Genomic DNA, 53,759 nt, shown 5'->3' on the forward strand with positions numbered 1-53,759 from the left:
GCTTTCTGGCTCTGAGTATGGAGATCATCGGACTTGCGCCGCTTTGGCGCCAGCGCCGATTTTGCGCGCGTGAATCGTACCCGACGTCAGAATTGCGGCCGGGATACGCGCGGAAACAAACGGACGATCAGCCGCGGGGCCATACCGCCGTGCGGAAAACGGACCGCCGGGCACGCCCATTTGCACAGCTTGTTTAAATTTGTTGGAATTTCGACCACGGCGGCAAATCCGGTCGCCGTCCGGATCATGCCACGCGCTCAAACCGCACACGGCCGCAGGGTCCGGGAAGGCCTCACCCTACGTAAGGCCGGTGTTGCCCAAAGGCCGCGCCGGGCAAGAAAAAAGGCGCCGCCGGAGACCGGCGGCGCCCTTGGGTCAGGCGCGCCGGGGCGCGCCTGACGCGGCGATCAGAACTTCTTGGTCAGGCTCAGCTTGTACGTGCGGCCGAGCGGATTGCCGGTGAAGGGGTCGTAGTTCAGGTCCAGACGGGCGTAGGAGGGATCCTGGTCCGTCAGGTTGTCGATGGAAAGCACCGCCGTGGTGTCCCAGGGCAGGAGCACCCGATAGGTGAGGTTGGCGGTGAGCCAGCCGTCGATCTTGCGCCCCTCGTTCGACTTGAACACCGTCGTGCCGGTCGAGGTGGCCAGGACGTTCGGCGCGTAAGGCGAGGTGCGCTGGTCGATGTAGCTGTCGATGTAGTTCAGCGTCAGCCGCACGTTGTGCGGACCATTGCTGTACTCGCCGTAGAGCTGGGCCTTCCACTGCGGGACCGGCACGATCTGCGTCTGGTAGTTCAGCTTGTTGACGCCCTCGAGGGCCGGCTGGACCTCGATGCCTTCCACGGTGGTCGCGTCGACGTCGTACTTCAGCACGTAGGTCATGCTGCCGCCGAACTCGACGTCGCCGCCCAGCGTGTCGGGGAAGTCGAGCGTGCCGAGCACGTCGAAGCCGCTGGTCTTGGTGCCCGGGCCGTTGATCGTATTGGTGACGATCCGCGACAGGGTCGAGACCCCGCAGGCGCCCTGGAACACGAAGCGCTGCTGCAGGGCCGCATAGGCGGGATTGCCGCAGTTGCCCGTGCCCGCGCCCGTCGGGAACATGGCCGCGAACATGCCGCCGACCGGCTCGGTGACGATCGGGTTCTCGAAGTCGAAGTCCCAGTAGTCGATCGATCCGCGGAACGGCCCGGCGTCGACGATCAGGCCGGTGCTCCAGGTGAAGGCGCTTTCAGGCTCCAGGTCGGGGTTGCCGAGGATGTCCACGGCGCGGAAGGCGCCGCCCAGGAACTGCAGCGACGTCACCTGGCCGGGATCGAGCGAGGTGAGCGGCGGCGCCCGGAAGGTGGTGCTGACCGAGCCGCGCCAGGCGAACATGTCGTTGATCTGCCAGCGCAGCGACAGCTTCGGGTCGAAGGTCGAGCCGCCGTTGTCGCCATAGTCCTCGTAGCGGGCGGCGAGCTGGGCCTGGAAGCTGTCGGTGAACGGCAGGCTGACTTCGCCGAACACGGCGTAGACGTCGCCTTCCAGGTCGGACGGCGTCGCGCCGCCCAGGAACATGAAGGGCCCGTTGCGCACCGCGCAGTTCGTCGTGCCCGTCACCGGGGTGTCGACGCAGGGCGTGGATTCCAGACTGGAGAGCCCGTCGTACTCGCCCTCGAAATAGCCGCGGCGGAACTGGCCGCCGACGGCCCAGGCCACCTTGCCGCCGCCGAGCTCGATGCCGGTCTCGCCGTCGAAGACGAGGTCGGCGACGAACAGCCGGGTGGTCAGGTCCGCGCCGGTGGGCTGGAAGAACCAGGACAGGAGCTCAGGGCTGTTGGCGACCGTGGCGCTGTAGTTCGGGTTGGTCTGGCCGGTCTGGTAGTTGGACGGAATGGCGTTGCCGAAGGGGTTCCACCACATGCACCCGCCCTGGCCGGGGGCGCCCGTCTGATAGTTGCAGTTCGGGCCGCCCAGGCCGCGCAGGGCGAGCTGGAAGCGGCTGACGACCGTGTCGTAGCCGATGCGCTCCAGGTTATCGACCATGTAGGTCAAGCCGGCGTCGTAGCGGATGCCGGCGATGCCGAGGTCGCCCTTGATGCTGGCGGAGACGCGGTAGGCCTCATACTTGCGCGAACCGGTCGAGGAGCCGTCGCCCCACAGGGGGTTGCCGGCCAGGCCCAGCGGGCGGAACAGCACGCCGGGGAAGTAGGCGCCGGTGGCGATCGCCGGAATGGCGCCGGGGTTCTGCGCCGCATAGAGCTGGAAGCCCGGATTGGTCGAGGGCACGAAGAAGCCGGCCGACAGGCCGCTGGCGGCGGCCGGGTTGGTCGCCGAGGTCGGCGCCTGCAGGGCCAGATAGGACGGCGAGGTGTCCCACTCGGGCGTGTCGGTCTGGGAGTAGAAGGCCTCGACGTGCAGCCGGGTGGTGTCGTTCAGGTCGGAGTTGACCTCGCCGTAGAGCTGGAAGCGCTCCTCGCGCTCCACCAGGTTGTCATAGGGCGTGTAGTTCCAGGCGCAGACCGGGGTCGTGCCGGAGAAGGTCGCCGTGCCGCCGAGCGGCACGCACGATGTGTCCCGCTGCAGCCCCGCCGCCGGCGCGAATCCGCCCGTGCCGGTCGTGTAGAGCGGCAGGAAGGTCGAAGGGTTGCCGCCCGTGGACCAGCCGCCTTCCGGGCTTTCGAAATAGTCGCGCAGGGCGAAGTCCCGCTCCTTCACCGACAGTTCGGAGCGGTGCTGGTAGCCCGCGGTCAGCAGGACGTTGGCGGTGTCGCCCACCCAGCCCCAGGCGATGGAGGCGTCGTAGTCGCCGTCGGAGCCGTCGATGAACTTGTAGGAGCCCGAGACCTCCAGGCCGTCGAGGTTTGTGCGGGTGATGAAGTTGACCACGCCGCCGATGGCGTCCGAGCCGTAGGTCGCGGCCGCGCCGTCCTTCAGGACTTCGACCCGGCCGATCGCGGCCGAGGGGATCAGGTTGGCGTCGACGGCGCCGGCGCCGATCGGCGCGTTGACCATCCGGCGGCCGTTCATCAGCACCAGGGTGCGCGAGGCGCCGAGGCCGCGCAGGTTGACGGTGGCCGCGCCTTCGGAGCCCTGGGCCCGTGCGTCGAACTGGTTGGTGTCGCCCAGCACGCCGTTGGAGACGGTCAGCGACTTCATGAGTTCGACGGTCGAGGGCGAGCCCTGTTTCTGCAGGTCGTCCTGCGAGATGACGTCCACGGGCAGGGCGGCGTCTTCAGGCGTGCCGCGGATGAACGAGCCAGTGACGACGACTTCCTCGACGACGGCGGGTTCCTGGGCCGCGGCCTGGGAGGCGGCGCCGAACGAGAGCGCCACGGCCACGGCGGAGGCGCTGCAGAAAAATCTGCTCTTGGACATCTGTTTCCTTCCCCAATAGGAGCCGGCGCCCCGCTATTTGTTTCGGGGACGTATGGCTCGTAACGATGTTCTTTCGTGAGGCGCGGCTTGCGCAAGCCCTTTCGGCCCCCGCGGAGCGCGGCCGAACGTCATAGCGGCGCTAATGCAACACCTTGGCGCTCAAGGGTTTTTTGACCATCGGCGTCAGGAAGACATACCCGCGCAGGCAAAATCCGGACGGTGTTCGAAAAGCGTCACCGGACGATCGCCATTGTTGCAACAGTGTTATCAATGGTCACCAAAGCGCCGGGCGGACCTCGTGAGCGGTACCGCTGATTCAAAAGCGCGCTGAGATCCTTCCGCGCGGCGGCTCGCGGCGGCGACGGGGATTCAGCCCCGGAGTCAGGCGACGACGATCCGGCGAAGCGCCGCGGCGATCTCGGCGCGCTGGCTGTGGGCGCCGATCTCCGTGCGCCGGGCGGCGCATTCGGCGATTCGAGCGGCTTCGCCGTGGGCCAGCACCCCGGCGTCGGTGAGATGGTCCAGAAGCCCCGCAACGAGCCTCAGCGCCACCTGCGCCTGGACCGCAGCATCGACGGCCAGGGCTTCGCGCGACGGCGGCGCGCTGAATTCGGTTTCGTGGATCGGCACGTCTGGCGTTCCTTGGGCGGGTGCGGAGTCTCCACTCCGTGCTAGCAGCATGCGAGGCGGCGACGCACCGGTGACGCCGCCCATACCGGGCGCCCGCCCGGGGGCGCGGCGGGCGTCGATCGTCAGGCGACCGGTGCGCCGGCCCGCGCCCTCAGCCCTCTGCGGACAGGCTCGTCATAGAAGCGCTGAACGGCCCAGGCCAGGAGGAGAATCGCCACCACAGCCAGCCCCCAGTACGCGGCCCTGACGCCGGCCGCGGCGTCGCGAGGGGTCGCGGCTGCGGCCAGGGCGACCAGGGGCATGTGAATGGCGTAGAGCGGATACGAGACGGCGCCGGACCAGGCGGCGAACGGTCTCAAGACCCGCCCCGGCTGGGATTCCAGGCCGGTGAGGACCAGCAGGGGGAACAGAAGCGTCACGTAGAGCACATCCGGCGCATGCGGCGGCCGAGGAGCGGCGAGCGCTACGGCAAGCACTAAGGCCGCCAACCAGAACGGCGCCTTGAGGCGCGGAAGGCGCCCTTCGCGATAAAGCCGGTAGATCAGGACGCCGGCGAAATAGGAGAACAACGCCCGCAGGCCTCCCATCCCCAGCGTCTCCACCGTCGCCCCCACGTTCAGGTCGCCCTGCGCGGCTTCGACCGCGAGGAGGCCGGCCGCACTCAGGGCCACCAGCGCGGCCAGCACTCGGGTCGACGACCACGGCAGCACCGCAGCGTGCAGCGCGTTCACCGCCAGTTCGACGGATAGCGACCACTGCGCGACATTGAGGGGGAACGCCTCGCCCCGGCCTACGACCAAGGGGACGTAGACGAGTTGCAGGGCGAAGGCCAAGGCCAGGTTCACGTCCAGGCGCAGGACCGCGCCCGCCAAGAGGCCGATCAGAGCGCCGGCGACCACCATGGGATAGAGCCGACGGAGGCGCGCGCCCATGTACTCGGTCCAGCGAAGGCCCGCGGCGAGGCGTTCCTCATAGGCTGCGCCGATGACGAAGCCGCTGAGCATGAAGAAGAAGTCCACCGCGAGGTAGGCGTGGCCGAACACCAGAGTCTGATGGCGCGCCGCGGCCAGATGGTGCCCGAACACAGCCAGCGCCGCGATCCCGCGCATCCCGTCCAGGGCTTCGAAGCGCCGCGTCGTCATGGCGGACTTCCAGGCATCTCGCGTCGCTTGGCGCCCTGGGCGCCGGATCGTGGTGAAAGCCTTCTAGGCCGCAGGCGAAGGTCCGCCCCCGGCCGCCGCGCCGACTTCGCCGATCATGGAGGAAAGGATGGTGGACGCGGCTGGGATTGAACCAGCGACCCCTACGATGTCAACGTAGTGCTCTCCCGCTGAGCTACGCGTCCGTGCCATGCGTCTTCCGCCGTTCGGCGGAAGCGGGAAGGCGGGGATATAACGGGGCGGCCGGAGCCGCGCAAGCGGCGATCAGGCGGCCATCATCCGTTCCACCTCGGAGACGATCTCGCGCAGGTGGATCGGCTTGGACAGCACCTTGGCGCCGGCCGGCGCGTTCTCGCCGGCGGCCAGGGCCACGGCGGCGAAGCCGGTGATGAACATGATCCGAAGCCCCGGGTGACGCGCGGCGGCGCGGCGGGCCACTTCGATGCCGTCGATGCCCGGCATGACGATGTCGGTGAGGAGGAGATCCCACGCCTCGTCGAGGGCGGCGGCGGCGGCCTCGCCGTCCGGACAGGCCAGCACCTCGTAGCCCGCCCGTTCCAGCGCCCGGGCGAGGAAACCCCTCAGGGAATCGTCGTCTTCGGCGAGAAGGATTCGAGGCATGGGGGCTCCGGGGCGATCGACTTTACGATGATCATGCTAGCGCCGGGTTCGTAAACCCGCGATGAACCCACATCGGGCCGTTTTCCCCTCGCGGCGCCGCTGTCATAGTGAGTCGCATGAACGCCTGGGAGCCCCTGACGGCCGGTGACGCCGCAAGCGGCGCAGACGCCTTCGACGTGGCGCGCGCCGCCGGCGAGGGCGAGCCGCCGCCGACGCCGCTGGTGTTCGCCTCTCCCCACTCCGGGCGGATCTATCCCTCTGACATGATGGCCGCCTCGTCCCTGGACGCCACCGCTATCCGCCGGTCCGAGGACGCCTACGTCGACGACCTGATCGACCAGGCGCCGGCGCTCGGGGCGGCCCTGATCCGCGCCCGGCTGGCGCGGGCCTATATCGACGTGAACCGCGAGCCGTTCGAGCTGGATCCGGCGATGTTCGCCGACGAGCTGCCCGAGTTCGCCCGCGCCCGCACCGCCCGCGTCGCCGCCGGCCTGGGGGCGATCGCCCGCGTCGTCTCCGAGGGCCAGGAGATCTATGCGCGCAAGCTCACCTACGCCGAGGCCCACGCCCGCATCGAAGGGGCGCACAAGCCCTATCACGCCGCCCTGGCGCGGCTGATCGCCGAGGCCAAGGGCGCGCACGGCTTCGCCATCCTGGTCGACTGGCACTCGATGCCGTCGGCCGCCGCGCGGGGCGCGGGACGGCGGGGCGGCTGCGACGTGGTGCTCGGCGACCGCTTCGGCGCCTCCTGCGCCGACGTGCTGACCGCCCGGGTGGAGGACGCCCTGGAGACCATGGGCTATCGCGTCACGCGCAACAGCCCCTACGCGGGCGGTTACACCACCGAGCACTACGGGCGGCCGGCGCGCCGGGTGCATGCGCTGCAGATCGAGATCAACCGGGCGATCTATCTGGATGAGGCCAGGCTGGAGCCGACGGCGGGCTTTGCTCGCCTGAAGGCGGATCTGGAGACCCTGACGCGCAGTCTGGCGACGGCGGACTGGCGCGGCCTCGCCTGAATCCCGACCAGGCGAAAAAAAAAGCCGCGCCAAACGGCGCGGCTAGTTCATTAGGGAGGAAACGCCCAGGAAGGGCAGAGACGTCAGCGACGCCTCACGGATCGACATATACGGTGCGGCGCACAAACGAGCAAGCGTCGTTTGCATACCTTCCCCTCAAAATTCTCGAAAAATTCGAAAGACCATTATATTTCAGACTCTTGTGGCGGCTGCGGCAGGACGTCACATATTGTTGCAGCGCACAACATCCTCGTGCGGCGCGGCATTTTCGTGTAGAGCGCTGCGCTGATCCTGAACACGCGCGGGCCGCCGGGCCGCCAGGCGGCCGATTGGCGCTGGCGGAAACCGACCGCCTCGCCTACAAGCGCGCGCCTCCCCGAAAGAACCTGAACGCCCCCATGTCGTTGCGAAACATCGCCATCATCGCCCACGTCGACCACGGCAAGACCACGCTGGTGGACCAGCTGCTGGCCCAGTCCGGCGTTTTCCGCGCCAACGAGGCGACGGTCGAACGCGCCATGGACTCCAACGACCAGGAGCGCGAGCGCGGCATCACCATCCTGGCCAAGTGCACCAGCGTGCTTTGGAACGGCAAGGCGGGCGAGACGCGCATCAACATCATCGACACCCCCGGCCACGCGGACTTCGGCGGCGAGGTGGAGCGGATCCTCGGCATGGTGGACGGCTGCGTCCTCCTGGTGGACGCTGAGGAAGGCGTCATGCCCCAGACCAAGTTCGTCCTGGGCAAGGCCCTGAAGATGGGCCTGCGTCCGATCCTTTGCCTGAACAAGGTCGACCGGCCGCACGCCGATCCGGACCGGGTGCTGAACGACGCCTTCGACCTGTTCGCCGCCATGGGCGCCACCGACGAGCAGCTCGACTTCCCGCACATCTACGCCTCGGGAAAGAACGGCTGGGCGACCCTGGACCTGGCCAAGCCGAACGACGATCTGGCGCCGCTGTTCGACCTGATCGTCGAGCACGTGCCCGCGCCAAAGGCCGAGGCCCGCAAGGACGAGCCCTTCCAGATGCTGTCGGTGCTGATCGAGGCCGACCCCTTCCTGGGCCGCCTGCTGACCGGCCGCATCGAGGCCGGCAAGGCCGTGCCGGGCCTGGCGATCAAGGCGCTGTCGCGGGACGGCAAGGAGATCGAGCGCGGGCGGATCACCAAGGTGCTCGCCTTCCGCGGCCTCAAGCGACAGCCGATCGACTTCGCCGAGGCCGGCGACATCGTGGCGATCGCGGGCCTCAGCAAGGCGACGGTGGCCGACACCCTGTGCGCCCTGGAAGTGGCCGAGGCCCTCCCGGCCCAGCCGATCGACCCGCCGACCATCTCCATGACCGTTTCGGTGAACGACAGCCCCCTCGCCGGCCGTGAGGGCGACAAGGTGCAGAGCCGCGTCATCCGCGAGCGCCTGTTGAAGGAAGCCGAGTCCAACGTCGCCATTCGGGTCGCCGAGACCGCGGAGAAGGACGCCTACGAGGTCGCCGGACGCGGCGAGCTGCAGCTTGGCGTGCTGATCGAGAGCATGCGGCGCGAAGGCTTCGAGGTCTCCATCAGCCGTCCGCGGGTGGTGTTCCAGAAGGACGAGGCCACCGGCGAGCGGCTGGAGCCGATCGAGGAGGTCGTCATCGACGTGGACGACGAGTTCACCGGCGTGGTGATCGAGAAGCTTTCGGCTCGCAAGGCCGAGCTGAAGGACATGGGCCCCTCGGGGGCGGGCAAGACGCGGATCAGCCTGATGGCGCCCTCGCGCTCCCTGATCGGCTACCAGGGCGAGTTCCTGACCGACACCCGCGGCTCGGGCGTGCTGAACCGGGTGTTCAGCCACTACGAGCCCTACAAGGGGCCGATCGACGCCGGCCGCAAGGGCGTGCTGGTGTCCAACTCCGACGGCGAGACGGCGGCCTACGCCCTGTGGAACCTGGAGGAGCGCGGGACCATGTTCGTCGGCGCCGGGGAGAAGACCTACCAGGGCATGATCATCGGCGAGAACAGCCGGGCCGACGACCTGGACGTCAACCCGATGAAGGCCAAGCAGCTCACCAACGTCCGCGCCTCGGGCAAGGACGAAGCGGTGCGCCTCACGCCGCCGCGCCGGCTGACCCTCGAGCAGGCCATCGCCTACATCGAGGAGGACGAGCTGGTGGAAGTGACGCCCAAGTCCATCCGCCTGCGCAAACAGGTGCTGAACCCCTCGTTCCGCAAGAAGCGCGTCAGGGAAGACTAGGCGTCCTTGTCCGGATAGACGCCGGCCAGCACCTCGTCGAAGTGGGCCTTGACCAGTTCGTTGCAGTTGCAGGAGAGGCGTGAAAGCCCGGCGGGCGACAGGACCTTGATCCGTCCCCGCCCGGTCTCGACGAGGCCGCGGGCCTTCAGCGACTTCAGGAACTGGCTCATGTAGCTGCGGCCGACGCCGAGCAGGCTGGCCAGTTCGTCCTGGGTCATGGTGATGCTGGTCGCCCCGGTGCGCTCGACGGCCGCCGCCAGCCACTTGGAGGCGCGCTCCTCGATGGTGTGGGCCGCGTTGCAGGCGACCGACTGAAAGACCTGGGCCAGGAGGCAGTCGGCGTAGCGGGCGAACAGATGGCGCAGGCTCGGCGAGCGGGCCTTGGCCGCCTCCAGCTGGACCGTCTCGATGCGCAGCAGGGGACCGCCACGGTTCTGCACCACCGCACGGCAATAGGCCGGCAGGCGCCCCTGGCTGACGATCCCGCCGACCGCCCCTTCGCGGCCGATGAGCGCCGTCTCGATCCCGCGGCCGCCGTCCACCGAGACGACGAAGGAGACCATCGTCGCGCCGGTCGGGAAATAGGCGTAGCGGACCGTCTCCCCCTGTTCGAACAGCACCTCGCCGCCGGCCGTTTCCTGAGCCGTCAGATGCTCGTTCAGGGCGGCGGCGTCGGCCGGCTTCAGCACGGCGAGCAGGTTGTTGACGAGGTGCGGCGGAGGGGGACTGAGGGTCATGCGGCGGCTCCGGTGAAGCTTGTTGGCGAACGCTTCAAGTCCAGTTTGGTTCACCAGTGTCGAGTTGTGGACAGACGCGCCGGTCTACAAATGTTAAGAGTCCGCTTGTGCCAGTCAGCGTTGCGTCGCAACCACTGAATTCCCAAAGTATTCCTGTTCATCACAGTCGAGGGTGTCGTGGGCGGAGCTCGAGATCACCTCAAGTCGGCGACTTTGCTCAAGCATGATCGGCTCGACCGCAGGCTCTCCGAGCTGCGGCTCGAGCACGCCGGAGACTATCTGACCTTCCTCCTGCTGCAATCACCCGTTGCATCTTTGGAGGCCGCGCTCGACGCAGCCGGCGTAGGGCTCGACCTGCCGGATTGGCCGCTGCGCGTGCGCGCCGACGCCCTGAGCGCGGATCTCGACAGCCTCGGCTCCAGCCTTCCGGACGTGTCCCTCGCCCCGCCGGACCTCACCTCCGCGCCGGCCCGCATGGGGGTGGCCTATGTGCTTGAGGGAAGCCGGCTTGGCGCTGCGGTCCTGCGCCGGGCGGTGCACGGTTCGCCGGACCCGCGGGTGCGCGCGTCCAGCCGCTTCCTCGACCATGGCCAGGGGCAGGACCTGTGGCGGCGCTTCCAGGTTCGCCTTGAGGACGCCTTGGACACCGAGCCGCGCCGCGCCGCCGCCGGACTGGCGGCCTGCTGGGCGTTCGACGCCTTTCTCGCCCGCGTCGGGCCGCAATGCCGCCCGCCCCTGGCCATCCGATGAGCCACGCCGTCGACCTGACCGACTGCGATCTCGAGCCGATCCACATTCCCGGCTCCATCCAGCCGTTCGGGGCCATCCTGGCGATGTCGTCCGGCTGGATCGTGCGGCGGGCTTCGGCCAACGCGCCGGACTGGTTGGGGCGGAGCCTGGAGGAGATCCTGGGCTCTCCCCTGGCCGCCCTGATCGACGCGGACGCGCTGCACGCGGTGCGCGGCCGGCTGCAGATGGCCTATGGCGCCGGTGTCGTCGAGCGCCTGTTCGGCCTTGCTCTCACCGGCGGGACCGATCGGTACGACGTCGCGGTCCACGTCTCCGGCGCCGAGGTGATCCTGGAGTTCGAACCCTCGCTCTCGGACGAGCACGCCAACGCCGCCACCCTCGTCCGATCCATGATCGGCCGGGTGGAGGCGTGCGAAGAGTTCTCGGCCCTCGTGCGCGAAGCGGCGCGACAGGTGCGGGGGCTGACGGGCTTCGACCGGGTGATGGTCTACCGGTTCGACGACACGGGCGCCGGCGAGGTGGTGGGCGAATCCGTGCGCTCCGGCGCGCCGCCCTTCCTCGGATTGCGCTACCCGGCCTCGGACATCCCCCAGCAGGCCCGCGCGCTCTACGAGCGCAACCTCATGCGGCTGATCGCGGACGTCGACGGCGCGCCGTGCCCGATCCTTCCGGAACTGGACGAGAGCGGCCAGCCGCTGGACCTGTCGATGAGCATGCTGCGCAGCGCCTCGCCGATCCACATCGAGTACCTTCGCAACATGGGCGTGCGCTCGTCCATGTCGATCTCCCTGCTGCAGGGCGGCCGTCTCTGGGGGCTGATCGCCTGCCACCACAGCCGGCCCCTGCGGCCGTCCTTCGACCGGCGTTCCGCCGCCGAACTGTTCGGCCAGATGCTGTCCTACCTTCTGGAGAGCCGGCTGCGGGCCGAGGACGCCCGCTACGAGCTGCGGGTGCGGGAGATCCAGTCGCGAATCTCCTCGGGCCTCGCCAAGAGCGCGGTCGAATGGGCCCACTCGCCCGTCTTCCACGAAAGCGTCCGCGAGATGCTCGACTGCGACGGCGTCGGCGTCTGCCTGGGCGGCAAGACGTCCCTGCATGGGGCGACGCCCTCTCCCGAGGAGTTCGAGGCCCTGGTGCGGATGCTCAACCGCACCAGCGACGGGCGCGTCCTGGCCGCCGATGATCTTGGCCAGACCCACCCGCCGGCCCAGGACTACGCCGAGCGCGCCGCCGGCATGCTGGCGATCCCGATCTCCCGGCGGCCGCGGGACTATGTCGTCGCCTTCCGGCGGGAGGCCGTGCGCGCGGTCACCTGGGCGGGAGATCCCACCAAGCCGGCGAGCCTGGGACCGAACGGGGTGCGCCTGACGCCGCGCAAGAGCTTCGAGGCCTGGCGCGAGATCGTTCAAGGCCGGGCCGAGCCCTGGACGGCGGCCCAGCAGCGGGCCGCCGAGTCCCTGCGCGTGGCCCTGATGGAAGTGGTGCTGCAGCTCACCGACGTGGCCGACGCGCAGCGGCAGGCCGCCGACAAGCGCCAGCAGATCCTGATCGCCGAGCTGAACCATCGGGTGCGCAACATCCTGGGCCTGGTGCGCGGCGTCATCACCCAGAGCTCCACCTCCGCCGTCAGCATTGCGGACCTGACGAGCGTCCTGGAGGGCCGGGTCCAGTCCATGGCCCGGGCCCACGACCAGCTCACCGCGCGCCGGTGGGACGCCTCTCCGCTTCGCGGCCTGATCGAAGCCGAAGTGGAGGCCTATCTCGGCGACGCGCAGGAGCGCTTGGTGATCGAAGGCCCCGAGGTGGGGCTGGCCCCCCAGGCCTTTACGGCCGTGACCCTGGTGATCCACGAGCTGACCACCAACGCGGTGAAGTACGGCGCGCTCAGCCGCCCGTCCGGGCGGGTCGAAGTGAACGTCGAAATCGAGCCGACGAGCGAGCTTCACCTGACCTGGCGCGAGGTCGGCGGCCCGCCTGTGCTTCCCCCCGAGCGGCACGGCTTCGGCTCCACCATCATCGAGCAGGTGATCCCCTTCGAGCTGCGTGGGGAGAGCGGCGTCGACTATCGGCCGACCGGCGTGCAGGCGTTCCTGCGGATTCCGGCGTCGCTGGTGCATCGTCTGGAGCCTCGCGCCGTCGAGGCCGTCCGGCCGTCTGCGCCGCGGCCCGAGCCGCTGAGCGGCGCGGTCCTGCTGCTCGAGGACAACCTCTTCATCGCCATCGACGCGGAGGAGATGCTGACCCGCCTCGGCGCGGCCACGGTCACCGTCGCCCGCTCGGTCGACGACGCCCTGGACGCCCTGCGGGCCCAGAGCTTCACCTTCGCCCTGCTCGATGTGAACCTCGGCGGGGAGACCAGCCTGCCCGCCGCCCGCCGCCTGAAGGAGGCCGGCGTGCCCTTCGCCTTCGGAACCGGCTATGGCGACGGCCTGGCGCTGCCGCCGGACCTGGAGGGCTCGGTGGTGCTCACCAAGCCCTACAGCCTTCGCTCCCTTCGCATCGGGCTCGCCCCGCTCAGCGGGTGAGCGCCGATCCGCCGGCGAACCGGACCCGCCCTGCAAGGCCCTTGCGGGAACGCGGGCCCGGCTTCAAAGCATGGCCATGGCCAATCCGATCTTCGCCGCCCTGCCGACCACGGTCTTCGAGGAGATGTCCGGCCTCGCCCGCGAGCTGGGGGCGGTGAACCTCGGCCAGGGGTTCCCCGACGATCCCGGACCGCTGGACATCCGGCGCAAGGCGGCGGACGCGGTCCTGAACGGCTACAACCAGTATCCGCCCATGGCCGGCCTGCCCGAGCTGCGCCAGGCGGTGGCCCGGCACTACGCGCGCGCCCAGGGCCTGGACCTTGACTGGGCGCGCGAGGTGACCGTGACGTCCGGCGCCACCGAGGCGCTGGCCTCCGCCTTCTTCGCCCTCATCGAGCCCGGCGACGAGGTGATCGTCTTCCAGCCGGTCTACGACGCCTACCTGCCGCTGATCCGGCGGGCCGGCGGGGTTCCGCGGCTGGTGACCCTGTCGCCCCCCGACTGGCGCTTCACGGCCGCCCAGCTCGAGGCGGCGATCGGCCCGCGCACCCGGTTCGTGGTGCTGAACAATCCCATCAATCCGGCCGGCGTGGTTCTCCCGGACGAGGACCTGGCGCTCCTGGCCGAGGCGTGCGTCCGGCACGGCCTCACAGCCATCTGCGACGAGGTCTGGGAGCAGGTGGTGTTCGAGCCCGCCGTCCACCGGCCGCTGATCGCCTATCCCGGCATGCGCGAGCGCTGTGTGAAGGTGGGGTCGGCCGGCAAGATGTTCGGCCTCACCGGATGGAAGGTCGGCTTCCTCTGCGCCGCGCCCGAGCTGTCGCGCGCGCTCGGCAAGGCCCACCAGTTCCTCACCTTCACCACCCCGCCCAACCTGCAGGCGGCGGTCGCCTTCGGCCTGGACCAGCCGGGCGACTGGTTCGAGGCGATGCCGCGCCAGCTCGCGGCCGGCCAGGCCCGGCTCGCCGAGGGCCTGCGCCGAGAAGGCTTCGTCGTGCTGGAATCCCAAGGTACCTACTTCCTGAACGTGGACCTTCCCGCCTCAGGGATCGCCGAGCCGGACCGCGCCTTCTGCCTCCGCGCGGTCAAGGAGGCCGGCGTCGCCGCCATCCCGGTCTCGGCCCTCTACGAGGCCGACCCGGTGACCACGGTCATGCGCCTGTGCTTCGCCAAGGCCGACGCCACCCTCGACGAGGGCGTCGTGCGCCTCGCCCGCGCGCGCGACCTCAGCCGGGCCGCGGCGCGCTAGGCGCGCGCCGATAGTAGATGTCCGTCGCGTCGCGGCCGGTCTCGACGAAACCGAACCGCTGGTAGAACCGGTGCGCCGGGCTCTCGTGCACGACGGAGAGCTCCACCGCCGTCCCGGCCGCGTCCGCTTCGGCCAGCAGCGCATGCAGCACCGCCGAACCCAGGCCGCGCCCCTGGATCGCCGGCTCCAGATAGAAATGCTCCAGCCGCAAGGCGCCGGCCGTGCCGGGGCCCATGGCCACGCAGCCGGCCAGCCGGTCGTCCGTGTGGATCAGGCGCGTGTGCTCAGGCCGGTACTGGTCGACCATCCGGCGATAGGCCCGGTCCGGATCGAACCGGCCGATCCGTTCCAGACTCTCGCGCATGGCCGCGGCCCGAAGCGTCGCCAGACGCTCCAGGTCTTCAGGGCCGGCCGGGCCGAAGCGGAACTCCGGCCCCGGGGTCATCAGCTCGTCGAACCGCCGTCGACGACCACCGTCTGGCCGGTCATCCAGCCGCCGGCGCGCGAGGCCAGGAACACCGCCGCCCCGGCGATGTCGTCCGGCTCGCCCAGACGGCGCAGCGGCGTGCCCGAGCTGGCGCGGCGTTCGCCTTCGGGGGTGTCCCACAGGGCGCGGGCGAAGTCGGTCTTCACTAGGCCGGGCGCGATGCAGTTGACGCGGATGTTGTCGGGGCTGAGCTCCTGGGCGAGGTTGCGCGCCAGTTGCATGTCGGCCGCCTTGGAGATGGCGTAGGCCCCGATCACCGGCGTGCCGCGCAGGCCGCCGATGGACGAGATGATGATGATCGCCCCGTCCTTGCGCTCGCGCATCTCCGGCGAGACCATGTTGATCAGCCAGTTGTTGGCGATGATGTTGTTTTCCAGGATCTTGCGGAACTGGTCGTCGCCGATCCCGCTCATCGGGCCGTAATAGGGATTGGAGGCGGCGTTGCAGACGACGATGTCGATCTTGCCGAACGCCTTTCGCGTCTCGTCCACCAGGTGCTGCAGGTCGTCCTTGGACGAGATGTTCGCCGGCACGGCGATCGCCGCGCCCGGGTGCTTGGCGTTGATCTCGGCCGCCACCTCGTCGCAGGGGCCCGCCTTGCGCGAGGAGATCGTCACCTTCGCGCCATGTTCGGCCATGCGCTCGGCGATCGCCTTGCCGATCCCGCGGGACGAGCCCGTGATCACCGCCACCTTGCCCGTCAGATCGAATAGCTCGCCCATGGCGCTCCCCTTAAAACGGCTGTTTGATTGAGTGGCGCCATTTGAGACCAGGGCGCCGTGGGGTCAAGCGCCCAGCTAGCTGCAGACGCGGAAACGGCCGTAGTCCAGGTGAAGGTGGTCGGCGTGGGCGGCGTTGTAGTCGGGCGACAGGGTGGCCCGGAACCAGCGGCAGGCGCCGGCCCGGGCCCGGTGCAGGAATTCGCCGCGTTCGTCCTCCGTGCGGAAGTGTCGGGCCACCGTCACCAGCCGCCCGTCGCCGAGGCGAAAGCCGGCGACGTCCAGGGCGTTGGCGGCGGCGTGCTCGCTGCGCCGGCCCTGGGCTCGCCCATAGACGTTGCGGCAGGCGTAGACGCCGTAGTGCTCGATCCGCGTCACCCGCTCGCAGAGCTCCGCGCGCGCCGCCGGCTGCACGGCGTGCCGGTCCCAGAAGACATAGGCCAGGGCGAGAGGACAGCTCATCACCGGCGCAGCGGGGGACAGCGGCGTCGTCCCGCCGGTGAGGCGGACCGCGTTCGCGGTCTCGCATGCGCCGTCAGCCCGATCCGGTTCCTCGGCGAAGTCCACGCCGCCCTCGCTCATCACCGCGCGGCAGAGCGTCGGATCGGCCGCGGCCCGGGCGAACTTGGCCGCGGTGGCCAGGCCCGGCGGGTCGGCCAGGCGCAGCGGCTTCCACGGCAGATCCTGCGGCGGGGCCCAGGCGTCGACCACCACCACCATCACCAAGGCGGCGATCGCCATGTCCGCGAGGGCGGTCCAGAGGCCGGCCCAGCCCAGCGTCTCGGGAGAGGGCGGGCGCAGGACGGCCGGCTTGAGGCGCATGGAAACCTAACGGCTCGGCCAGCCGCGGGTTCGACGCCCTTGACCTTCGCCCGTTTTCTTGCGCCATGCCCTTGCGGCGGGGCGCGGGGCGACGCACGTTCCGGCCCGACCTGGAAAATTTAGGAGACCCGCTTCATGGGCATTTGGATGGACGACGAGGACGACGACGGCGCGCGCAAGCCCGACATGCCGATGACGGCGGGTCCCGTCCAGAACGCGCTGTTCAACTCCCGCACGGTCCTGGTCTTCGGCGAAATCGACATGCGCCTGGCCGAGCGTGTCAGCGCCCAACTGCTGGCCCTGGCCTCGGACGGGTCGGACAAGCCGATCCGGGTGGTGATCAACTCGCCGGGCGGCCACGTGGAAAGCGGCGACACCATCCACGATATGATCCGCTACTGCGGCCCGCAGGTGAAGGTGATCGGCACCGGCTGGGTCGCCAGCGCCGGCGCCCACATCTATCTGGGCGCGACCAGGGAAAACCGGCTTTGCCTGCCCAACACCCGCTTCCTGCTGCACCAGCCCATGGGCGGCGTGCGCGGCCAGGCCTCGGACATCCAGATCGAGGCCGAAGAGATCGTGAAGATGCGCGAGCGGGTGAACCGCATGATCGCGCGCGAGACCGGCCAGCCCTACGAGAAGATCGTCACCGACACCCAGCGCAACTTCTGGCTCAACGCCGAGGAAGCGGTGGCCTACGGCCTGGTCTCGCGGATCATCACCCGCGCCGACGAGGCCTGAGGCGCGGCCAAGCGTGGGCGGGCGTTTGATCCAGATCACGCCCGCCTGCGGCGGCCTGGGCTAGGCTCGCGCGCCCCCAACGGATAGATTCGCGCCATGCCCGAAGGCGACGCCCGCCCCGCCCGCACCGACACCCGCTTCGGCGAGGGCTTCCTGACCGACATCTGGTACTTCGCCGCCCTGTCCGGCGACCTGAAGCCGGGGCGGCTGCAGCGGTACGAAATCCTTGGCGAGCCGGTGCTGCTGGGCCGCACCCGTGGGGGCGAGGTCTACGCCATTCGCGACGTCTGTCCGCACCGCGCCGCGCCCTTCTCCGCCGGCAAGCTGGTGCGCGAAGCCGACGGACGCGAGACGATCGAGTGCCCCTACCACGGCTGGCGCTTCGGCACGGACGGCGCCTGCACGGCCATTCCGTCGCTTGTCGCCGACCAGGAGATGGACGTCTCGCGCATCAAGGTGCGCCGCTATCCGACAGCCGAGAGCCAGGGCCTGGTGTTCATCTGGATGGCCTCTGACGCCCGTGGCGGCGAGCCGACCGAACCGCCTCCGGTGTTCCCCGGCGTGGTCGGCGGCGAGCCCAAGCTCGTCGACCGGATGGACTTCGATTCCCACATCGACCACGCCGTCGTCGGCCTGATGGACCCGGCCCACGGGCCCTATGTGCATCAGCAGTGGTGGTGGCGCTCGTCCAAGAGCCAGCACGAAAAGGCCAAGAAGTTCGAGCCGCGGGACGCCGGCTTCGCCATGGTCCGCCACGAGCCGTCCAAGAACAGCCGCGCCTATGTCATCCTCGGCGGCGAGCCCCTGACGGAAATCAGTTTCCGGATCCCCGGCCTGCGCTGGGAGCACGTCACGGTCGGCCAGCGCCAGGTTCTGTCGCTCACCTGCCTGACGCCGATCCACGAGAGGAAGACGCGGATCACCCAGATCGTCTGGTCCGATCATCCTGCGTTCGTGCTTCTCAGACCGTTCATCGCCGCCGGCGCGCGCGCGTTCCTGCGGCAGGACGGCGACATGGTGAACCTGCAGAACGAGGGCCTGAAGTACGACCCTTCGCTGCTGTGGATCGACGACGCCGACCGCCAGGCCAAGTGGTATCAGCAGCTCAAGCGCGAATGGACCGCAAGCCGCCGCGAGGGCCGGGCCTTCCGCAACCCCGTCGAGCCGGCCGTGCTGCGCTGGCGCAGCTAGGGCGCGAAGCCCTCAGGCCGCCGCCGGCAGCGCCAGGTCAGGCGTCTCGATCGGCGCAAAGCTCTCCGCCGCCGTCCACTCCATCCGCCCGCCGAAGTCCTTGACCGCCTGCACGGGATCGAGGTCCTCCAGCCTGGTCTCGGCCAGGGCTCGGTGGCCCACCTTCACGTGGAGGACCTGGGCCCGCTCGACCTGGCCCGTGACGCGGTCGGTGATGTCGCACTCGACCACGACCTCCACCCATTCCACCGGGGCGGCCGAAAGGACTTCGGCGGCGACGCGCAGGGCGGCCGAGCAGACGCACTGGCGGTGCAGGGCGGCCATGGCGCCGCGGGCGAGCGGGCGGAAGACGAGCTTGCCGCCCTGCCGCTCGCAGCCTTCGTCGGGCATGTCCTCCAGGTCCAGGCCCGCCACGACCACCACCAGACGGCCGCGGGCGGGGACATGCACCCGCACGCCCTCGATCGCCGGCCCGATCGTGGCCAGGGTGGTGTGGGTCAACAGCGACTTCTCGATCGTGGGGACGTCGAGATCCAGGAGACGCAGGGCGAACTGGACCTCGGCGTTGTGCTCGTCCACCACCTTGCGGGCGACGCGATAGGCCGCCTCGTCCCTGGCCGCGGCCTCGGCGACCCGCGCGGCGAGCGCGCGGCGCTTGTCCTGGTCGAGGCCCAGAAGCCGATCCAGGAGGCCGGGCCGAAAGCTGGTCAGCGCCTTTCGCGCGGCCGCCTCGTTGAGGTTGCTGCGGGTCGGGTAGGCGAACTCCCCGCGCGCGGCGACCGAGGCCCAGTCCTGCGGATCGTAGGCGAGGTGGTGGACCTGCGTGAGGGCGGCGATGCGCGCCTCGAGCGCGGCCGCCTCCGCGGCCGTCGCCTCGGGGCTCTCGCCACGGCGCTGGTGGCGGTCCTGGCGGTCCTTGTCGCGGGCGAGCCGCTTGGCCACGCGTTCCACCCGGCTGCTTGGGCGGGTGATCGGCCGGCTCTTCTTGGTGTCGATCATCGCTTCCCCCAGTCCGCGACGAATGGTCGCCTGCTTTTTTGACAGAACGCGATTATCGCTGCCTTAACGACAGGCGAAATTTTACGCCCGCTTAACGTGTGGCGTCCGTCCACTTGGAGTGGAGCCGTGGTTTTCGACCGCGCGTCGGTTTTCATGCGGGCCGGCGTGGCCTTAGGATGCAGCATTCATTCAGGCGCATTCGGTCGATCCCCTTCACATGGCTTCATTCACATCGGACGGTCTTGAGCTGGCCTATGACGACGTCGCGCCCGCGGGGGGCGGCGGACGGACGATCGTCCTGGTCCACGGCTTCACCTCAAATCGCAACGAGGGCTGGAGACGCACGGGCTGGTACGGCGCCTTCGAACGCCGGCGGGTCCGCTGCATCGCCCTGGACCAGCGCGGGCATGGACAGAGCGCCAAGCCGCACGAACCCGGCGCATACGGCCGCGAAGCCCTGGCGGGCGACGTGATCGCCCTCCTCGACCACCTTGGCCTGGGACGCGTCGACCTGTTCGGATACTCCATGGGCGCGCGGGTGGCCCTGGCCGCCGCGCTGGCCGCCCCCGACCGGGTCTCGAACCTGATCCTGGGCGGGGTTGGCGAGCGACTGCTGGAGGAGCGCGACGGCGCCCGGGGCCTGGAGTCGCCGATGGCCAAGGCCATGCTGGCCGACGATCCGGAAACGATCGAGGAGCCCATGCTCCGCAGCCTCCGCCAGTTCGCCGACGAGCAGGGTGAGGACCGCCACGCCCTGGCCGCCGTCACCGCCGCCCTCAATCCGCCGCTGGACCAGGCGGCGATGGCCGCCCTGCCGACGCCGGTGCTCGTGCTGGCGGGCCAGCGCGACGTCCTGGCCGGCGATCCCGAAGGACTGGCCCGCGCCTTTCCGCATGGCCGGGGCATGACGATTCCGGGGTGCGACCACTTCTCGGCCATACCCCACGCCCTCACCAAGGCCGCTGTCTTCGACTTCCTCGACGGGCTCCTGGACGACCCCTTCGAGGGTCGCTTCTAGGGGAAGCGGCGGCGATGGCGGCGAGGCTCCTGCTTCCGGCGCTGTCGATCCTCGTCGCGCTCGGGGCGTGCGCGCCGGAGCCAAAGCCGGCCCTGCCGCCGATGAGCCTCGTCCTCGGCGACCCGGTCCCCCTCGACGGCGCCACCGGCTTTCCGGTGCGGATCGTCAACGACAGCGACAGGACCTCGCCGCCGATCAACCTGGCCTGCCGGTTCCGCAACGCCGAGGGGGTTCTGATCTTCTCGGACGGCCGCAAGGTCCCGGCCTTGGCCCCTGGGGCCGCCGACGACTGGACGATCCGGGCGCCCGAAGACCTGGCCGCCGATGTCGAGCGCCTGACCTGCGCGGTGCTCGACGACTAGGCCGCCTCAGCCGGCGAGGCCGTAGGCGCCGCCCTTTTCGATGGAGGCCTTGAAGGCCGGACGCGCATGCAGCCGCTGAATCCAGCCGGCGAGGTTCGGATAGGTCGGCAGCCGGCCGAAGGCGCCGGCGACTTCGCCCACGAAGCTCATCTGCACGTCAGCCCCGGTGAGTTCATCGCCGACCAGGAACTGGCGGCCGGCCAGCGCGGCATCGACATAGCCGAGGTGGTTGGCGATCTCGCCGTCGATGCGCGGATGCAGCGGCGCCCCCGCCTCGCCCAGGCGCGCCACGTACATGAACATCATCAGCGGCAGCATGGCCGAGCCCTCGGCGTAGTGCAGCCACTGCAGGTAGGACTCGTGCTCGGCGCTTCCCGGCTTCGGCGCCAGCCGCCCGCCGCCGTGCCGGCGGATCAGGTAGTCGATGATGGCGCCCGATTCGTGGACACGCTGGTCGCCGTCGGTGATCACCGGCGACTTGCCGAGGGGATGCACCGCCGTCAGCTCGGGCGGCGCCAGCCGGGTGGCGGCGTCACGCGCGTAGTGCTTGATCTCATAGGGCGCGCCGAGTTCTTCGAGCAGCCACAGGATGCGTTGCGAGCGGGAGTCGTTCAGGTGGTGGACGATGATCATCGGACGCTCCATTTTTATTTTACAATGTATAATCAAAGCCCGTGGCATGACGCAAGGACTCCCGGCTAGAGCGCGCGCATGACCGATCTGATCCTTCCGGACCTTCCCGACCTGCTCCGCCGCGGCGCCGACGCCGCCCAGGGGCTCGCCGCGCGCATGCGCACGGTCCTGGCCGAGCGCGCCAGCCGGGACGGCCGGCTCGATCGCGCCGCCCTCGACGCCGAACAGCACCTGGCGCACGGCCTGGCCTGGGCCGCCAGCTACGCCGAGACCCTGGCCCAGACCGCCGGGTGGGCCCAGGCGCTGGAGGCGCGCGGAGCCTTGGGCGAGGCAGAGGCCCTCCCCGCCCAGTTGCTGGCGTTCGAGTATCTGTCTCAGCTCGCCGGCGGCCTGCCGATGAACCAGGGCGAGACCGTCCGTCCGGGCGACTTCGGCCTGGACGCCGCGGCCCTGTCGCCGATCGTCGAGGCGTTGCGGCCCGGCGCCGGCCAGGCGGTGAAGACGCGCATCGTCGAGCTTCTGGAGCACGCCCGCGGCCGCCCCTCGCTCGAGGCCAGCGGCCTTGACGAGACCCTGGAGCAGGTGCGCGACCAGTTCCACGCCTTCGCTGCGGAGAAGATCGCACCCTTTGCGCACGGGTGGCATCTCAACGACGAGCTCATCCCGCTGCCCCTGGTGGAAGAGCTGGGGGCGCTCGGGGTCTTCGGCCTGACGGTGCCGGAAGCCTACGGCGGATCGGGCCTGGGCAAGACCGCCATGTGCGTGGTCTCCGAGGCGCTCTCGCGGGGCTACATCGGCGTGGGCTCCCTGGGCACCCGGTCCGAGATCGCCGCCGAACTGATCCTGGCCCACGGCGCCCCAGAGCAGAAGGACCGCTGGCTGCCGGCCATCGCCTCGGGCGCGGTCCTGCCGACCGCCGTCTTCACCGAGCCGGAGTCCGGGTCGGACCTCGGGTCGCTTCGCACCCGGGCCGTGCGCGATGGCGAGGTGTGGCGCGTGACCGGCGCCAAGACCTGGATCACCCATGCGGCGCGCGCGGACCTGATGACCCTGCTGGTTCGCACCGACCCGCAGTCGAAGGACCACCGCGGCCTGTCGATGCTGCTGGCCGAGAAGCCGCGCGGGACCGAGGCCGACCCCTTTCCCGTCGACGGGCTCACGGGCGGAGAGATCGGCGTGATCGGCTATCGCGGCATGAAGGAGTACGAACTGGCCTTCGACGGCTTCGCCGTGCCGGCCGACTCCCTGCTGGGAGGCCAGGAAGGGCAGGGCTTCGTCCAGCTCATGGCGACGTTCGAATCGGCTCGCATCCAGACCGCCGCGCGCGCCATCGGCGTGGCGCAGAACGCCCTGGACCTGGGACTGGACTACGCCCTGCAGCGCCGCCAGTTCGGCCGGCCGATCGGCGACTTCCCGCGGGTGGCCAACAAGCTGGCGATGATGGCCGCCGAGCTCCTGGGCGCCCGGCGGCTGGCCTGGTTCGCCGCCCGCGCCAAGGACGAAGGGCGCCGCTGTGACCTGGAGGCCGGGATGGCCAAGCTGGTGGCGGCGCGGGTCGCCTGGGCCGCGGCCGACAACGCCGTGCAGATCCACGGCGGGACCGGCTTCGCCGTCGAGCAACCGGTCAGCCGCGTGCTCGCCGACGCGCGGATCCTCAACATCTTCGAGGGCGCCGGGGAGATCCAGGCCCAGGTGATCGCCCGCCGGCTGCTCGACGGCGGAAACTGACCTCTAGATCAGCGGCGAGGCCGCGCCCCGCGGGCGCAGGCCGTCGCTGATCAGTCCGATCTGGCGGTCCATCACCGCGCTCATCGCGTTCGCGTCGGCGCCTTCCCAGGCCGCCAGCCGATAGGTCCACGCATAGGCGGCCATCAGCAGGTCGACCGCTTCCTGGAGATCGACGCCGAGATCCACGTCGCCCCGCGCCGCGCCCTCGGCTAGGCAGTCGAAGATGATCTGCTTAAGCCGCGGATTGCGTCCGTAGGGCATGGCCGCGGGACTGCGCGTCCAATCGTAGGCGGCGGCGATGTGGGCCAGGAACAGGCGCGTGCGCCGGGTTTCGAAGTTGAAGTGGATCGCGAATATCGAGCGCAGCCGATCGGCCGTCGAGCCGCGCAGGCAGGGCACCACCCGGTCGAGCTCGGCGTAGAGGTCGTCGAGCCGGTCGGCCATGACCTGGCTGAGGATTTCGCTCTTCGAGGCGAAGGTGGTGAAGACGCTGCCGACCGCGACGCCGGCTTCCCGCGCGATCGCCCGTACGGTGGTCTCCTCGTAGCCGAGGGTCTCGAACAGGTTCCGGGCGGCGTCCAGCACCCGCTGGCGCGTCGCCGCCTTCTGCGCCTGGCGCATGTCCTGTCCCCCCCTTTTTTCGCCGTTCTCGGCTTGTGTTCTTTCCCGGAAGGCGCGCCGCGCCTCAGGCGCGGCGGGCGCCCGCCAGGATGATCCGGATCTGGTCGCGCGAACGCGTCTGCAACGCGTCCAGGCTCCAGCCGTCGAAGATCGCCTGCGGGTAGTTCGACAAGTAGCAGTCGAACAGCATCTGGCTGCGCAGCTTCACCTCACATTCGCGCGAGAGCTCGCCGCGGCCCACGGCCGCATTCAGTTCCTCGGCGATGAGTTCGATCAGGGCCGCGGACGGCTCGATCCGGCGCAGCACCTGACCGTGGTCGGCGGTCCAGGACACGCTGAAGGCCGCCCGCGCGAGGGGAAGCTGCCCCTTGTAGAAGGCGTAGCCGGCCATGAAGATCTTCAGGAGCGCCTCGTCGACCGTCCGCGCCCGCCCGGCCGCCTCGCGCATCTGTTCGGCGAGCTGGCCGAGGTCGGCGACCATGATCTCGTGGAAGAGGTCGGTCTTGTCGGTGAAGTTGGCGAACACTGCGCCGGTGGACATGCCCGCGGCGGCCGCGATGTCGCGGATGGTGGCTCCTTCGTAGCCCTCTTCGCTGAACAGCCTGCGGGCGGCGGCCAGCACCTTGGCGCGCGTCTGCTGCTTGGCGAGCGCGCGGCGTGTGGGAACGCGAACGTCTGCTTCACCAGCCGGCAGAATATTTCCGGTCACGTGTTTCATTGAACGTCTAACCTCGCTAGCGCCGCTTCGGCGCGGTTCTCAAATTCGACGCAGTAATCGTCTACGATCTTCTCCAGCAGCTCGGCGTAGCGGCGGACCAACCGGCGCCCGTCCTGCGCGGCGTCCCGCAGGTCGGTGATCAGTTGGCGGATCTCTTCCTCCGCTTCTTGCCGCTCCGGCCTCATGGCGGTGTCGGCAGGCTCTGGATTCATCGGAAGGTCCTTTGGCCTCGCCGCCGCGGCAGGCGGGCGACAGCTTTCGTCGATCGTGTTCAGCGTACCCCGGTACGCGATACGGAGCACGGGCCGAGTATCGCATGTCGGCCTTGTATACATTGCGACTGAGCGTCGCAGTACGGATGCAGGCGGGACATATGCACGTATAGCGAGAGCCCGATCCTCCTTGACGCAGGTAACGGTGCTTAATGAGCGCATTCAACTAACGCAATACGCGGAACCTCGTGTGTGGTGGCGCGCCCCCGCGGCGCCGAATAGACTGGCGCCCATGCCCAACCTCTTCGACATCCTGATCCCGCTGTCGCTGTTCGCGGTGACCGTCACCCTGGGAATCGGCATCTACGCCCTGTTCCGCGGCGGCGACTTCGGACGCTCCTATTCCAACAAGCTCATGCGGCTGCGGGTGCTGCTGCAGGCGGTGGCGGTGGCCCTGCTGGTCGCCGCCGTCTGGTGGCGCAGCCGCGGGTGAGGCCGACGCCATGGTCACGCTGAACCGCATCTACACCCGGGCGGGAGACGACGGCGTGACGCGCCTGGCGACCGGCGCCCCCGTGAGCAAGGCCTCCCTGAGGGTCGAGGCCTACGGCGCCGTGGACGAGACCAACGCGTGCGTCGGCCTGGTGCGGCTGCACACGGCGGGCGACGACGTCTTCGACACCATGCTGGGACGGATTCAGAACGAGCTTTTCGACCTCGGGGCCGACCTCGCCACGCCGCCGCGGGCCGACGAGGCGGCCGACCAGGTGCTGCGCATGGTCGACGGCCCGGTGGAGCGGCTGGAAGCGGAGATCGACGGCATGAACGCGGATCTGCCGCCGCTGGAATCCTTCATCCTGCCGGGCGGGACGGCCGCGGCGGCGGCCCTGCACCTGGCGCGCACGGTGTGCCGCCGGGCCGAGCGCGCCGCCATCCGCCTGCGCGACGAGGGGGGCGAGCCGGTCGGCGCTCCCGCGATCCGGTACCTGAACCGGCTCAGCGACTTCCTGTTCGTGGCCGCGCGCTACGCCAACGACCGCGGCAAGGCCGAGGTGTTCTGGAAATCCGGCGCGACGCGTTAGGCCGTCGTCGTCAGGGCTGGGCGGGCGTCGCGGCTTTCGGGGCGGGCTCGGCCGGGACCGCAGCCGCCTTGGCCGCAGCCGCCTTGGCGGCGGCCGCCTTCTCCGCCTGGACCTCTTCCATCGTCCGGCCTGTGATGTCGGAGATCAGGATCGGATGGGCGCAGGTGCGGCCCTGCCAGTCCCACCAGTCGCCCTTGGCTTCGCACTTCTGCCGCGGCCACTCCCAGCCCACGTGGTAGACCAGGACGCCCACGCAGGACACGGCGAAGATGGCGACGAAGATCAGCTTCAGGCGATTGATCGTACGGTTCATGAAATTGCTCTAGTCGAGGAGGCCTGCGGGCGCCTAGAGGTCATTTCATCCCGAATTGAGGCGTTCGCGCGGCTTGCATTGCGCGCCGGAACCGTTATGCCCCCATCCGACCATTTCTCTAGCCATTCTAATTTGAGGCGGTAGCGACCCATGAAGGTGTTGGTCCCGATCAAACGGGTGATCGATTACAACGTGAAGGCGAGGGTGAAGCCCGACCAGTCGGGCGTCGACCTGGCCAACGTGAAGATGTCCATGAACCCCTTCTGCGAAATCGCCGTCGAAGAGGCGGTGCGCCAGAAGGAAAAGGGCGCGGCGACCGAGGTGGTGGCCGTCTCCGTCGGTCCGACCCAGGCGCAGGAAACCCTGCGCACGGCGCTGGCCATGGGCGCCGACCGCGCCATCCTGATCCAGACCGACCAGGATCTGGAGCCGCTGGCCGTGGCCAAGGTGCTCAAGGCGGTGATCGCCGAGGAGAACCCGGACGTGGTGATCATGGGCAAGCAGGCGATCGACGGCGACAACAACGCCACCGGCCAGATGCTCGCGGCCCTGCTCGACTGGCCCCAGGCGACCTTCGCCTCCTCGGTGGAGCTCTCGGCCGGCAAGGCCAAGGTGACCCGCGAAGTCGACGGCGGCCTGCAGACGATCGACGTCGACCTGCCGGCGGTGGTGACCGCGGACCTGCGTCTCAACGAGCCGCGCTACGCCAGCCTGCCGAACATCATGAAGGCCAAGAAGAAGCCCCTCGACGTGAAGGAACTCGGCGCCCTGGGCGTCGACGCCTCGCCGCGCCTGAAGGTGCTGAAGGTCACCGAGCCGCCGAAGCGCGGCGGCGGCATCAAGGTCGAGACCGCCTCTGACCTGGTCATGAAGCTGAAGAACGAAGCGGGGGTGCTCTAATGGCCGTTCTCGTCATCGCCGATCACGACAACGCCACGCTGAAGGACAACACCCACAAGACCGTCACGGCCGCCCAGGCCGTTTCGGGCGACGTGGACGTGCTGGTCGCCGGCAAGGACGCCAAGGCCGCGGCCGACGCCGCCGCCAAGATCGCTGGCGTGCGCAAGGTCCTGCTGGCCGAGAGCGACGCCCTGGGCCAGGGCCTGGCCGAGGCCTTCTCGGCCCTGGTGGTTCCGCTGATGAGCGGCTACGACGCCCTGCTCGTGCCCGCCACCTCGCAGGGCAAGAACATCGCCCCGCGCATCGCGGCCAAGCTCGACGTCTCGCAGATCTCCGACGCCATCGAGGTGGTGGACGCCAACACCTTCGTGCGCCCGATCTACGCGGGCAACGCCCTGGAGACCGTCCAGTCCTCCGACGCCAAGAAGGTCGTCACCGTCCGTCCGACCGCCTTCAAGGCGGCCGCTGAAGGCGGCTCGGCCAGCGTGGAATCGATCGCCGCCGGCGACGGCGCGCCGAAGACGCACTTCATCGACCAGCAGCTCGTCAAGTCGGACCGCCCGGAACTGGCCGCGGCCAAGATCGTGGTCTCCGGCGGCCGCGCCCTGGGCTCGGCCGAAGAGTTCCAGCGGGTCATCGAGCCCCTGGCCGACAAGCTGGGCGCCGCCGTCGGCGCCAGCCGCGCGGCGGTGGACGCCGGCTATGCCCCCAACGACTACCAGGTCGGCCAGACCGGCAAGGTCGTGGCGCCCGAGCTCTACGTCGCCATCGGCATCTCCGGCGCCATCCAGCACCTGGCCGGCATGAAGGACTCCAAGGTGATCGTCGCGATCAACAAGGACGCCGACGCGCCGATCTTCCAGGTGGCCGACTATGGCCTGGTGGCCGACTACAAGACCGCCGTGCCGGAGCTGATGGACGCCCTGTCCGCGGCCGGCAAGTAAGGCGATCCGGGCCTCCTGGCCCGTCAGCCGACGCTCCGGTGTCGAAGTGTTGAGCGAAGGGGCGGCTTCCGGGCCGCCCCTTCTGCGTTTCAGGTGGGCGGCGAAGGATTCGCACAGCCTGGGCGCGCAGTCCTGCGGCGGCGCCCTCCCTGCGGTCGGCGGCGCCTTTTCGGCGCGTCCTCGGCGCCACAGTCTGCCGCGCCGCCCTCGCTGCGGCGCAGCAAAAGCCTTGGCGGCGGCGGCGCGGCCCATGTTAGAAGAACGTCACAAGCGGCGCGGCGCGCACCGCATCCGCATAATTGGGGCTTAGGCGGCATGGTTGATATCAAGTCGGTTGGCGTCATCGGCGCAGGCCAGATGGGATCCGGCATCGCGCATGTCTGTGCGCTGGGCGGCTACGACGTGCTGCTCCACGACGTGGCGCCGGACAGGATCACCGCAGGCCTGAAGCTCATCGAGAAGAACATGGCCCGCCAGGTCGGCCGCGGCATCATCGAGCCGGCCCAGATGGAAGCGGCCATGGCCCGCATCCATCCTGCCGCCGAGCTTCAGGCCGTAGGCGCGACGGACCTGGCCATCGAGGCGGCCACCGAGGACGAGGAGATCAAGAAGACGATCTTCAAGGCCCTCTCCCCGCATCTGGGCCCCGACACGCTGCTCGCGTCCAACACCTCGTCGATCTCGATCACGCGCCTGGCCTCGGCCACCGACCGGCCCGAGCGCTTCATCGGCCTGCACTTCATGAACCCCGTGCCGCTGATGAACCTCGTGGAGATCATCCGCGGCATCGCCACGGACGCGGTGACCTACGAGACCGCCGTCAACTTCGCCCGGTCGCTGGGCAAGACCACCGCCAACGCCGAGGATTTCCCCGCGTTCATCGTCAACCGCATCCTGGTGCCGATGATCAACGAGGCGATCTACACCCTGTACGAAGGGGTCGGCACGGTGGAGGCGATCGACACGGCGCTGAAGCTGGGCGCCAACCATCCGATGGGCCCGCTCGAGCTGGGCGACTTCATCGGCCTGGACACCGTCCTGTCGATCATGAACGTCCTCTACGAGGGCCTTGCGGATTCCAAGTACCGGCCCTGTCCGCTGCTGGTGAAGTACGTCGAGGCCGGGTGGCTCGGCCGCAAGGCGGGCCGCGGCTTCTACGACTATCGTGGAGACGCGCCCGTTCCGACGCGCTAAGTCTTGCGGCGGATAGGCGCGGGACGGGGGGCAGGTCGTTAATCCATTCGACTTCGCCTGCGGCCGCGTTCGATACTTCGTTGCGATTCGGACCGGCGGACCCATGCGACGGCTCACCCTGGCGCTGCTTTGCGGCGCCTATCTTTGTCTGGCGCTGATCATCGCCCTGTCGCTTTGGCGCAACGGGGGCGGCTGGGGCGCGGGCGTCGCGGCCCTCGTCGGCGGCCTGGGCCTGGCCTTCGCCTTCCATGGCCTGATCGAGCGCGCGCTGGACTCGGCGCAGATCCGCAACGAGATCGAAGCGGTGCGCGAGGCCCACCGGATCCTGATCGACCAGATCGAGAACATCGACCGCCGCGTGTCCCAGGTGGTGGAGACCGTCAGCGAGGACGCCCTGCGCCGCTCCGAGGCGCTGTCCGACGAGGTCCACATGCTGGAGGGCCTGGTGCAGCGCATGAGCCAGCGCCTGGAGGAGCGGGTCGCCACCGGTCCGCTGGTCCCGCGGATCGGCCAGGACGTGCGCCAGTCCGCCGCCCTGCTGGAGACGGTGCGCGAGGCCCTGGCCGACAACCGCGTCGATCTCTACCTGCAGCCCGTGGTCGGCCTGCCCCAGCGGCGGACCATGTACTACGAGAGCTTCTCGCGCCTGCGCGACCCCACCGGCCGGGTGATGATGCCGGCCGAGTACCTGGCGGTGGCCGAGCCGGAGGGCCTGGTCACGGCGATCGACAACCTGCTGCTGTTCCGCTGCGTCCAGATCGTGCGGCGCCTGGCCAAGCAGGACCGCAAGGTGGGCATCTTCTGCAACGTCTCCCTGGCGAGCCTCGCCGACGAGACCTTCTTCCCGCAGTTCCTGGAGCTGTTGTCGGCCAACCGCGACCTGGCCGGCGCGCTGATCTTCGAGCTCGGCCAGGCGGCCTTCGACGCGCGGGGCGCCGTCGAGGCGCGCAACATGGCCAAGCTGGCCGACCTCGGCTTCCGCTTCTCGCTCGACAAGGTGGTCAACCTCGACTTCGACTTCCACGACCTGGCCCGGTCGGACGTCAAGTTCGTCAAGATCGCCGCCAAGGTGCTGCTGGACGAGATGGTCGAGCGCGACGGCCGGCTGGTCCTGAAATCGTTGCCGGACCTCGCCGCCGAGGACTTCGCCGCCCTGACCCGTCGCTACGGCGTCGAGATCATCGCCGAGAAGGTCGAGAGCGAGCGCCAGATCGTCGACATCCTCGAACTCGACATCTCGCTGGGCCAGGGGCACCTGTTCGGCGAACCGCGGCCGATCCGCGACCAGGTGCTGGCCGAGGCGGACCCGCCGGCCGACTTCCTGCGCAACAGCCTGCGCCGCCGGATGGGCGGACGGGCCTGACGCCGCCCCCGCCGGGGCCGCTCCATGCGCCCGGGCGATTGACCGCGCCGTCCGCGCCCGCTACCGCCCCCGCCCATGACCGCGCCCAAGCTTATCTCCGGCCTCTCCGCCGTCGCCGACCGCTACGACGTCCTGCTCAGCGACGTCTGGGGCGTGATCCACAACGGGCGGGAGCACTTCCCCGCCGCCTGCGCCGCCCTCGCCCGCTTTCGCGCCGAACGGGGCCCCGTGGTGCTGATCTCCAATTCGCCCCGGCCGCACCCGCCGGTGGTGGAACAGCTCGATTCCCTCGGCGTGCCGCGCGCGGCCTGGTCGGCCCTGGTCACCTCGGGCGACGCCACGCGCGCGCTCCTGGCCGCGCGCGCCCCCGGTCCGGCCTGGGCCATCGGCCCCGAGCGGGACGGGGCGCTGTACGAAGGCCTGGGCCTGCAGTTTGCGGGTCCCGGCATTGCGGCGTTCATCTCCTGCACCGGCCCCTATGACGACGAAGTCGAGACGCCGGAGGACTATCGCGAGCGCCTGAGCGCCGCCGCCGGCCGCGGCGTCGAGATGATCTGCGCCAACCCCGACATCGTCGTGCAGCGCGGCGACAAGCTGATCTACTGCGGCGGCGCCATCGCCCAGCTCTACGCCTCCCTCGGCGGGAGGGTGAGCATGGCCGGCAAGCCGCATCCGGCGATCTACGACCTTTCGGTCGCCGAGGCCGAACGTCTGGCCGGCCGCGGCGTCTCGCGCGAGCGCATCCTCTGCATCGGCGACGGCCTGGCAACCGACGTCGCCGGCGCCAACGCCCAGGGCCTGGACGTGCTGTTCATCGCCAGCGGCATCCACGGGGCCGAGACGGTGGGCGAGAGCGGCCTGGACGCCGCCGCCGTGGACGGCCTGCTCGCCCGCGGCGGCCACAGCGCCGCCTTCGTCGCCGCGGACCTTGAATGGTGAGCGCGCCGCCCAGGACGCTTCGCATCGGACGCCAGGGCGGCTAAGGAGACCACTGGGACAGGAGGGCCGGGGTGAAGGGCATCCATTTCGAGGATCTGACCGTGGGCCAGAGCGCGGACCTGACGCGCGTGGTCACCGCCGCCGACATCGAGTCGTTCGCCGAGGTGTCCGGCGACACCAATCCCGTGCACCTGGACGCCGAGTACGCCAAGACCACGACCTTCCAGGAACGCATCGCCCACGGCATGCTGTCGGCGGCCTACATCTCGGCGGTGCTGGGCACGCGCCTGCCCGGCCCGGGCGCCATCTATCTGAACCAGTCGCTGCGCTTCCGCCGGCCGGTGCGGATCGGTGACGCGGTCACGGCCCGGGTGACGGTGCAGACCCTCGACGAGCGGCGCGGCCACGTCACCCTCGCCACCGTCTGCCTGGTGGACGGCAAGACCGTGGTGGACGGCGAGGCGGTCGTCATGGTTCCGCGCCGGAGCGCCTGACACATGCGCATCGTGCGAAGCTGGAAGGACCTGGCGGCGGCGGACCGGGGTGCCTCGGTCGCCCTGGGCAATTTCGACGGGGTCCACCGTGGACATCAGCACGTCATCGCCCTGGCGGCCCGGGCCGCCGGCGAGCTGAAATCGCCGCTGGGGGTCGTCAGCTTCGAGCCGCACCCGCGCCGCATCTTCCAGCCCGACGCGCCGTCCTTCCGCCTGATGAAGCCGGAGCAGCAGGCCCGCGCGCTGGCCGCCCTGGGCGTCGACCTCCTCTACGTGCTGCCGTTCGACGCCGAACTCGCGAACCTGACCGACCGCCAGTTCGCCGAGGAGGTGCTGCACCAGGGACTGGGGGTGGCCCACGTCGCGGTCGGCTTCGACATCTCCTTCGGCAAGGGCCGCACCGGCAGCCCGGAGATCATGGCCGGATACGGCGAGGCGTTCGGCTTCGGCGTCTCGATCGCCCCTGCCGTCGGCCAGGAGGACGAGAAGTTCTCGTCCACGGCTGTGCGCCAGGCTCTGCGCGAGGGCCGCCCCCAGGATGCGGCCGCCGTCCTGGGCCGCCCCTTCGCCATCGAGGGCGTGGTGCTGCACGGCCGCAAGCTCGGCCGACAGCTCGGCTTTCCGACCGCCAACATCGCCCTGGACGACTATGTGACGCCCCGCTTCGGCGTCTACGCCACCCGCACGCGCCTGCCCGACGGACGCGAGGTGCCGGGCGTCGCCAACATCGGGGTCAACCCGACCGTCGGCGAGGTGGACCCGCGCCTGGAAGTCTGGCTGTTCGACTTCGACGAGGATCTGTACGACCAGACCCTTGAGACCGACCTCGTCGCCTTCCTGCGGCCCGAACTCAAGTTCGACGGCCTCGACGCCATGGTCGCCCAGATCCGCGAAGACGCGCGCCAGGCCCGCGAACTCTTGACGCCGGACTTCTGAGGAGGAGTCGGCGGCGTTTGAACCGCGCCGCGCCCTCTGCTACAGCCCCACGCCATGACCTCGGTTCGGACGGCTCTGCGAATTATCCGCCCGGCGTGACGCCGCCGGACGACCTCCAGCGCGCGCCGGGTCCTGCCGCACATCCTCCGAACCCCGTTGGAAAGACCCATGGCCGACGACGCCGAGACTGCTGGCCGCGATTATCGCGAGACCGTCTTCCTTCCCGACACGCCCTTTCCCATGCGCGCGGGCCTGCCCCAGAAGGAGCCCCAAATCCTGGCCCGCTGGGAGGCCGAGGGCCTGTACCACCAGTTGCGCAAGACGCGGCAGGCGGCGGGCGCGCCCTTGTTCGTGCTGCACGACGGCCCGCCTTACGCCAACGGCGCGATCCACGTGGGCCACGTGCTGCAGAAGACGCTGAAGGACTTCGTGGTCCGATCGCGCTTCGCCCTTGGCTACGACGTCGACTACGTGCCCGGCTGGGATTGCCACGGCCTGCCGATCGAGTGGAAGATCGAGGAGGAGCTTCTCGCCCAGGGCCGGCGCAAGTCCGAAGTGTCCAAGGCCGAGTTCCGCGAGCGGTGCCGGGCTTACGCCGCGCACTGGATCGACGTGCAGCGCGAGGGCTTCAAGCGCCTGGGCGTGCTGGGCGACTGGGACAACCGCTACGCCACCATGGACTTTGCGTCCGAGGCGGCGATCGTCGCCGAGTTCCACAAGTTCGTCGCCTCCGGCCAGCTCTACCGCGGGTCCAAGCCGGTGATGTGGAGCCCCGTCGAGCGCACCGCCCTGGCGGACGCGGAAGTCGAGTACCATGACCACGTCAGTCCGACGATCTGGGTGAAGTTCCCGGTGGTGGAGGGCTCGGACGCTTCCCGCGGCGCCAGCGTGGTGATCTGGACCACCACGCCCTGGACGATCCCGGCCAACCGCGCCGTCGCCTACAACGACGCGATCGCCTACGCGGTCTACCAGGTCGAGGCCATGGAGGAGGGGCTCGCCTTCGAGCCCTGGGCCAAGGCGGGCGACCGGCTGATCGTGGCCGAGAAGCTGGCCGAGGACGTCTTCAAGGCGGCCAAGGTCGCCCGGTGGCGGCGCATCGAGCGTTTCGATCCCCAAGGCGCGGTGCTGGAGCACCCCCTGGCGGCGCTCGACACCCACTACGCCTTCCAGGTGCCGATGCTCGCCGGCGACCACGTGACCGACGAGGCCGGCGCCGGCTTCGTCCACACCGCCCCAGGCCACGGGGCGGACGACTACCTGGTCTGGCTGGCCCACGGTCATCGGGAGATCCCCGACACCGTCGATCCGGACGGCGCCTATTATCCGCACGTGCCCCTCTTCGGCGGGCTGAAGGTGCTTGAGACCGAGGGCAAGAAGGCCGGCAAGTTCGGGCCTGCGAATGATGCGGTGATCGAGAAGCTGATCGCCGCCGGCCGGCTGCTGGCGCGCGGCCGGATGGAGCATTCGTATCCGCACTCCTGGCGCTCCAAGGCGCCGGTGATCTTCCGCAATACGCCGCAGTGGTTCATCCGCATGGACCAGCGGCTGGACGATCCGGTGCACGGCGGGCGCACCCTGCGCGAGACGGCGCTGGAGGCGATCGAGGCCACCACCTTCCATCCGGCCGGCGGCAAGAACCGCATCCGCACCATGGTCGAGAGCCGGCCGGACTGGCTGATCAGCCGTCAGCGCGCCTGGGGCGCGCCCCTGGCCATGTTCGTCGACAAGGAGACGGGCCAGCCGCTGCACGACGAGACCGTCAACGCCCGCATCGTCGAACTGATCGCCAAGGAGGGGGCCGACGCCTGGTTCAACCGGCCGGACTCCGACTTCCTCGGCTCCCACGATCCGCAGCGCTTCGAGAAGGTCGAGGACATCCTCGACGTCTGGTTCGATTCCGGCTCCACCCACGCCTTCGTGCTGGAGGGACGCGAACACACCCGCTGGCCGGCCGACCTCTATCTCGAGGGCTCGGACCAGCACCGCGGCTGGTTCCAGTCCTCGCTGCTGGAAAGCTCCGGCACCCGGGGCCGCGCGCCGTACGACGCCATCCTCACCCATGGCTTCACCATGGACGAGAACGGCGAGAAGATGTCCAAGTCCAAGGGCAACACCGTCGACCCGGACAAGGTGATCAAGGACTCCGGCGCCGAGATCCTGCGCCTCTGGGCCGCCATGGTGGACTACGCGGAGGACCAGCGGATCGGCAAGACGATCCTGGCCACCACCACCGACGCCTACCGCAAAATCCGCAACACCCTGCGCTATCTGCTCGGCGCCCTCGCCGGCTTCGATGACGCCGAGCGGGTCTCGCCTGCGGACATGCCGCCGCTCGAGCGCTACATCCTGCACCGGCTGTGGGAGCTCGACCGCCAGGTGCGCGCCGCCTACCAGGACTACCTGTTCCAGGACGTGGTGCGGCCGGTCATCGAGTTCTGCCAGAACGACCTTTCGACGCTGCTGTTCGACATCCGCCGCGACGCCCTCTACTGCGACCGGCCGGACAGCCTGCGCCGTCGGGCGGCGCGCACGGTCATGGATCTCGCCTTCGAGCGCATCACCGCCTGGCTCGGCCCGCTGATCCCCTTCACCACCGAGGAGGCCTGGACCACCCGCTTCCCCGACGCCGGCTCCAACGCCCTGCGGGTCCTGCCCCACACGCCCGACGCCTGGCGCGACGAGGCCGTGGTCGGCCAGTGGGGTTCGGCCCTGGCCGTGCGCCGCGTGGTGATGGGCGCCCTGGAAGTGGCCCGCCGCGAAAAGACCATCGGCTCGGGACTCGACGCCAGGGTGGAGGTCTACGCCGACAGCGCCTTCGCCTGGCCGTTCGGCGAGGACATGCCCCTGGAGGACGTGGTGATCACCAGCCAGGCCGCTCTGCATGTCGGCGCCGCCGCGCCGCAGGACGCCTTCCGCCTCGCCGACGAGCCGGGCTTCGCCGTGGTGGTCGCTCGGGCTGAGGGCGCCAAATGCGCCCGCTCCTGGAAGGTGCTGCCGCAGGTCGGCTCGGATCCGCGCTATCCGGACCTGACGCCGCGCGACGCCGAGGCGGTCGCCGCCTGGGACGCCGCCCACGGGCGCGGAGCCTGAGCGTGGGGCGCATCTCTCGGCTCGGCTGGGCGGCCTATGGCCTGGCGGCCAGCATCGTCGCCGTCGATCAGGCGGTGAAGTTCTGGGTGCTCTACGTCTTCGACCTGCCGGCGCGGCTGTCCGTGCCGGTGGCCGGGCCGTTCTCGCTGACCATGGTGATGAACAAGGGCGTCAGCTTCGGGCTGCTGCGGGCGGACCAGGATCTTGGCCGATGGGCCCTCAGCGCCTTCTCGCTCGTCGTCGCCGCGGCGCTGGCGGTATGGGCCCGCAACGCCGAGCGCCGGCTGACCGCGGTCTCCCTGGGACTGATCATCGGCGGGGCGATCGGCAACGCCATCGACCGCATCCGCTTCGGCGCGGTCGTCGACTTCCTGGACTTCTCCCGCCTGATGTTCCCGTGGGTGTTCAACGTGGCGGACAGCGCCATCACCGTCGGCGTCGTCCTGCTGCTGCTCGACAGCCTGACCGGCGATAAGTCGCGGGCGGGCTAAACCGCCTTGGCGTCACCGGCGCGGTTAGGGTATCAGAAACGTTCTTTGCCGGCCGGGGGCGGCCCTACGGAGCCATAAGCTCATGAGTTTGAACCGTGTGATCGTCGCTACCGCCCTGATCGCGGCGGCCGGCCTCGGCGGCTGCCAGTCGACGCGCCAGGCGCTGGGCATGACCAAGGTCACGCCCGACGAGTTCCGCATCGTGACCAAGGCGCCGCTGGTGGTGCCGCCGGACTACGCCCTGCGCCCGCCCGCGCCCGGCGAACCGCGCCCGCAGGAGCTGCAGCCGGAAAGCGCCGCCCGCGTGGCCCTGCTTGGGCAGCGCGACGCCCAGTCCCGCTCGCAGGGCGAGCAGCTTCTGGTGGCCAAGGCCGGCGCCGACAAGGCCGACCCGCTGATCCGCTACGTGGTCGACGACGAGTTCGGCGACGTGGCCCACAAGGACAAGAGCTTCGCCGACCGGGTGATGTTCTGGCGCGAAGGCGACGCCCCGGCTCCGGGCGCGGCGGCGGCGGCGGCCGACAACGTGCCGGCCCCGGTGGACGCTGAAACCGAGGCCGAGCGCCTGAAGAGCCTGACCGGCGGCGAACCGGTGGTCATCCGCCGCGAACAGGCCGCCCGCATCAAGCTGCCGGGGCTCTAGGCCCGCAGCCTCAGCCGTCGATGAAGCCTGCGCGTCAGACGCAGGCCGGGGGGAATCTATGCGCTCGTCGAACTATGATGAGGTGGTCCTGGGCCGCCGCAGCATCCGCGGCTACAAGCCCGAACCCGTGCCCAAGGCGCTGATCGAGGAGATCATCGCCCTGGCCATGCGCGCGCCGTCCTCGCTGAACACCCAGCCCTGGAACTTCTACGTCGTCACGGGCGAACCCCTCGACCGAATCCGCGCCGGCAACACCGAGCGCAACCTCGCGGGAACGCCGGACTCCCGGGAGTTCCGCAGCCACGGCGCCTACGAGGGAGTCCACCGCGAGCGCCAGATCGAGATCGCCAAGCAGCTGTTCGCGGCCATGGGCATCGAACGGCACAATCAGGAGCAGCGCCGCGACTGGGTGCTGCGCGGCTTTCGCCAGTTCGACGCGCCGGTCTCCATCGTCGTCACCTACGACCGCTCGATCCACGGCGGCGACATCGGCCCGTTCGACTGCGGCGCGGTCACCAACGCCCTGGTGAACGCGGCCTGGTCCCGCGGCCTGGGGTGCGTGATCAACAGCCAGGGCATCATGCAGTCGCCGGTGGTGCGCGAACACGCCGGCATCCCGGACGACCAGGTGATCATGATCTGCGTGGCCATGGGCTGGCCGGACGACGACTTCCCCGCCAATGCGGTGGTCTCCAACCGCAAGTCGGTGAACGAAGCCGCCGTCTTCGTGGGCTTCGACGACTAGCGGCGCGCCGGGTCTCGGCCGGCGGCGAGCCGCAGCCAGGGGCCCATATGGAACGCCGCCATCAGCAGATACATCATCGACATGCCGTTCAGCGGCGCGGCGGGCGCTGCGGCGCACAGCATGTCCGTCGCGCCGCCAAAGGCCGCTGAAGCCGCGCCCATCCCCGCAAGGACCGGGGCGGCGGCCAGGTTGAGCCCATCCGCCGCCCGGCGCGCGAGGCCCGCGCTCATCCCCTCGCCCCCTCGTCAGCCTTGCGGAACGCCGCCTCGCCCGCATCGCTCACCTCCACCCACCGCTGGTCCGGGGCGGCGCCGTCGACGTAGCTGTCGTGCCAGTTCCACCACTTGTAGGTCGGCGTCTGGGGATAGCCTGGCGGGGAGTCCTCCCACGCCTCCTGGCGGCCGAGCGGGGTGATGTCGAGGTAGTTCCAGGTCCCGCCCATCTGCTCGTCGCCGCGGTTGTTGAGGAAGTAGGTGCGGAACACGCGCCCGCCGTCGCGGATGAACACGTTGGTGCCATGCCACTCGTCCACGCCGAAGTCGGCGTCGAAGCTGTCGGTGATCGTGTACCAGGGCATTCGCCAGCCCATGCGCGCCTTCAGTCCCGCGATGTCGGCCTGCGGCGCGCGGGAGACGAACGCCAAGGTCGTGTCCCGTGCGTTCAGATGCGCCACATGGGCGACCTGGTCGGCCACCAGGGAACAGCCGCGGCAGGCCCGTTCGGGCCACCCGAACACGCCCGGTTCATAGAAGGCGCGGTAGACGATCAGCTGGCGGCGGCCTTCGAACAGGTCGATCAGCCTCGCCGGCCCCGCCGGCCCAGCGAACGCATAGTCGGCCCTGACCGGCGTCCAGGGCATGCGTCGGCGCTCGGCGGCCAGGGCGTCCCTGGCCCGGGTCATCGCCTTCTCCTTCGTCAGGAGCTGCTGGCGTGCGGCTTCCCAGGCCTCGGGCGAGACGACCGGCGGCCGGCCCGCGTCCAGGGTCGCCGCAGTCGGGATGCGGCCGGATGTCGTGGTCATGACGGTTGAAACCTCCAAGTTTCGGGCGACATCCAGGTGGACGCCGCTCGTCGCGTGTTGCTGACGGCGCCAAGCTTGGGGCCGCGCACGGCGGGGTGGAGAGTTACAAGTTTGGCGGGATTTGCATGGACTCCCTGATCACGGCCGCGGCCCGCGCCCTGGCGCGGGGCGACGCGTTGGGCGCGCTCAACCGGGTGGCCCTGCGCGAGGATGCGCCCGCGCTCGCCCTGCGCGGCGTCGCCATGGCCCAGCTCGGCGACCTGGAGCGCGCGCGCGACCTGGTCCGGCGCGCCGCGCGCGCATTCGGTCCCAGGGAGGCCGTGGCCCGCGCCAGGTGCGTGGTCGCCGAGGCGGAGATCGCCCTGGCCGCGCGAGATCTCGGCTGGCCCGAGGCCGCGCTTGAGGGCGCGCGACAGGCGCTCGAAGACCACCGCGACGCCGCCAACGCCGCACACGCCCGGCACCTGCAGGTGCGCCGCCTGCTCCTGATGGGACGCCTGGACGAGGCGGAAGCGGCGCTCGCCCTGGTGGACGCCGCGCGCCTGCCGCCGGCCCTCTACGCCATCCACGCCCTGATCCTCGCCGGCCTCGCCATGCGCCGCCTGCGCGCTGGGGCGGCCCGCGCGGCCTTGGCCGAGGCCGGCCTGGCCGCACGGCGCTCCGGCGTCGGCGCCCTTGTCGCCGAGGTCGAAGCGGCGGCGCGGATGCTGGACGCCCCGGCCGCCCGGCTGATCGCGCACGGCGCCGAGCGCCCCCTGCGCCTCGATAAGGTCGAGGCGATCCTGGCCGCCGACGTCCTGGTGCTCGACGCCTGCCGCAACGCCGTGAGGGCCCCGAACGCTGTCGTCTCGCTCGCCACCCGGCCCGTGCTGTTCGAGCTGGCCCGCGCCCTGGCCGAGGCCTGGCCGGGCGCGGCCTCGCGCGGGACGCTCGTCGCACGCGCCTTCCGCGCCAGGGACGCCGACGAATCCCACCGCGCCCGGCTGCGGGTCGAGATCGGCCGGCTGCGCGCCCTGCTGCGAGGCCTCGCGCGCGTCGTCGCGACGCCGGGCGGCTTCGCCCTGAAGCCTGCCGCGGGCCGTCAGGTCGTCGTGCTGGCCCGCCCCATCGAGGAACGGCACGCCGACGTGCTCGCCCTTCTGGCCGACGGCGAAGCCTGGTCGAGTTCGGCTCTGGCGATCGCCCTCGGCGCCAGCCAGCGGCGCATCCAGCGGGCGCTCGAGACGCTTGCTGCGGACGGCAAGGTGCAGGGCGTGGGACGCGGCCGCGCCTGCCGCTGGATCACCCCGCCGCTGCCGGGATTCGCGACTGCCTTGTTACTCCCCGCCCCGCTTCCCGCCGGCTAGGCTGAACGCCATGAAACGAGCCCCAGCAGAAATCGTGCGCGAGTACGGCCCTTTCGAGGGCGTGAACGAGGTGGCCGGAGTCACCTTCGACGGCCAGCGCGTCTGGTACGCGTCCGGCGAGCGGATCAACGCCCTCGATCCGGTCAGCGGCGAGCCCGTCGGGTCCTTGGCCGTCGCCGGGCACGCGGGCACGGCCTTCGACGGCCGCCACCTGTTCCAGATCGCCGAGGACCGCATCCACCGCGTGGACCCGCAGACGGGCCAGGTGCTGGCCTCGATCCCGGCTCCGGGCGGGGGCGGCGATTCCGGTCTCGCCTGGGCCGAGGGGACGCTCTGGGTCGGCCAGTACCGCGATCGCCGCATCCACCAGATCGACCCGGACACCGGGGCGATCCTGCGCACGATCGAGTCCAGGCGGCTCGTCACCGGCGTCACCTGGGTAGACGGCGAACTCTGGCACGGCGCCTGGGAGGGCGAGGAGAGCAGTCTGAACCGCATCGACCCCGAGAGCGGCGAGGTCCTCGAACGCCTGGACCTGCCGCCCGGCGTGGGCGTGTCCGGCCTGGAGTCCGACGGCCGCGACCGCTTCTTCTGCGGCGGCGGCGACAGCGGCAAGGTGAGGGTCGTGAAGCGGCCGCTTTGACGCGGCGCCGGCCCCTGCCGCGTCACCCGCAGCCGACGGGCGCCGGCGGCGGCTTGGCGAGTTCCGCCTTCGCCGCGGCCATGTCGGCCGTGAACGCCGGATCGGCGTGCAGGCGGGCCACCATGCCCGCGCCCAGGGTGCGGCCGGCCTCAACGTCGCTGGGATAGTGCACCCCGCAGACCACGCGGCTTTCCCCCATCTCCTGGCCCAGCTTCAGCGCCACGTCGGCCTTGGAGGGGATCAGCTCGGTCAGGATCAGCGCCCAGGACCATTCCACCAGGGAGTGGCCGGAGGGGTAGGAGGCGTTGGTCTTCAGCCAGTCGGCGCGCGGCACGCAGATCGGCTTGTCGTTGCCCAGGGCGGGGCGCGGACGGGCGTAGTGGTCCTTGGGCGGGGTGCCCACGGTCCGGCCGTCCAGCTCGATCCGGCGCAGGATGCGCATCACCGCCGGGGTCGTCTTCTCGGACAGGTCGACGCCCAGGGCGCAGGAATACCGGCGCACCGCGCCCCCGGTCCAAAGGTCGTTGTCCTGGATGGCGGCGGCCCATCGCGGCGTGTCCTTGAGCGCACGGGTCTCTTCATAGGCCGCGCGATCCGCCAGCCCCCGGGGGGAGTCCGCCGCCGGCGGCGGCGGCAGGATCTGCGCCCCATGGAGGGCGTCGGCCGACAGGTAGCCTTGCAGCTTGGCCGCTTGAGCCGGAGCCGGCGCGACATCCCCCGCGGGCGCCGAGACGCCCGCGCAGGCCGCCAGGACGGCGAACGCCGCCCCGACGATGATGATCCGCATGTGAATGACGTCTCTCCTCAGCGCAGGACCGTCAGGCCGTTCTTGATGACCGTGGCGTTGCGCGCCTTCACCCGCGCCTCGAAGGAGATCTCCTTGCCGTCGCGCCACAGATCCACCGTGATGGTGTCGCCGGGGATCACGGGCGCGGAGAAGCGCGCCTGGTGCGAGAAGATCTGGTCCGGATCGAAGTCGGTGATCGCCTGCAGCACGGCGCGGCAGGTGATGCCGTAGGTGCAAAGCCCGTGCAGGATCGGCTTTTGGAACCCGGCCCGGCGCGCGACCTCCGGATCGGAGTGCAGCGGATTGCGGTCGCCGTTCAGGCGGTACAGCAGCGCCTGGTCGGGACGGGTGGTGAAGTCCACCGACAGGTCCGGCGCGCGGCTCGGCGCCACATGCGGCTCGGGCGCCCCCTCGGAGGGGCCGCCGAAGCCGCCGTCCCCGCGGGCGAAGGTGGAGCCGGTCAGGGTGGCGACCTTCTCGCCCGCCTCGTCGGTCCAGACGGTCTCGTTGATGATCACCGCGCCCTTGCCTTCGCCCTTGTCATAGGCGCCGATGGTGCGGCTTTCGGTGGTGAAGGTCCCCTTGGCGGGCAGCGGCTTGTGCAGCTCGACCTTCTGTTCGCCGTGCACGACCATCAGGAAGTTGATCTGGCTCTGACGATGGCCGGGCTTGTTCGAGGTCGCCGGCGCGCGCGGCGCCGAGGCGGCCAGCACGGTGGCCGCGGTCGGCACCACCTTCAGGTTCTTCTCGTAGACGAAGGCCAGCTCGGTCTCGTTCATGGGATCGGCGCCCATGCCGATTCCGAGGGCGTAGAGGATCACGTCCTTGTCCCCGTAGGAGAAGGTGCGGGGCTCGGTCTTCTGATCCAGGATGTCCGGGTAATAGATAGGCATGAAATGATTTCCTCCGCAGAGCGGCCAAGGCGCAGCTTTATTATGCGTGGAGATTGAAGCGGCTCGGCCCGACCCTGGCAAGGCTTGCAGGCCGTGATTTGCCGCCCTGGGCGGGATCGGTTAGAAGCGCGAACCTCGCCGCACCGGGCTGTCCGGCCCGCCGTCGCGGCCAACGTCTTCGAAGGTTTTCCATGGCGACCGAACCCACCCCCGCCCAGGGCGAGATCACCGGCAACGTGCTCTTCTATTCCAGGCCGGAGCCCCTGACCCAGCAGCTGCACGGCAAGCTCGGCGTGAGGCGGATGGACGGGCCTTTCAGCTTCGCCAAGACCGGCCACGTGGTGCCGCTCACCGTCGGCGAATTCCCGGTGGCCGCGCTTTCCGGCCCGATCATCTTCGTCGGCGAAGAGAAGACCCCGCTGGCGGTCATGGGCCTGAACCCCGGTGAAAACATGTTCGTCACCGACCAGGGCCTGTTCGAAGCCGGCGTCTACATCCCGGCCTACGTGCGCCGCTATCCCTTCGTCTTCGCCAATGACGAAAAGGCCGGCCAGATGATCCTGTGCATCGACCGCAACGCCGAGTTCGTGGTCGAAGGCGGCGACATGCCCTTCTTCGACGCCAACGGCGAGCCGTCGGATTACACGAAGAGCTGCATGGAGTTCTGCAACAACTACGAAGCCGAGCGCCAGCGCACCATGAGCTTCGTCCAGCTGCTCCGGGCCATGGACCTGTTCGAGCTGAAGACCGCCACCTTCACGCCGACCAATCCCGACGGGACCGCCGGCGAGCCGCAGAAGATCGCCGAATACTTCGGCGTGTCGGAAGACAAGCTGAAGGCGCTCAAGCCGGAACAGCTCGCCGAGCTGCGCGACAACGGCGCCCTGCAGCAGATCTACGCCCACCTGACCTCGCTGGTCGGATGGGACCGGCTGATCGCCCTGGCGATGTACCGCAACAGCCAGGCTCCGCAGGCGGCCAACGCCTGAGCCCGGGCGCCGTCCCTCCCGCCGGGAGCGGGCGGCGCTTCCTACCTGGCGAACACGCTCCGCGTCAGGCAGGAGAAGACGAGGCGCCCCGCCTCGTCCAGAAGGTCGTGCTGGGCGATGATGATGCCCTTGCCCTCGCCCACCGGGTCCTTGCCCATCACCGTCATGCGCCCGCGCAGAAGCTCTCCGGCCGGCGGGTTGCGCACCCAGCGCAGGGCGTCGACGCCCAGCCGCTTGGTCTGCGGCCAGCCGACGACCGAAGTTGCATCCAGCCGGGTCCAGATCGCGTAGACCATGGCGTCGGGCGCGCCGCGCTCGACGGGCCAGCCCGGAGCGAACGCCGCGATGAACGCCTCCAGAGCCTTTGCATCGACCGCCGCCGTGCCGAGGGAGACCACCTGCCCGATCTCGATGTCGTCGAATGCCCCCGGCACGCCCGTCTCCCCGCCCGATCAAGCTGATTCGTCGATGATGGCGGGGCCGCAGATGATGTCGAGCGGTTTGCGCAGGCGGGCGACCACGCCATATAGCCGCATGAACACCTTGGGCGGGATGTCGGCATGACGCGTTTCCTGGCGGGATTGATCCTGGCGCTGTTCGCCCTGTCGGCGCCGGCCGCCGCACAGCCTGTGGACACCGGCCACCTGGTCGCCGAGCTGGTTCCCGCCTCCCAGGGCGTCTTCCCCGGCCAGACGGTCTACGTGGCGCTGCGCCAGAAGATCGACAAGGGCTGGCACACCTACTGGCGCAATTCCGGCGATTCCGGCGAGGCGACCCGCATCGCCTGGACCCTGCCGCCCGGCTGGACCGCGGGCGACATCGTCTGGGCGCCGCCCGAGCGGCAGCCCACCGGCCCCCTGATGAACTACGGCTACAAGGACGAGGTGCTGCTGCCGGTGGCGATCACCGCGCCGGCCGACGCCCGTCCCGGCCAGAGCGTCACCCTGAAGGCCGCCGCCACCTTCCTGGTCTGCGAAGAGATCTGCGTGCCGGAGGACGCGGCGCTGCAGATCGACCTGCCGGTGACCGCCGCCCCGCCGCCGAAGGACCCGCGCTGGGCCGGGCCGATCGAGGCGGCCCTCGCGGTCTCTCCCAAGCCGGCCGGCCTGACGGCGTCGTTCCAGAACGTCGATGGAAAGCTGAAGCTCGCCGTCACCGGCGCGGCCGTGAAGGGCCTCGACGCCTACGACGCCTATTTCTTCCCCTTTTCCGGCGCGGCCATCGACCACGCCGAGCCGCAATCGGTCGAGCGCGGTCCTGAAGGCCTGACCCTCGCCATCACGCCCGGCTACGCCTTCCAGCAGGCCGACGCGCCCAGCGCCCTTGGCGGCGTGCTCGAGGTCGGCGGAAAGGCCTTCGAGATCGAGGCCAGCGCCGGCGCCCCGCTCCCCGGCGCGGCCGGCCTGGGCCCGCCCCCCGCCCCGGCGCAAGGCCCCGCAGGCGCCGGGCTCGGCCTGCCCCTCGCCGCCCTCTTCGCCGTCCTCGGCGGGCTGATCCTGAACCTGATGCCCTGCGTCTTCCCGGTGCTGGCCATGAAGGCCGCCTCCCTGGCCGGGCACGGACACGAGCACGCCGCGGCCCGGCGCCAGGGACTGGCCTTCCTGGCCGGCGTGCTGGCCACCTTCCTGGCCCTCGCGGGCGGCCTCATCGCCCTGAAGGCGGCGGGCGCGGCCGTCGGCTGGGGATTCCAGCTCCAGTCGCCGCCGGTGGTCGCCGCGCTCGCCCTGCTGATGCTGGCCGTGGCCCTGAACCTCTCCGGCGTCTTCGAGGTGGGAACCTCGGTGCAGGGCGTCGGCGCGGGCCTCGCCTCCCGCGCGGGCCTTCTCGGCGCCTTCTTCACCGGCGCCTTGGCCGTGGTGGTGGCCGCCCCCTGTACGGCGCCCTTCATGGCCCCGGCCCTGGGCTGGGCCCTGACGCAGGATCCCGCCTCGGCGCTGGTGGTGTTCCTGGCCCTCGGCGTCGGCTTCGCCGCGCCCTTCACCGCGATCGCCTTCGCGCCGGCGCTGCTGCGCCGGCTGCCGCGCCCGGGCCCGTGGATGGACGGCCTGCGCCGTCTGCTGGCCTTTCCGATGTACGGCGCCGCGGCCTGGCTGGTGTGGGTGCTGAGCGTGCAGGTCGGCCCCGCCGGCCTGGCCCGTCTCCTGGCCGCGGCGGTGGTCGCCGCGTTCGCCGCCTGGCTGGCAGGCGTGGCCCAGCGCCGAGGGGCGGCTGGCCAGGGCCGGGCCAGGGCCACGGGGCTCGCCGCCGCCGCCGTGGCGGCGCTGGCCCTGGTCGCTGCGGTCTGGCCGCCCTACGGCCAGCCGGCCGCCGCCGGCGAATCCGCTCCGGTCTCCGCCGCCGTGCCCTATGAGGCCTACAGCGCCGAGCGCCTCGCCGCCCTCCGCGCCGAGGGCCGGCCGGTGTTCGTCAACTACACCGCCGCCTGGTGCGTGACCTGCCAGGTGAACGAGCAGGTGGCCTTGTCCACGCAAGGGGTCGCGGACGCCCTGTCGCGAACCGGCGCGGTCTATCTGAAGGCCGACTGGACGCGGAAGGACGCCGCCATCGCCGCCGAGCTCGCCCGTCACGGGCGTGCGGGCGTGCCGCTCTATCTTGTCTACGCCGCGGGCGGCGGCGAGCCCCGGGTTCTGCCCCAGCTTCTGACCGAAGGGGCGGTCGTCCAGGCTCTGGAGGCCGCCGCCCGGGGATCGTGAGTTCGCAAGCCGAACCAAGGAGGAAAACGACCATGACCATGAGTTCGCGTAGGGATCTCCTGGCCGCCGGCCTGGCCGCCGCCGCCCTCGGCCTCGCCGCCCCCGCCGCCGCCGCGCCCCTCCTGGGTGAGGCCGCCCCCGCCTTTTCCGCCGTGGACGCGGACGGCCGGACCCGCAGCCTCTCCGAGTTCAAGGGCAAGACCGTCGTGCTCGAATGGACCAACGAAGGCTGCCCCTATGTGCAGAAGCACTACGGCGCGGGCGCCATGCAGGCCCTGCAGAAGAAGGCGGTCGGCCAGGGGGTGGTCTGGCTGACCCTCGTCTCCTCGGCGCCCGGCAAGCAGGGCCATCTCAGCGGCCAGGCGGCCAAGGGCTGGAAGGCCAAGCAGAAGGCCGCCTACACCGCCCTGCTGCTGGACCCCAAGGGCGACGTGGGGCGCGCCTACGACGCCAAGACGACGCCGCACATGTACATCATCGATCCGGCCGGGACCCTGGTCTACACGGGCGGGATCGACGACAGGCCGACGCCCGACCCGGCGAGCCTGAAGGGGGCGAAGAACTATGTCGTCGCCGCCCTGGACGACCTGGCGGCCGGCCGCCCGGTGGCCGAGCCCGCCACCCGGCCCTATGGCTGCAGCGTGAAGTACTGACCCCGCTAGGCCGGCGGCTGCGGCGGGGCGGTGATCACCTCGACGTTGTCGTTCAGCAGATAGACCATGTCGGCCAGGGCCTCGTCCTTGGCCGCCGGGTCCTGCGCCATCTTCATGGCGGCGAGCTTGAGCGACAGGTCCTCGGCGATGCCGCGCAGGATGCACTTCAGGTCGCCGTCCGTGCCGCGGGCGGCGAGGGTCTGGTGGCCCTTCATGTCGAGCTCGCTCAGCTCGGCGACCTTGTCGGCGAAGTCGGGGCTCAGGGGCTTTTCGTCCCGGCGAAAGGCCTCGACCTCGAGCTTCAGGGCCCCGGCGCGGCGCACGATGTCGGCGAACAGCGGCTCCAGGGCGACCGCCGAGGGCGGCATGGTGAGTTCCGGCTTCATCGGCTCCTGCGGCGCCATGGCGGCGAGCCACAGGACGGCGGCGGACGCGACGGCGTCGCACGACATGGGCGAGCTCCTTCACCTCGTCAATCGGGGCCGGGGAACCAAGACGACGGCCTGCGCATCTGATAACCCCTGGCCCATGTAGATGCTCCGCTTCGCCCTGAACGGGAACTGAATTGCGCATGACCGACCTCTCCGCCGCCTGGTCCCGCCTCGAAGCCGCCGCGAAGGGCGCCGAGGGCCGCTCCATCGCCGGATTGTTCGAGGCCGAGCCGGACCGCGTGCCGTCCATGTCGTTCGAGGCCGCCGGCCTGCATATCGACCTGTCCAAGCAGCCCTGGAGCGCGGCCGACCGGGCGCTCGCCGTCGAGCTCGCCCGCGCCGCCGGCGTGGAGGGCGCCCGCGACCGCCTGTTCGCCGGGGAAGAGGTCAACGCCTCCGAGCACCGCGCCGTGCTGCACCCCGCCCTGCGCGCCCCCGCCGGCTCCCGCTTCGCCGCCCTTGGCGCCCCCGTCTCCGGCGCGGTGGAGGAGACCCGAGCCGCCATTCGCGCCTTCGCCGAGGCCGTGAGATCGGGCACCCGCCGCGGAGCCACGGGCGAGCGCTTCACCGCCGTACTGCACATCGGCATCGGCGGGTCCGACCTTGGCCCGCGCCTGGTCTGGGAAGCCCTGCGGCCCCTGGTCCCCGATCTCGATCTGCGCTTCGCCGCCAACGTCGATCCGGCGGAGCTGGCGCTGGCTCTGCAGGGCCTCGATCCGGCGAGCACCCTGGTGGTGGTGGTCTCCAAGACATTCACGACCCTGGAAACCCTCTCGAACGCGGAAGCCGCGAGGGCCTGGCTGCGCGCGGGGCTGGGAGACGCCGGGGATTCCCACCTGGTGGCGGTCTCCGCCGCGCCCGACGTGGCCCAGGCGTTCGGCGTGCCCGCCGCGCAGGTCTTCGCCTTCTGGGACTGGGTGGGCGGGCGCTATTCCCTGTGGTCCGCGGTCGGCCTGTCCTGCGCCGTCGCCCTGGGTCCCGACGCCTTCGAGGCCCTGCTGGCGGGCGCCGCCGCCATGGATGCGCACTTCGTCTCGGCGCCGCTGGAGACGAACGCGCCGGTGCAGCTCGCCCTGGGCCATGTCTTCAACCGCAACGGGCTGGGCCGGCCGATCCGGGCCGTCGTGCCCTACGCACAGCGGCTTCGCCTCTTCCCGCCGTTCCTTCAGCAGCTGGAGATGGAATCCAACGGCAAGCGCGTGGACGCCCACGGCCGTCCGGTGGCCCGCCCCACCGCCGCAAGCGTGTTCGGCGACGCCGGGACCAACGGCCAGCACGCCTTCTTCCAGCTCCTGCACCAGGGAACGGACGTCATCCCGGTGGACATCGTCGCGGTGCGTCGCGCCGGCGAGGGCGATCCCCGGGCGCAGACCAAGCTCCTGGCCAACGCCGTGGCTCAGGCCGAGGCCTTGATGGTCGGCCGCCCCGAGGCCGAGGTCCGGGCCGAACTCGAGGCCAAGGGCCTGGCCCCCGCCGAGATCGAGGAATTGGCGCCGCAGCGCGCCTTCCCCGGCGACCGGCCCTCCAGCTTCATCCTGATCGACGCCCTCACCCCCGAGGCCCTCGGCGCGCTGATCGCCCTCTACGAGCACAAGACCTTCGTGGAGGGGGTGCTCTGGGGAATCAACAGCTTCGACCAGTGGGGCGTCGAGCTGGGCAAGACCCTGGCCGGCCGCATCCTGGAGGACCTGGGCGGCGGCGAAGCGCGCCTGCACGATCCCTCGACCGCGGCGCTCATCGAACGCCTGAAGCGCTGAGCCGCGGCGCTAGAGCGCAGTCCGCCGAAGTGGCGCCCGGTTCGGCGAAGAGACTGCGCTCAAATTCTAAGAGGTAGAGCCGGATGATTCCGATCAGGTTGATCCTACCTGATCGGGTCAGGCTCTAGCGGCGCCCGAACAGCTTTTCGATGTCCGCCAGCTTGAGCTCCACATAGGTCGGGCGGCCGTGGTTGCACTGGCCCGAGTGGGGCGTCGCCTCCATCTGGCGCAGCAGCGCGTTCATCTCCGGCGCGGAGAGCCTACGGCCCGCGCGCACCGAGCCGTGGCAGGCCATGGTCGAGCAGACCTCCTCCAGGCGCTCCTTCAACGCCAGGGCCTGGCCGTTCTCGGCGAGGTCGTCGGCGATGTCCCGCACCAGCCCGGCGACGTCGGTCTCGCCCAAGAGCGCCGGCGTCTCGCGCACAAGGATCGCGCCGGGGCCGAACGGCTCGATGATGAGGCCGAGGGCCGCCAGTTCCTCCGCACGGCCGGACACCCGCTCGGCCTCGACGGGATCGAGCTCGACCACCTCGGGCAGCAGCAGGGCCTGGCGGGCGACGCCGCCCGCGGCCATTTCGGCCTTCATCCGCTCATAGACCAGCCGCTCGTGCGCGGCGTGCTGGTCGACGATCACCATGCCGTCGCGCGTCTGGGCGACGATGTAGGTCTCGTGCACCTGGGCGCGGGCGGCCCCGAGGGGAAAGTCCACGGGATCGACCACCACGCTGGCCTGGGGCCGCGGCGCCTCGGCGACGCCGTGGGCGTAGGCGCTCGGCGGCTGGACGTAGTCCGGCTCGGCGCGGGCGGAAATCTCGGCGAGGCCGGGGATCGCCTGGGCCACGGCCGCGGCCTGCGGCGTCCAGCCGCCCGCCCGCCAGGCCGAGAAGCCCTGGGCCGACGGCGGCGGCGCGTAGCCTGGGCGCAGGCCGCCGAGGGCCTCGGCGGCCACCGTGGTCGCCGCCCGGTGCCCGGCGCCGGCCAGGGCGTGCCGCAGGCCGCCGACGATCAGACCGCGCACCAGGGCCGGATCGCGGAAGCGGACCTCGGCCTTGGCGGGATGCACGTTCACGTCCACCAGCACCGGGTCCAGTTCGACGTAGAGCGCCGCCAGGGGGTGCCGGTCGCGGGCCAGGAAGTCGGCGTAGGCGGCGCGGAGCGCCCCCTGGAGCAGCCGGTCGCGGACCGGCCGGCCGTTGACGAACAGGTACTGGTGGGCGGCGTTGCCGCGGTTGTAGGTGGGCAGGCCCGCAAAGCCGGTCAGGCGCACGCCCTCGCGTTCGTGGTCGATGGCCAGGGCGTTGTCGGAGAACTCCCGGCCCATCACGGCGGCCAGCCGCGCCAGCCGGCCCTGCGGCCCCGGCCGCTCGGCGGGCAGGCGCAGGGCCCTGCGGCCGTCGATGTCCAGGGTGAAGCTCACCGCCTCGTGCGCCATGGCCTGGCGCTTGATCTCCTCGGCGATCGCCATCGCCTCGGCGCGCTGCGACTTCATGAACTTCAGCCGCGCCGGCGTGGCGTAGAACAGGTCGCGCACCTCGACCCGGGCGCCGTGCGGACCCGGGAACGCCGCCGGCGCCACCGCGCCCACGGCGCCGCCTTCCACATGGATGGCGTGGGCGTCGCCGCCGCCGCGGGGACGGCTGGCGATCGACAGCCGCGCCACCGAGCCGATCGAGGGCAGGGCCTCGCCACGGAAGCCCAGGGTGGAGATGTGCAGCAGGTCGTAGTCGCCAGCGTCGTCGGGAGACAGCTTTGAGGTAGCGTGCCGCTCGACCGCCAGCGGCAGTTCGCCCGGCCCCATGCCGCAGCCGTCGTCGGCGACCAGGATGCGGGTCAGCCCGCCGCCGTCGGCCTGCACCTCGACCTGGCTCGCTCCGGCGTCCAGCGCGTTCTCCACCAGCTCCTTGATGGCGCTCGCGGGACGTTCCACCACCTCGCCGGCGGCGATGCGGTTCACGGTCTCGGGGGGAAGGCGGCGGATGGGCATGCGGATGAAATCCTCGCGCCACATATAGGACGATTCCAGGTGCGAATGCGGCGCGCAGCGAACGGAGAAGGATGATGAGGCGAATCCCGTGGCTCGGCCTCGCCATGGCCGCGGCCCTGGCCGCGCCGGCGGCGGCCCAGGCCCCCGAGCCCTACGACCCCGACGCGGCCCTGGTCGAGGAGCTTGTCGTCACCGGACGCGAACCGGGGCCGGCCTGGTGGCGGGTGTCCGATGCGGACACCACGGTCTACGTGCTGGGCTCCCCCTCCCTGGCGCCCAAGCGCATGCAGTGGGACCGCGCCGTCTTCGAGCGGCGGCTTTCCGGCGCCAACGAAGTCATCCTGCCGTTCCAGAACGTGCGGGTGAAGTTCAAGGGCGTGGTGGGCGCGACCTTCAACTTCATGCGCCTGCGTTCGGGCGCGCCCTTCGAGGAGACGCTTTCCCCCGCCGCCCGCGCCCGGTTCGCCGCGGTGCGCGAGCGCCTGGGCCAGCCGGCCGACCACTACAAGACCCGCAACCCGCTGGCCGCCGGCCTGATCCTCGCCTCCGACTACCGCGATCACGAGAACCTGACGACCAGCGACCCGACCAAGCTGATCAAGCTGCTGGCGGAGCGATCCCGGATTCCGGTCCGGCAGAAGACCTACGATCTGGGGCCGCTGATGGGGCAGATCCTGAAGACCTCGGACGCCGCGGGCCGCGCCTGCCTGGACGAGGTGCTGGAGCAGGCCGAGGCAGGTCCCGCGGGAACCCTCGCCGCCGCCCGCGCCTGGGCCGAGGGCGACGTGCGCGGCGCGCTCGCCGCCGAGCGCAGCTATGAACGGTGTCTGGCCATGGTGCCCGGGGCGCGGGCCTTCGACGACCGGGTCAAGGCCGACCAGGCCGCGGCCATCGTCCAGGCCCTGAAGAAGCCTGGCCACGCCGTCGCCGTCGTCCAGCTTCGCCCGCTGCTGTCGCAAGGCGGGGTCCTGGACCGCCTGCGGGCCCAGGGCTTCACCGTAAAGGCGCCGGGCGAGGTCTAGGCGGGGGCGGCCACGTAGACGACGTGCGCCCGCAGCGGGTGGTCGGCAGCCAGGCGCGGATGGTCGAAATCCCGCTGCGCCGCGCGCACCATGCCGATGCGCTTCATCACCGCCTGGGAGTTCAGGTTGGTGCTGGCGGTGAAGGCGATGATCTCGTCGGTCGGAATGTTGGCGAAGCCCCAGTCCAGGGCGGCCCGCGCGCCCTCGCTGGCGTAGCCCGCCCCCCAGGCGTCGTGCGCCAGGCGCCAGGCGATCTCGATGCACGGTCCCACCGGCAGCGTCCCTGCGGCGACCGTGCTCAGGCCGATCATGCCGATCAGCCGCCCGTCCGCCTTGCGCTCGGCGGCCCAGGCGCCGAAGCCGTGCTCGGCGATGTGCGCGCCGATGCGGTCGACCAGGGCGTCGCTGGAAGCGCGGTCGATCGGCCCCCCCAGCCAGTCGCCGACGTGCGGGTCGGCGTTGATCGCGGCGAACGGAGCGCGGTCGTCTTCACGCCAAGGCCGCAGGATCAGGCGCTCGGTCTCGATCACGGCGCCGGCCGCGCGCCCGCCAGCGCCCCATAGAGGTCCGTGCGCCGGTCGCGGAAGAATCCCCAGGCGGCGCGGTGGGTCTGCAGGAAGTCCAGGTCGAACTCGGCGGTCAGCACGCCCTCCTCCCCGCGGCCGAATTCGGCGACGAGGTCGCCGCGGTGGTCGCTGATGAAGCTGGAGCCGTAGAAGGTCTGCCCGCCGCCGGGATAGCCCGGCCAGGGCTCGAAGCCGGTGCGGTTGGCGCCCACGACCGGGATCACGTTGGACACGGCGTGCCCCTGCATCGCGCGGCGCCAGGGTGCGGCTGTGTCGAGGCTGGCGTCGTGCGGCTCAGAGCCGATCGCGGTGGGGTAGAACAGCACCTCGGCGCCCATCAGGGCCATGGCGCGGGCGCACTCGGGGTACCACTGATCCCAGCAGATGCCGACGCCCAGGCGGCCGAAGCGCGTGTCCCAGACCTTGAAGCCGGTGTCGCCGGGCCGGAAGTAGTACTTTTCCATGTAGCCCGGGCCGTCGGGGATGTGGCTCTTGCGATAGAGCCCCATCAGCGAGCCGTCGGCGTCCACCATCACCAGGCTGTTGAAGTAGTGCGGCCCCTCGCGTTCGAAGATCGAGATGGGCAGCACCACCCCAAGCTCGGCCGCCAGGGGCGCAAGGGCGGTGACGCAGGGATGCTCGCGCCAGGGATGGGCCGTGGCGAACCAGCGCTCCTCCTGGGCGACGCAGAAGTACGGTCCCTGGAACAGCTCCGAGGGCAGCACCACCTGCGCGCCCTGGCCGGCGGCCTCGCGGATGAAGTCGGCGGTCCTGGCGATGTTGGCGGCCATGTCGTCGCCATAGGCGGTCTGGATCGCCGCCACCTTGATCGTGCGGGCCATCAGGCGGGCTCCTGCTGGGTGATGCAATGAAACGATCCGCCGCCGGTGAGGATCGCGTTCGAGGAAAGCCCGATCACCTGGCGGCCGGGGAAGGCTGCCTCCAGGCCCTGCAAGGCCAGCCGGCTGGCGGCGTCCTCATAGGTGGGGGCGATCACCGCCCCGTTGGCGACGATGAAGTTCATGTGGCTGGCCGGCGCGTACTCTCCCTCCGGCCCTTCGATGTAGCCGGGCGAGGGGATCCGCAGCACCTGCAGCGGGCGGCCGTCGGCGTCGGTCATGGCCGCCAGGCGGCGGGCGCAGTCGTCGTAGACCTCGGCGTTGGGGTCGCCTCGGCCGAAGGCGAGCGGGCAGACCACCACGCCCGGGGCGACGAAGCGGGCCAGGTTGTCGACGTGGCCGTCGGTGTGGTCGTTCTTCAGGCCGTCGCCCAGCCACAGCACCTTGCGCACGCCCAGGGTGCGGGCGA

At 70.6% G+C, this 53,759-nt stretch carries 54 protein-coding genes and 1 tRNA gene (1 of these 55 only partly in view); 30 read left to right on the forward strand and 25 right to left on the reverse strand.

Going from position 1 to position 53,759, the window contains the following annotated elements:
- Window positions 1-407 precede the first annotated feature (407 nt).
- The 5 genes from ACK4YQ_RS01350 to ACK4YQ_RS01370 form a co-directional block, all read right to left on the reverse strand.
- Complete coding sequence (locus tag ACK4YQ_RS01350; protein WP_409607499.1) at window positions 408-3,356, reverse strand: TonB-dependent receptor domain-containing protein; 2,949 nt, start codon at window positions 3,354-3,356, stop codon at window positions 408-410.
- A 381-nt stretch (window positions 3,357-3,737) separates the two neighbouring features.
- Complete coding sequence (locus tag ACK4YQ_RS01355; protein ID WP_409607501.1) at window positions 3,738-3,986, reverse strand: hypothetical protein; 249 nt, start codon at window positions 3,984-3,986, stop codon at window positions 3,738-3,740.
- Between the two features lie 122 nt (window positions 3,987-4,108).
- Complete coding sequence (locus ACK4YQ_RS01360) at window positions 4,109-5,128, reverse strand: acyltransferase family protein (protein ID WP_409607503.1); 1,020 nt, start codon at window positions 5,126-5,128, stop codon at window positions 4,109-4,111.
- A gap of 128 nt (window positions 5,129-5,256) precedes the next feature.
- A tRNA-Val gene (locus ACK4YQ_RS01365) sits at window positions 5,257-5,331 on the reverse strand.
- Window positions 5,332-5,410: 79 nt separating this feature from the next.
- On the reverse strand, window positions 5,411-5,767 hold the full coding sequence (locus tag ACK4YQ_RS01370; RefSeq protein WP_409607505.1) for a response regulator: 357 nt from the start codon (window positions 5,765-5,767) through the stop codon (window positions 5,411-5,413).
- 116 nt (window positions 5,768-5,883) lie between these two features.
- Between ACK4YQ_RS01370 and ACK4YQ_RS01375 the strand changes: the two genes are divergently transcribed.
- Together ACK4YQ_RS01375 and typA are read left to right on the forward strand one after the other, a co-directional pair.
- Entirely contained in the window at window positions 5,884-6,786 is a 903-nt protein-coding gene (locus ACK4YQ_RS01375; RefSeq protein ID WP_409607507.1) for an N-formylglutamate amidohydrolase, read from the forward strand.
- A 398-nt stretch (window positions 6,787-7,184) separates the two neighbouring features.
- Window positions 7,185-9,017 carry a translational GTPase TypA gene (typA, locus tag ACK4YQ_RS01380; protein WP_409607509.1) on the forward strand — a complete coding sequence of 611 codons (1,833 nt, stop codon included), beginning with the start codon at window positions 7,185-7,187 and terminating at the stop codon, window positions 9,015-9,017.
- Here the strand turns inward: typA and ACK4YQ_RS01385 are convergent.
- Window positions 9,014-9,754 carry a Crp/Fnr family transcriptional regulator gene (locus ACK4YQ_RS01385; protein WP_409607511.1) on the reverse strand — a complete coding sequence of 247 codons (741 nt, stop codon included), beginning with the start codon at window positions 9,752-9,754 and terminating at the stop codon, window positions 9,014-9,016. The genes typA and ACK4YQ_RS01385 overlap by 4 nt on opposite strands.
- Before the next feature lie 213 nt (window positions 9,755-9,967).
- Between ACK4YQ_RS01385 and ACK4YQ_RS01390 the strand changes: the two genes are divergently transcribed.
- The 3 genes from ACK4YQ_RS01390 (at window position 9,968) to ACK4YQ_RS01400 (ending at window position 14,278) form a co-directional block, all read left to right on the forward strand.
- A complete protein-coding gene (locus tag ACK4YQ_RS01390; RefSeq protein ID WP_409607513.1) occupies window positions 9,968-10,504 on the forward strand; it encodes a biliverdin-producing heme oxygenase in 537 nt (178 codons plus the stop codon).
- A complete protein-coding gene (locus tag ACK4YQ_RS01395) occupies window positions 10,501-13,029 on the forward strand; it encodes an HWE histidine kinase domain-containing protein (protein ID WP_409607515.1) in 2,529 nt (842 codons plus the stop codon). The genes ACK4YQ_RS01390 and ACK4YQ_RS01395 overlap by 4 nt, the downstream gene beginning before the upstream one ends.
- A gap of 76 nt (window positions 13,030-13,105) precedes the next feature.
- Window positions 13,106-14,278, forward strand: a complete 1,173-nt coding sequence (locus ACK4YQ_RS01400; protein WP_409607517.1) for an aminotransferase — start codon at window positions 13,106-13,108, stop codon at window positions 14,276-14,278.
- On the opposite strand, the gene ACK4YQ_RS01405 is transcribed toward ACK4YQ_RS01400, so the two are convergent.
- The 3 genes from ACK4YQ_RS01405 to ACK4YQ_RS01415 all read right to left on the reverse strand — a co-directional run bounded on the left by ACK4YQ_RS01405 (window position 14,256) and on the right by ACK4YQ_RS01415 (window position 16,306).
- Entirely contained in the window at window positions 14,256-14,723 is a 468-nt protein-coding gene (locus tag ACK4YQ_RS01405; protein ID WP_409607519.1) for a GNAT family N-acetyltransferase, read from the reverse strand. The genes ACK4YQ_RS01400 and ACK4YQ_RS01405 overlap by 23 nt on opposite strands.
- A complete protein-coding gene (locus tag ACK4YQ_RS01410; protein ID WP_409607521.1) occupies window positions 14,723-15,487 on the reverse strand; it encodes an SDR family oxidoreductase in 765 nt (254 codons plus the stop codon). The genes ACK4YQ_RS01405 and ACK4YQ_RS01410 overlap by 1 nt, the downstream gene beginning before the upstream one ends.
- Window positions 15,488-15,562: 75 nt before the next feature.
- On the reverse strand, window positions 15,563-16,306 hold the full coding sequence (locus ACK4YQ_RS01415; RefSeq protein ID WP_409607523.1) for an extensin family protein: 744 nt from the start codon (window positions 16,304-16,306) through the stop codon (window positions 15,563-15,565).
- Window positions 16,307-16,441: 135 nt separating this feature from the next.
- On the opposite strand from ACK4YQ_RS01415, the gene ACK4YQ_RS01420 reads away from it, so the two are divergent.
- On the forward strand, window positions 16,442-17,047 hold the full coding sequence (locus tag ACK4YQ_RS01420) for an ATP-dependent Clp protease proteolytic subunit (RefSeq protein WP_409607525.1): 606 nt from the start codon (window positions 16,442-16,444) through the stop codon (window positions 17,045-17,047).
- A gap of 96 nt (window positions 17,048-17,143) precedes the next feature.
- Window positions 17,144-18,238 (forward strand): Rieske 2Fe-2S domain-containing protein, encoded by a 1,095-nt coding sequence (locus ACK4YQ_RS01425; RefSeq protein ID WP_409607527.1) that lies wholly within the window; start codon window positions 17,144-17,146, stop codon window positions 18,236-18,238.
- A gap of 12 nt (window positions 18,239-18,250) precedes the next feature.
- On the opposite strand, the gene ACK4YQ_RS01430 is transcribed toward ACK4YQ_RS01425, so the two are convergent.
- Window positions 18,251-19,237, reverse strand: coding sequence for a hypothetical protein (locus ACK4YQ_RS01430; RefSeq protein ID WP_409607529.1), 987 nt, complete (start codon window positions 19,235-19,237; stop codon window positions 18,251-18,253).
- Window positions 19,238-19,454: 217 nt separating this feature from the next.
- Between ACK4YQ_RS01430 and ACK4YQ_RS01435 the strand changes: the two genes are divergently transcribed.
- Window positions 19,455-20,255, forward strand: coding sequence for an alpha/beta fold hydrolase (locus ACK4YQ_RS01435; protein WP_409607531.1), 801 nt, complete (start codon window positions 19,455-19,457; stop codon window positions 20,253-20,255).
- A 14-nt stretch (window positions 20,256-20,269) separates the two neighbouring features.
- Window positions 20,270-20,617 carry a hypothetical protein gene (locus ACK4YQ_RS01440; protein WP_409607533.1) on the forward strand — a complete coding sequence of 116 codons (348 nt, stop codon included), beginning with the start codon at window positions 20,270-20,272 and terminating at the stop codon, window positions 20,615-20,617.
- A gap of 6 nt (window positions 20,618-20,623) precedes the next feature.
- Here ACK4YQ_RS01440 and ACK4YQ_RS01445 read toward each other — a convergent pair whose 3' ends face one another.
- The gene (locus ACK4YQ_RS01445) at window positions 20,624-21,250 is read right to left on the reverse strand and encodes a glutathione S-transferase family protein (RefSeq protein ID WP_409607535.1); all 627 of its coding nucleotides are present in this window, start codon (window positions 21,248-21,250) and stop codon (window positions 20,624-20,626) included.
- Between the two features lie 78 nt (window positions 21,251-21,328).
- Here ACK4YQ_RS01445 and ACK4YQ_RS01450 point away from each other — a divergent pair, with 78 nt between their 5' ends.
- Window positions 21,329-22,978, forward strand: coding sequence for an acyl-CoA dehydrogenase family protein (locus tag ACK4YQ_RS01450; RefSeq protein WP_409607537.1), 1,650 nt, complete (start codon window positions 21,329-21,331; stop codon window positions 22,976-22,978).
- A 3-nt stretch (window positions 22,979-22,981) separates the two neighbouring features.
- On the opposite strand, the gene ACK4YQ_RS01455 is transcribed toward ACK4YQ_RS01450, so the two are convergent.
- The 3 genes from ACK4YQ_RS01455 to ACK4YQ_RS01465 all read right to left on the reverse strand — a co-directional run bounded on the left by ACK4YQ_RS01455 (window position 22,982) and on the right by ACK4YQ_RS01465 (window position 24,529).
- Complete coding sequence (locus tag ACK4YQ_RS01455) at window positions 22,982-23,599, reverse strand: TetR/AcrR family transcriptional regulator (RefSeq protein WP_409607539.1); 618 nt, start codon at window positions 23,597-23,599, stop codon at window positions 22,982-22,984.
- 64 nt (window positions 23,600-23,663) lie between these two features.
- Window positions 23,664-24,317 (reverse strand): TetR/AcrR family transcriptional regulator, encoded by a 654-nt coding sequence (locus ACK4YQ_RS01460; protein ID WP_409607541.1) that lies wholly within the window; start codon window positions 24,315-24,317, stop codon window positions 23,664-23,666.
- Window positions 24,314-24,529: a hypothetical protein gene (locus ACK4YQ_RS01465; protein ID WP_409607543.1), complete on the reverse strand. Its 216-nt coding sequence runs from the start codon at window positions 24,527-24,529 to the stop codon at window positions 24,314-24,316. The genes ACK4YQ_RS01460 and ACK4YQ_RS01465 overlap by 4 nt, the downstream gene beginning before the upstream one ends.
- A gap of 292 nt (window positions 24,530-24,821) precedes the next feature.
- On the opposite strand from ACK4YQ_RS01465, the gene ACK4YQ_RS01470 reads away from it, so the two are divergent.
- Together ACK4YQ_RS01470 and ACK4YQ_RS01475 are read left to right on the forward strand one after the other, a co-directional pair.
- Entirely contained in the window at window positions 24,822-25,022 is a 201-nt protein-coding gene (locus ACK4YQ_RS01470; protein ID WP_409607545.1) for a twin transmembrane helix small protein, read from the forward strand.
- 10 nt (window positions 25,023-25,032) lie between these two features.
- The gene (locus ACK4YQ_RS01475) at window positions 25,033-25,611 is read left to right on the forward strand and encodes a cob(I)yrinic acid a,c-diamide adenosyltransferase (RefSeq protein WP_409607547.1); all 579 of its coding nucleotides are present in this window, start codon (window positions 25,033-25,035) and stop codon (window positions 25,609-25,611) included.
- Between the two features lie 10 nt (window positions 25,612-25,621).
- Here the strand turns inward: ACK4YQ_RS01475 and ACK4YQ_RS01480 are convergent, their stop codons facing one another.
- Complete coding sequence (locus tag ACK4YQ_RS01480; protein ID WP_409607549.1) at window positions 25,622-25,924, reverse strand: hypothetical protein; 303 nt, start codon at window positions 25,922-25,924, stop codon at window positions 25,622-25,624.
- 150 nt (window positions 25,925-26,074) lie between these two features.
- Here ACK4YQ_RS01480 and ACK4YQ_RS01485 point away from each other — a divergent pair, with 150 nt between their 5' ends.
- From ACK4YQ_RS01485 to ACK4YQ_RS01535, 11 genes are all read left to right on the forward strand, one after another.
- On the forward strand, window positions 26,075-26,824 hold the full coding sequence (locus ACK4YQ_RS01485; RefSeq protein WP_409607551.1) for an electron transfer flavoprotein subunit beta/FixA family protein: 750 nt from the start codon (window positions 26,075-26,077) through the stop codon (window positions 26,822-26,824).
- Entirely contained in the window at window positions 26,824-27,768 is a 945-nt protein-coding gene (locus ACK4YQ_RS01490; RefSeq protein ID WP_409607553.1) for an electron transfer flavoprotein subunit alpha/FixB family protein, read from the forward strand. The genes ACK4YQ_RS01485 and ACK4YQ_RS01490 overlap by 1 nt, the downstream gene beginning before the upstream one ends.
- Window positions 27,769-28,083: 315 nt before the next feature.
- Window positions 28,084-28,962 carry a 3-hydroxybutyryl-CoA dehydrogenase gene (locus ACK4YQ_RS01495; protein ID WP_409607555.1) on the forward strand — a complete coding sequence of 293 codons (879 nt, stop codon included), beginning with the start codon at window positions 28,084-28,086 and terminating at the stop codon, window positions 28,960-28,962.
- Between the two features lie 103 nt (window positions 28,963-29,065).
- Entirely contained in the window at window positions 29,066-30,325 is a 1,260-nt protein-coding gene (locus ACK4YQ_RS01500) for an EAL domain-containing protein (RefSeq protein WP_409607557.1), read from the forward strand.
- Window positions 30,326-30,400: 75 nt separating this feature from the next.
- Complete coding sequence (locus ACK4YQ_RS01505; protein WP_409607559.1) at window positions 30,401-31,264, forward strand: TIGR01459 family HAD-type hydrolase; 864 nt, start codon at window positions 30,401-30,403, stop codon at window positions 31,262-31,264.
- A gap of 71 nt (window positions 31,265-31,335) precedes the next feature.
- A complete protein-coding gene (locus ACK4YQ_RS01510) occupies window positions 31,336-31,758 on the forward strand; it encodes a MaoC family dehydratase (protein ID WP_409607561.1) in 423 nt (140 codons plus the stop codon).
- A 3-nt stretch (window positions 31,759-31,761) separates the two neighbouring features.
- Entirely contained in the window at window positions 31,762-32,694 is a 933-nt protein-coding gene (locus ACK4YQ_RS01515) for a bifunctional riboflavin kinase/FAD synthetase (protein ID WP_409607563.1), read from the forward strand.
- A gap of 168 nt (window positions 32,695-32,862) precedes the next feature.
- Entirely contained in the window at window positions 32,863-35,787 is a 2,925-nt protein-coding gene (gene ileS, locus ACK4YQ_RS01520; protein WP_409607565.1) for an isoleucine--tRNA ligase, read from the forward strand.
- A 2-nt stretch (window positions 35,788-35,789) separates the two neighbouring features.
- Complete coding sequence (gene lspA / locus ACK4YQ_RS01525) at window positions 35,790-36,278, forward strand: signal peptidase II (protein ID WP_409607567.1); 489 nt, start codon at window positions 35,790-35,792, stop codon at window positions 36,276-36,278.
- 82 nt (window positions 36,279-36,360) lie between these two features.
- Window positions 36,361-36,921: a DUF3035 domain-containing protein gene (locus tag ACK4YQ_RS01530; RefSeq protein WP_409607569.1), complete on the forward strand. Its 561-nt coding sequence runs from the start codon at window positions 36,361-36,363 to the stop codon at window positions 36,919-36,921.
- A 58-nt stretch (window positions 36,922-36,979) separates the two neighbouring features.
- Entirely contained in the window at window positions 36,980-37,666 is a 687-nt protein-coding gene (locus ACK4YQ_RS01535) for a nitroreductase (protein ID WP_409607571.1), read from the forward strand.
- On the opposite strand, the gene ACK4YQ_RS01540 is transcribed toward ACK4YQ_RS01535, so the two are convergent.
- A complete protein-coding gene (locus tag ACK4YQ_RS01540) occupies window positions 37,663-37,896 on the reverse strand; it encodes a hypothetical protein (RefSeq protein ID WP_409607573.1) in 234 nt (77 codons plus the stop codon). The genes ACK4YQ_RS01535 and ACK4YQ_RS01540 overlap by 4 nt on opposite strands.
- On the reverse strand, window positions 37,893-38,687 hold the full coding sequence (locus ACK4YQ_RS01545) for a DUF899 domain-containing protein (protein WP_409607575.1): 795 nt from the start codon (window positions 38,685-38,687) through the stop codon (window positions 37,893-37,895). The genes ACK4YQ_RS01540 and ACK4YQ_RS01545 overlap by 4 nt, the downstream gene beginning before the upstream one ends.
- Window positions 38,688-38,812: 125 nt before the next feature.
- Here ACK4YQ_RS01545 and ACK4YQ_RS01550 point away from each other — a divergent pair, with 125 nt between their 5' ends.
- Both ACK4YQ_RS01550 and ACK4YQ_RS01555 read left to right on the forward strand, forming a co-directional pair.
- A complete protein-coding gene (locus ACK4YQ_RS01550; RefSeq protein ID WP_409607577.1) occupies window positions 38,813-40,033 on the forward strand; it encodes a helix-turn-helix domain-containing protein in 1,221 nt (406 codons plus the stop codon).
- A 10-nt stretch (window positions 40,034-40,043) separates the two neighbouring features.
- A complete protein-coding gene (locus ACK4YQ_RS01555) occupies window positions 40,044-40,676 on the forward strand; it encodes a glutamine cyclotransferase (RefSeq protein ID WP_409607578.1) in 633 nt (210 codons plus the stop codon).
- Between the two features lie 22 nt (window positions 40,677-40,698).
- On the opposite strand, the gene ACK4YQ_RS01560 is transcribed toward ACK4YQ_RS01555, so the two are convergent.
- Together ACK4YQ_RS01560 and ACK4YQ_RS01565 are read right to left on the reverse strand one after the other, a co-directional pair.
- Window positions 40,699-41,463 (reverse strand): acid phosphatase, encoded by a 765-nt coding sequence (locus tag ACK4YQ_RS01560; protein WP_409607580.1) that lies wholly within the window; start codon window positions 41,461-41,463, stop codon window positions 40,699-40,701.
- Window positions 41,464-41,480: 17 nt separating this feature from the next.
- Window positions 41,481-42,356 carry a MaoC/PaaZ C-terminal domain-containing protein gene (locus tag ACK4YQ_RS01565; protein WP_409607582.1) on the reverse strand — a complete coding sequence of 292 codons (876 nt, stop codon included), beginning with the start codon at window positions 42,354-42,356 and terminating at the stop codon, window positions 41,481-41,483.
- A 191-nt stretch (window positions 42,357-42,547) separates the two neighbouring features.
- Between ACK4YQ_RS01565 and ACK4YQ_RS01570 the strand changes: the two genes are divergently transcribed.
- Complete coding sequence (locus ACK4YQ_RS01570) at window positions 42,548-43,345, forward strand: SapC family protein (protein ID WP_409607584.1); 798 nt, start codon at window positions 42,548-42,550, stop codon at window positions 43,343-43,345.
- 41 nt (window positions 43,346-43,386) lie between these two features.
- Here ACK4YQ_RS01570 and ACK4YQ_RS01575 read toward each other — a convergent pair whose 3' ends face one another.
- Complete coding sequence (locus ACK4YQ_RS01575) at window positions 43,387-43,779, reverse strand: acyl dehydratase (RefSeq protein ID WP_409607586.1); 393 nt, start codon at window positions 43,777-43,779, stop codon at window positions 43,387-43,389.
- A 126-nt stretch (window positions 43,780-43,905) separates the two neighbouring features.
- On the opposite strand from ACK4YQ_RS01575, the gene ACK4YQ_RS01580 reads away from it, so the two are divergent.
- Both ACK4YQ_RS01580 and ACK4YQ_RS01585 read left to right on the forward strand, forming a co-directional pair.
- Window positions 43,906-46,038 carry a protein-disulfide reductase DsbD family protein gene (locus ACK4YQ_RS01580; RefSeq protein WP_409607588.1) on the forward strand — a complete coding sequence of 711 codons (2,133 nt, stop codon included), beginning with the start codon at window positions 43,906-43,908 and terminating at the stop codon, window positions 46,036-46,038.
- A 32-nt stretch (window positions 46,039-46,070) separates the two neighbouring features.
- Window positions 46,071-46,691 (forward strand): thioredoxin family protein, encoded by a 621-nt coding sequence (locus ACK4YQ_RS01585; RefSeq protein ID WP_409607590.1) that lies wholly within the window; start codon window positions 46,071-46,073, stop codon window positions 46,689-46,691.
- A gap of 5 nt (window positions 46,692-46,696) precedes the next feature.
- On the opposite strand, the gene ACK4YQ_RS01590 is transcribed toward ACK4YQ_RS01585, so the two are convergent.
- The gene (locus ACK4YQ_RS01590) at window positions 46,697-47,143 is read right to left on the reverse strand and encodes a hypothetical protein (RefSeq protein ID WP_409607592.1); all 447 of its coding nucleotides are present in this window, start codon (window positions 47,141-47,143) and stop codon (window positions 46,697-46,699) included.
- 119 nt (window positions 47,144-47,262) lie between these two features.
- On the opposite strand from ACK4YQ_RS01590, the gene pgi reads away from it, so the two are divergent.
- Complete coding sequence (gene pgi, locus ACK4YQ_RS01595) at window positions 47,263-48,879, forward strand: glucose-6-phosphate isomerase (protein WP_409607594.1); 1,617 nt, start codon at window positions 47,263-47,265, stop codon at window positions 48,877-48,879.
- Window positions 48,880-49,003: 124 nt separating this feature from the next.
- Here pgi and mutL read toward each other — a convergent pair whose 3' ends face one another.
- Window positions 49,004-50,863 carry a DNA mismatch repair endonuclease MutL gene (gene mutL / locus ACK4YQ_RS01600; protein WP_409607596.1) on the reverse strand — a complete coding sequence of 620 codons (1,860 nt, stop codon included), beginning with the start codon at window positions 50,861-50,863 and terminating at the stop codon, window positions 49,004-49,006.
- Between the two features lie 74 nt (window positions 50,864-50,937).
- Here mutL and ACK4YQ_RS01605 point away from each other — a divergent pair, with 74 nt between their 5' ends.
- On the forward strand, window positions 50,938-51,885 hold the full coding sequence (locus ACK4YQ_RS01605; RefSeq protein WP_409607598.1) for a TraB/GumN family protein: 948 nt from the start codon (window positions 50,938-50,940) through the stop codon (window positions 51,883-51,885).
- Here ACK4YQ_RS01605 and ACK4YQ_RS01610 read toward each other — a convergent pair.
- The 3 genes in view from ACK4YQ_RS01610 to ACK4YQ_RS01620 are tightly spaced (each overlapping or abutting the next) and all read right to left on the reverse strand, a layout consistent with a single transcriptional unit that may run on beyond the window.
- Complete coding sequence (locus ACK4YQ_RS01610) at window positions 51,882-52,415, reverse strand: GNAT family N-acetyltransferase (RefSeq protein WP_409607600.1); 534 nt, start codon at window positions 52,413-52,415, stop codon at window positions 51,882-51,884. The genes ACK4YQ_RS01605 and ACK4YQ_RS01610 overlap by 4 nt on opposite strands.
- Window positions 52,412-53,293, reverse strand: coding sequence for an N-carbamoylputrescine amidase (aguB, locus tag ACK4YQ_RS01615; RefSeq protein WP_409607602.1), 882 nt, complete (start codon window positions 53,291-53,293; stop codon window positions 52,412-52,414). Before aguB ends, ACK4YQ_RS01610 begins: the two co-directional genes overlap by 4 nt.
- Window positions 53,293-53,759, reverse strand: partial view of an agmatine deiminase family protein gene (locus ACK4YQ_RS01620; RefSeq protein ID WP_409607604.1) — the 3' end only. The gene runs 541 nt beyond the window's last position; the window shows 467 of its 1,008 coding nt (coding positions 542-1,008); its start codon lies off the right edge, out of view; it ends in the stop codon at window positions 53,293-53,295. Before ACK4YQ_RS01620 ends, aguB begins: the two co-directional genes overlap by 1 nt.

This window comes from Phenylobacterium sp. (assembly GCF_046291545.1).
In the GTDB taxonomy this organism is placed as follows: domain Bacteria; phylum Pseudomonadota; class Alphaproteobacteria; order Caulobacterales; family Caulobacteraceae; genus Phenylobacterium.

What these genes read in the sequence shown, in the direction of transcription:
- ACK4YQ_RS01405 (WP_409607519.1), bottom strand. Translation starts at nt 14,723, where the DNA reads ATGACCCCGGGGCCGGAGTTCCGCTTCGGCCCGGCCGGCCCTGAAGAC.
- ACK4YQ_RS01475 (WP_409607547.1), top strand. Translation starts at nt 25,033, where the DNA reads ATGGTCACGCTGAACCGCATCTACACCCGGGCGGGAGACGACGGCGTG.
- ACK4YQ_RS01385 (WP_409607511.1), bottom strand. Translation starts at nt 9,754, where the DNA reads ATGACCCTCAGTCCCCCTCCGCCGCACCTCGTCAACAACCTGCTCGCC.
- ACK4YQ_RS01570 (WP_409607584.1), top strand. Translation starts at nt 42,548, where the DNA reads ATGGCGACCGAACCCACCCCCGCCCAGGGCGAGATCACCGGCAACGTG.
- ACK4YQ_RS01450 (WP_409607537.1), top strand. Translation starts at nt 21,329, where the DNA reads ATGACCGATCTGATCCTTCCGGACCTTCCCGACCTGCTCCGCCGCGGC.
- ACK4YQ_RS01535 (WP_409607571.1), top strand. Translation starts at nt 36,980, where the DNA reads ATGCGCTCGTCGAACTATGATGAGGTGGTCCTGGGCCGCCGCAGCATC.
- pgi (WP_409607594.1), top strand. Translation starts at nt 47,263, where the DNA reads ATGACCGACCTCTCCGCCGCCTGGTCCCGCCTCGAAGCCGCCGCGAAG.
- ACK4YQ_RS01440 (WP_409607533.1), top strand. Translation starts at nt 20,270, where the DNA reads ATGGCGGCGAGGCTCCTGCTTCCGGCGCTGTCGATCCTCGTCGCGCTC.
- ACK4YQ_RS01540 (WP_409607573.1), bottom strand. Translation starts at nt 37,896, where the DNA reads ATGAGCGCGGGCCTCGCGCGCCGGGCGGCGGATGGGCTCAACCTGGCC.
- ACK4YQ_RS01415 (WP_409607523.1), bottom strand. Translation starts at nt 16,306, where the DNA reads ATGCGCCTCAAGCCGGCCGTCCTGCGCCCGCCCTCTCCCGAGACGCTG.
- ACK4YQ_RS01470 (WP_409607545.1), top strand. Translation starts at nt 24,822, where the DNA reads ATGCCCAACCTCTTCGACATCCTGATCCCGCTGTCGCTGTTCGCGGTG.
- ACK4YQ_RS01350 (WP_409607499.1), bottom strand. Translation starts at nt 3,356, where the DNA reads ATGTCCAAGAGCAGATTTTTCTGCAGCGCCTCCGCCGTGGCCGTGGCG.
- ACK4YQ_RS01410 (WP_409607521.1), bottom strand. Translation starts at nt 15,487, where the DNA reads ATGGGCGAGCTATTCGATCTGACGGGCAAGGTGGCGGTGATCACGGGC.
- ileS (WP_409607565.1), top strand. Translation starts at nt 32,863, where the DNA reads ATGGCCGACGACGCCGAGACTGCTGGCCGCGATTATCGCGAGACCGTC.
- ACK4YQ_RS01500 (WP_409607557.1), top strand. Translation starts at nt 29,066, where the DNA reads ATGCGACGGCTCACCCTGGCGCTGCTTTGCGGCGCCTATCTTTGTCTG.
- ACK4YQ_RS01455 (WP_409607539.1), bottom strand. Translation starts at nt 23,599, where the DNA reads ATGCGCCAGGCGCAGAAGGCGGCGACGCGCCAGCGGGTGCTGGACGCC.
- ACK4YQ_RS01605 (WP_409607598.1), top strand. Translation starts at nt 50,938, where the DNA reads ATGAGGCGAATCCCGTGGCTCGGCCTCGCCATGGCCGCGGCCCTGGCC.
- ACK4YQ_RS01590 (WP_409607592.1), bottom strand. Translation starts at nt 47,143, where the DNA reads ATGTCGTGCGACGCCGTCGCGTCCGCCGCCGTCCTGTGGCTCGCCGCC.
- ACK4YQ_RS01445 (WP_409607535.1), bottom strand. Translation starts at nt 21,250, where the DNA reads ATGATCATCGTCCACCACCTGAACGACTCCCGCTCGCAACGCATCCTG.
- ACK4YQ_RS01495 (WP_409607555.1), top strand. Translation starts at nt 28,084, where the DNA reads ATGGTTGATATCAAGTCGGTTGGCGTCATCGGCGCAGGCCAGATGGGA.
- ACK4YQ_RS01505 (WP_409607559.1), top strand. Translation starts at nt 30,401, where the DNA reads ATGACCGCGCCCAAGCTTATCTCCGGCCTCTCCGCCGTCGCCGACCGC.
- ACK4YQ_RS01400 (WP_409607517.1), top strand. Translation starts at nt 13,106, where the DNA reads ATGGCCAATCCGATCTTCGCCGCCCTGCCGACCACGGTCTTCGAGGAG.
- ACK4YQ_RS01490 (WP_409607553.1), top strand. Translation starts at nt 26,824, where the DNA reads ATGGCCGTTCTCGTCATCGCCGATCACGACAACGCCACGCTGAAGGAC.
- ACK4YQ_RS01545 (WP_409607575.1), bottom strand. Translation starts at nt 38,687, where the DNA reads ATGACCACGACATCCGGCCGCATCCCGACTGCGGCGACCCTGGACGCG.
- aguB (WP_409607602.1), bottom strand. Translation starts at nt 53,293, where the DNA reads ATGGCCCGCACGATCAAGGTGGCGGCGATCCAGACCGCCTATGGCGAC.
- ACK4YQ_RS01530 (WP_409607569.1), top strand. Translation starts at nt 36,361, where the DNA reads ATGAGTTTGAACCGTGTGATCGTCGCTACCGCCCTGATCGCGGCGGCC.
- ACK4YQ_RS01460 (WP_409607541.1), bottom strand. Translation starts at nt 24,317, where the DNA reads ATGAAACACGTGACCGGAAATATTCTGCCGGCTGGTGAAGCAGACGTT.
- typA (WP_409607509.1), top strand. Translation starts at nt 7,185, where the DNA reads ATGTCGTTGCGAAACATCGCCATCATCGCCCACGTCGACCACGGCAAG.
- ACK4YQ_RS01425 (WP_409607527.1), top strand. Translation starts at nt 17,144, where the DNA reads ATGCCCGAAGGCGACGCCCGCCCCGCCCGCACCGACACCCGCTTCGGC.
- ACK4YQ_RS01555 (WP_409607578.1), top strand. Translation starts at nt 40,044, where the DNA reads ATGAAACGAGCCCCAGCAGAAATCGTGCGCGAGTACGGCCCTTTCGAG.
- ACK4YQ_RS01515 (WP_409607563.1), top strand. Translation starts at nt 31,762, where the DNA reads ATGCGCATCGTGCGAAGCTGGAAGGACCTGGCGGCGGCGGACCGGGGT.
- ACK4YQ_RS01560 (WP_409607580.1), bottom strand. Translation starts at nt 41,463, where the DNA reads ATGCGGATCATCATCGTCGGGGCGGCGTTCGCCGTCCTGGCGGCCTGC.
- ACK4YQ_RS01435 (WP_409607531.1), top strand. Translation starts at nt 19,455, where the DNA reads ATGGCTTCATTCACATCGGACGGTCTTGAGCTGGCCTATGACGACGTC.
- ACK4YQ_RS01395 (WP_409607515.1), top strand. Translation starts at nt 10,501, where the DNA reads ATGAGCCACGCCGTCGACCTGACCGACTGCGATCTCGAGCCGATCCAC.
- ACK4YQ_RS01420 (WP_409607525.1), top strand. Translation starts at nt 16,442, where the DNA reads ATGGGCATTTGGATGGACGACGAGGACGACGACGGCGCGCGCAAGCCC.
- ACK4YQ_RS01585 (WP_409607590.1), top strand. Translation starts at nt 46,071, where the DNA reads ATGACCATGAGTTCGCGTAGGGATCTCCTGGCCGCCGGCCTGGCCGCC.
- ACK4YQ_RS01360 (WP_409607503.1), bottom strand. Translation starts at nt 5,128, where the DNA reads ATGACGACGCGGCGCTTCGAAGCCCTGGACGGGATGCGCGGGATCGCG.
- ACK4YQ_RS01550 (WP_409607577.1), top strand. Translation starts at nt 38,813, where the DNA reads ATGGACTCCCTGATCACGGCCGCGGCCCGCGCCCTGGCGCGGGGCGAC.
- ACK4YQ_RS01430 (WP_409607529.1), bottom strand. Translation starts at nt 19,237, where the DNA reads ATGATCGACACCAAGAAGAGCCGGCCGATCACCCGCCCAAGCAGCCGG.
- ACK4YQ_RS01375 (WP_409607507.1), top strand. Translation starts at nt 5,884, where the DNA reads ATGAACGCCTGGGAGCCCCTGACGGCCGGTGACGCCGCAAGCGGCGCA.
- ACK4YQ_RS01485 (WP_409607551.1), top strand. Translation starts at nt 26,075, where the DNA reads ATGAAGGTGTTGGTCCCGATCAAACGGGTGATCGATTACAACGTGAAG.
- ACK4YQ_RS01465 (WP_409607543.1), bottom strand. Translation starts at nt 24,529, where the DNA reads ATGAATCCAGAGCCTGCCGACACCGCCATGAGGCCGGAGCGGCAAGAA.
- ACK4YQ_RS01480 (WP_409607549.1), bottom strand. Translation starts at nt 25,924, where the DNA reads ATGAACCGTACGATCAATCGCCTGAAGCTGATCTTCGTCGCCATCTTC.
- ACK4YQ_RS01565 (WP_409607582.1), bottom strand. Translation starts at nt 42,356, where the DNA reads ATGCCTATCTATTACCCGGACATCCTGGATCAGAAGACCGAGCCCCGC.
- ACK4YQ_RS01580 (WP_409607588.1), top strand. Translation starts at nt 43,906, where the DNA reads ATGACGCGTTTCCTGGCGGGATTGATCCTGGCGCTGTTCGCCCTGTCG.
- ACK4YQ_RS01370 (WP_409607505.1), bottom strand. Translation starts at nt 5,767, where the DNA reads ATGCCTCGAATCCTTCTCGCCGAAGACGACGATTCCCTGAGGGGTTTC.
- mutL (WP_409607596.1), bottom strand. Translation starts at nt 50,863, where the DNA reads ATGCCCATCCGCCGCCTTCCCCCCGAGACCGTGAACCGCATCGCCGCC.